This is a genomic window from Streptomyces sp. NPDC048277, assembly GCF_040652235.1.
Lineage (GTDB): Bacteria > Actinomycetota > Actinomycetes > Streptomycetales > Streptomycetaceae > Streptomyces.
The window spans coordinates 118,864-162,036 of the sequence record NZ_JBEZLQ010000018.1; the positions used below are offsets into that span (position 1 = coordinate 118,864).

A 43,173-nucleotide genomic window follows, 5' to 3' on the forward strand; every position below is an offset into this window, starting at 1 on the left:
GGGGCGGGGCCCCGGGTGTTCCGCTTCCGTAAACGACTCTCCAAAAACGCCGCACTCGTACAACCTTTCGCGCGAACCCCTGAGTCAATCCGGGCATGACTCACCGGATACCCAGACGCGCCAGAGTGCTGGCGGCGGTTGTCGGCGGGGCCGCGCTCGCCGCGGGCGTGGCCGCCGCGCCCGCCTCCGCCGCCACGCCCACCGTCAGCTGTACGTCGGCAAAGGCGGGCCTCGCCGCGAAGTTGAAGAAGGACATCACGGCGGCCCTCGCGAACCGCACGGGGACGGTCGCCGTCGGGCTGTACGACCGGTCGACCAAGACGACCTGCACCCTCCGCTCCACCACGCACTACGACTCGGCCAGCACGGTCAAGGTGACCGTCCTCGCCACGCTGCTGTGGGACGCGAAGAAGCACAACCGCTACCTCACGACCACCGAGCAGTCGCTCGCCAAGGCCATGATCACCCAGTCGGACAACGACGCGACCTCGAAGCTGTGGAAGCAGCTCGGCCTGACGAAGATCAAGGGCTTCCTGACCGCCGCCGGGATGACCCAGACGACCCCGGGCGCGAACAACTACTGGGGGCTGACCCAGATCGACGTGCACGACGAGCAGAAGCTGCTCGCGCTCGTCACCGCCAAGAACACCGTGCTGAGCGACAGTGCGCGCGCCTACATCCTCAAGCTGATGGGGCAGGTCATCTCGTCCCAGCGGTGGGGCACTCCGTACGGCGTCCCGTCCGGCGTCTCCGTGCACGTCAAGAACGGCTGGCTGCAGCGCTCCACGCACGGCTGGCGGGTGCACAGCCTGGGCACCTTCAGCGGCGGCGGACACGACTACCAGATGACCGTGCTGACCCACGACAACAGCACGATGGCCTACGGGATCAACACGATCCAGGCCGTCGCGAAGGTCATCCACAAGGATCTGGCCGCGAGCTGACCTACGGGGCGACCTTTCACGAGCGGGTCTCCCGCCCTTCACCGTTCGGCCCTACGGTGACGGCCATGCGCCTGCGAACCGTACTCGCCACCGTCACCGCCGGCCTGGCGGCGGCCACCTGTCTGTCCGCCGCCGGGCCCGCCGCCGCCACGGCCGACACCACGTCCGCCAACGCCTGTTCGCCCTCCGTCTCCATCGACGGCTTCTCCGACGCCCTCGACAAGACGACCTTCGACGGCTACTTCGTCGGCAACCTCTCCGCGCTCGCCGTGGACAAGGACGGCTCCCTCGCCGCCCTCGCCGACCGGTCCTACCTCTTCGACCTGGACGCGAGGACGCTCGCGCCGAAGTCGGTCGTCGGGCTCGCCGACGAGAAGGGCGCCGCGCTCGACTCCGAGGGCCTGGTCGTGGACCGGGACGGCACACGGCTGATCACCTCCGAGACCGAACCGTCCGTCCGCCGCTACTCGGTGGACGGCAGGATCCTGGACCGCCTCCCCGTGCCGGCCTCGCTGCTCGTGTCCCCCGCCGGGCGGGCGACCGGCAACCAGACCTTCGAGGGCCTGACCCTCCTGAACGGCGGCCGCACCCTGCTGGCCTCCATGGAGTACGCCATCGCCGGGGACACCGCCGGGATCGTCCGCTTCCAGACCTGGACGCGGACGAAGGACGACCACTTCAGGCTGTCGGCCCAGTACGCCTACCGCACCGACGACCCGATCCTCGGCGTCCCCGAGGTGCAGGCCCTCCCCGACGGCCGCCTGCTGGTCCTGGAGCGCGGCTTCACCTCCGGCGTCGGCAACACCGTCCGCCTCTACCTCGCCGACCCGCGGCACGCCACGGACACCAGCGGCATCGAGAACCTGACCGGGCAGGCGGGCGTACGGCTCATCAGGAAGACCCTGCTCACGGACATCGCGACCTGCCCGTCGCTGGGTGCCACGGCCAAGCAGCCGCAGTCCAACCCGCTCCTCGACAACATCGAGGGCATGGTCGTCACCGGCCGCGAGAAGGGCGCGTACAAGGTCCTGCTCGTCAGCGACGACAACCAGAACGCCGCCCAGACGACGCGCTTCTACCGCCTGTCGGTCCGCGTGCGCTGAGCCGGTACCGGGCCCCGCGCCGCTCCGGAGGTGCGGGGCCCCTCTTACCCACATCTCACCGACCCACAGGCTGCTCCCAGGATCAGCACAGCCCTCGCCCATCACCTGTCTGCATGTTGGGATGGTGACATCTGCCACCGATCCCACCCCCCACACGACCGTGTCCCCCGACTGGGCACCGCCCACGGCGACCCCCGCGGCTCCCCTGCCGGACAAGGCACCGCGCTGGTCGCTGCCCGCGTTGATCGCGATCCTGATCCTGGCGGCGGTGCTCTACTCCTGGAACCTCTCCGGTTCCAGCATGAACACCTTCTACAGCGGAGCCATCTGGGCCGGCACGAAGAGCTGGAAGGCCTGGTTCTTCGGTTCGCTCGACCCGGGGAACTTCCTGACCGTCGACAAACCGCCGTTCGCGACCATGGTCATGAGCCTGTCGAGCCGGATCTTCGGCTTCGGCACGTGGCAGATGATGGCACCGCAGGTCGTGGCCGCCCTCGCCACGATCTGGATCCTGCACTCCACCGTGAAGCGGGTGTGGGGCCACGGCGCGGCGACCGTCGCCGCGCTGGTGCTGGCACTGACCCCGATCACCGTCGCGATCAACCGCGACAACAACCCCGACACGCTCCTCGTCTTCCTGATGGTGTCGGGCGCGGCGCTCGCGTTCCGGGCCACCCGTGACGAGAAGCTGCTGCCGCTGCTCGGCGCGGCGGCGTGCTTCGGTCTCGCCTTCAACACCAAGCTGCTCGCCGGCTGGATCGCGCTCCCGGCCGTCTTCGCGCTCTACCTGTACGCGTCGAAGGCCCCCTGGGTGAAGCGGATCGTCAACCTGGCGCTCGCCGCGGTGGTGCTCGCCGTCTCCAGCTTCTGGTGGGCGATCGCCGTCTCCCTGGTCCCGGCCTCCGACCGCCCGTACATCGGCGGCTCGACGGACGGCTCGGCCTGGGACCTGATCATGGGCTACGACGGTCTCGGCCGTGTCTTCGGCGGCGAGGGCAACGGCGGGGGCGGCGGTGGCGGGGGCGGCGGCTTCTCCGGCTCCGCGGGCCTCGGCCGGATGTTCAACGACATCCTCGGCGGCCAGATCTCCTGGCTGCTCCCCTTCTCGGTCATCGCGCTCGTCGGCGGCCTGGTGCTGTGCGGCCGCGCCCCGCGCACCGACCTCAGGCGCATGGCGCTGGTCCTGTGGGGCGGCTGGACCCTGCTGCACTACGTGATCTTCGCGACCGCCCAGGGCACCATGCACCCGTACTACACGACCGCGCTCGCCCCCGGCATCGCGGTGCTGTGCGGCGGCGGTGGCGTGATGCTGCTCCAGGCGTTCCGCGAGGACAAGAGGTGGATCTGGGTCCTCCCGGCCGCCTTCGGCATCACCGGCATCTGGGCGATCGTCCTGCTGCGCCGGGCCTCCGGCTGGAACACCTGGCTGTGGCCGACGATCGGCGTGCTGACCGTGGCCGGCATCGTGGGCATGATCCTCTTCCGCTCGGGCAACAAGGCCCGGCTGCTGACGGCCTCGCTGGCGGCGGCCGTGGTCGCGGCCCTGGCGGGTCCGACGGCGTACGCCGCCTCGCCCGCCTTCGGTTCCTCCAGCGGCATGATGGGCGGCACCAACCCGACGGCCGGCCCCTCCACGGGCAACGGCATGGGCGGCGGCCCCGGCGGGGGCGGCGGCAACCGGAGCGGCGGCTTCCCGGGCGGCGGCGAGATGCCGGGCGGCACCCAGCAGGGCGGCGGCCAGAACAGCCAGGCCGGCGGCGAGATGGGCGGCGGCTTCCCGGGCGGTACGAACGGCGAGGCCCCGGGCGGTGGCATGAACGGCCAGGCTCCCGGCGGCACGGGCACCGGCACCGGCGGCGGCCAGATGACGCCCGGCGGCGGCACCGGCGAACTCCCGAGCGGCGGCACCGGAAACGGCGAGGTGCCCGGCGGTACCGGCACCGGCACCGGCGAGATGCCCGGCGGTACCGGCACCGGCAGCGACAGCACGCGCGGCGGCTTCGGCGGCGGCATGGGCGGCGGTGGCGGCATGGGCGGCAGCGTCAGCAGCGACCTGATCGCCTACCTGAAGAAGCACATGGACGGCGCCACATGGCTGCTGGCCGTCTCCAACTCCCAGTCCGCGGCGCAGATCGAGCTGAGCACGCAGGAGCCCGTGATCTCCATGTGGGGCTTCACCGGATCCGACAAGGCGATGACCGTCGCCAAGCTGAAGGAGCTGGTGAAGGCGGGCAAGCTGCACTACATCCAGGTCGGCAGCAGCGGCATGGGCATGGGCGGCAACAACACGCTCAGCTCCGAGGTGACCGCGTGGGTGCAGAAGCACGGCACGGCGGTGAAGGAGAGCGCGTACAGCAAGAGCACGACGAACAGCTCGGGTTCGAGCTCGAAGTCCTCCAGCTCTTCCTCCTCGTCCTCCTCGTCCTCGCAGAGCAGCACCTCCTCGCTCTACCGGCTGGACCCGTCGGACGTCGGCTGACGTAGTCCCGGCACCGCAGGAGGCCCCCGACCACTCGGTCGGGGGCCTCTTTTTACGTCCCGTTTACCTGTACGTCCTCATGTTCATGTCACTCTCCTTCTTGCCGCCCAGTCAACCCGCGTAGATGGGACACTCTTTATGCTGGCGACACGCACTCGGCACTGGAAGTCGGTGGCCCTGACCACCGCCGCCGTCCTGGTCGGACTGACCGCCCCGGCGCTGACGGCGACTCCGGCCGCCGCCACGACGACCGCGTACGACTCGACGTACTACAAGAACGCGATCGGCAAGACGGGTACGAGCCTCAAGTCGTCCCTGCACACGATCATCAGCGCCAACGTCACGAAGCTGTCGTACTCGGCGCTCTGGGACGCCCTGAAGAAGACCGACCAGGACCCGAACAACAGCAGCAACGTGATCCTGCTGTACTCGGGCATCTCGCGCAGCAAGTCCCTCAACGGCGGTGACAGCGGCGACTGGAACCGTGAGCACGTGTGGGCGATCTCGCACGGCGACCTCACCACCTCCACCGGCCCCGGCACGGACCTGCACCACATCCGTCCCGAGGACGTGGCGGTCAACGGCAAGCGCGGCAACCTCGACTTCGACGAGGGCGGCTCCACCTTCACCAACAGCGGCGGCAGCAAGGTCGACTCGGACTCCTTCGAGCCGCGCGACGCCGTCAAGGGCGACGTGGCCCGCATGATCCTCTACATGGCCGTCCGCTACGAGGGCGACGACGGGTTCGCGGACCTGGAGCCCGACGACAAGGTCAACAACGGCTCCAACCCGTACATCGGCAAGCTCTCGATCCTGAAGAAGTGGAACGACGAGGACCCGCCGGACTCCTTCGAGGAGAACCGCAACGACGTCATCTACAACACCTACCAGCACAACCGGAACCCGTTCATCGACCACCCGGAGTGGGTGGACGCGATCTGGTAGGCGGACCGGTCGTACTACTTCCCTCACACCGGTGAAGTCGATCTTGGGCTCGGGCGTGTCCCGGTGATCGCCCAGGAGCATGGGGACACCCCGGCGGTTCCGCCGCGGTGTCCCCAACTCCCTTTTCCGGAGAGTCCCGTGAAGCTTCGCACCTGGTCCCTCGCCGCCGCCCTCGCGCTGACCGCACTCGTCGTCCCCGCGCAGAGCGCCGCCGCCCATACGGCCGCCGCCCCCTCCTGTCCCGACGGCTCGGTGTGCTTCTGGAGCGGTGAGGGCTTCGGCGGCGACTACTGGGAGTGGACGTCCCGCAGCGGCTACCGCGACATGCCGCCGAACCTCCACGACAACGTCGGTTCCTTCGTCGCCTCCACCCGCGCCTGCTTCATCAACTGGGACCCGCAGGAGAAGCGCGACGTCTACAACGGCGACTGGCGCTCCCAGTACGGCGGCGACTTCGGCGGCCGTATCGACGGGGTGGGCCCGGGGGCCTGCTGAACACCCGCCCTCCGGAGGGCGGGTGTTCAGCCCAGGTGCGTCGGCGCGAACATCCGCAGCAGGGCCGGGAGGACGAGCACCGAGGGGCCGGGGGTGGCGAGGGCCTTCGCGAGGTCCGTCTCCAAGGTCTGAGGGGTCGTGCGGACCCCCGGGACGCCGAAGGACTCCGCCAGGGCCACGTAGTCGGGGCGGGTCAGTTCCGTCGCCGTGGCCTCGCCGAAGGCGTCGGTCATGTACTCGCGCAGGATGCCGTAGCCGCCGTCGTCGACGATGAGCCAGGTCACCGGCAGGTCGTACTGCTTCGCCGTCGCCAGCTCCGCGATGGAGTAGAGGGCTCCGCCGTCGCCCGACACCGCCAGCACCGGGCGGGTCGGGTCGGCGGCGGCCGCGCCCAGTGCCGCCGGGAAGCCGTAGCCGAGGCCGCCGGCGCCCTGGGCCGAGTGCATCAGGTTCGGGGACTGCGCGTCGAACGCCGACCACGCCCAGTACGCCAGGATCGTCATGTCCCAGAAGGACGGGGAGCCGGCGGGCAGGGCGCGCCGGACCGAGGCCAGCACGTCCTGTTCCAGGGTGAGTTCCTGGGAGGCGATACGGTCGGCGACCTTGCCGAGCAGGGTTCGTACCCGCTCGGGGGCCGACGGGTCCTCGCGTGGGGTCACCGTCTCCAGCAGCGCCTGGAGCGCGAGGCGGGCGTCCGCGTGGATGCCCAGCGCCGGGTGGTTGGACTCCAGCTTGCCGAGGTCCGCCTCGATCTGGACGACCCGGCCGCGCGGCCTGAACGTGTGGTAGTTCGAGGAGAGTTCGCCGAGGCCCGAGCCGACCACCAGCAGGACGTCCGCGTCCTCCAGGAAGTCCGTGGTGTGCCGGTCCTCCAGCCAGGACTGGAGCGAGAGGGGGTGGTTCCAGGGGAACGCGCCCTTGCCGCCGTAGGTGGTGACGACCGGGGCGTTCAGCGTCTCGGCCAGCTGCCTCAGCTTGCCCGACGCGTCGGCCCGTACGACTCCGCCGCCCGCGATGATCGCCGGGCGGGCGGCGCGCGCGAGCAAGTCGGCCGCGACCGCCGTCAGTTCGGGGCGCGGGGGCAGCTCCTCCGGGGTCGCGTCGACCGCCGTGACCACCGGGATCGCCGTCTCCGCGAGGAGCACGTCCTGCGGGATCTCCACCCACACCGGGCCGTGCGGAGCCGTCAGCGCCGACTTCCAGGCCGCCGCGAGCGCGGACGGGATCTGCGACTGGGTGCGGACCGTGTGGACCGACTTCACCACGCCCCGGAAGGAGGCCGACTGGTCCGGGAGTTCGTGCAGATAGCCGTGGCGGCCGCCGCCGAGGCCCGCCGTGGGGATCTGGCTGCTGATCGCCAGGACGGGCGCGGAGGCGGAGGCCGCCTCCTGGAGGGCGGCGAGCGAGGTCAGCGCGCCCGGGCCGGTCGAGAGCAGCAGCGGGGCCGCCTCGCCGGTGATCCGGCCGTACGCGTCGGCCGCGAAGCCCGCGTTGTTCTCCACCCGGAGGCCGACATAGCGCAGGGAGGAGCGGCGCAGGGCGTCGAACATGCCGAGGGCGTGCTGGCCGGGCAGGCCGAAGACGGTGGTCGCGCCGAGCCCGGCCAGGGTCTCCACGACCAGGTCCCCGCCGTTGCGGCCGGCGGGAGGATTCAGGGCTGCGGCCGTCTGCGCCTCCGTCGGGCGGAGCACCAGGTCGTGGTCGTGAGTCACTTCGAGCGCGCCTCGGCAATCTGTCGGGTCATGATCGTGGTCAGTTCGTACGCCGTGTGCGAGGCCGCCACCGAGGTGATCTCGGCGTGGTCGTACGCGGGGGCCACCTCGACGACGTCCGCCGAGACGAGGTGGCAGGCGGAGAGTCCGCGCAGGATCTCCAGCAGTTCCCTGGACGTCATACCACCCGCCTCCGGCGTGCCCGTGCCGGGGGCGTGGGCGGGGTCCAGGCAGTCGATGTCGATCGAGATGTAGAGAGGGCGGTCGCCGATGCGCTGCCGCAGCTGGTCGGCCACCTCGTCCACGCCCCGGCGCATCACGTCCGCCGAGGTCACGATGCCGAAGCCCATCTTCTCGTCGTCCGCCAGGTCCTGCTTGCCGTACAGCGGCCCGCGGGTGCCGACGTGCGAGAGGGCCGAGGTGTCCAGGATCCCCTCCTCCACCGCCCGCCGGAACGGGGTGCCGTGCGTGTACTCGGCGCCGAAGTAGGTGTCCCAGGTGTCGAGGTGCGCGTCGAAGTGGAGGAGCGCGACCGGGCCGTGCTTCCTGGCGACGCTCCGCAGCAGCGGCAGCGCGATGGTGTGGTCGCCGCCCAGGGTCATCAGACGGGCACCGGTGCCGAGCAGTTCGTCGGCCGCGGCCTCGATCGTCTCGACCGCCTCGTTGATGTTGAACGGGTTCACCGCGATGTCGCCGCCGTCCGCGACCTGCGCCAGCGCGAAGGGGGACGCGTCCTGCGCCGGGTTGTAGGGGCGCAGCAGCCGGGACGCCTCGCGGATGGCGTTGCCGCCGAAGCGGGCGCCCGGCCGGTAGGAGACACCGGAGTCGAACGGCACGCCCACGACCGCGACATCGGCGCGGCCGACCTCGTCGAGGCGGGGCAGCCGGGCGAAGGTCGCGGGACCGGCGTACCGCGGGATGCGGGAGGAGTCGACGGGACCGCGGGGCGTCTCGTTGCCACTCATGAGGGAATGCCTTCTTTCCAAAGCTTTCATACGCTTCATTGCGTATGTGCTGCTTCTGTCTCCGACTTTACTGGTGGGCCGGGACCGGCTCGGACACGAGTTCGGGAGCGCCCCGGCCCGCGAGCCGCTCGCGCCAGTTCGCCAGCACGGCCGCGTCGGTCGGCTTCGTCACCAGCGAGACGGCCACATAGACCGCCAGGGACGCCAACAGGCCGTAGTACACGGGCTCGTTGGCGAGGATGCCGTAGCCCGCCATCAGGCCGATCACCGCGAGGCCGCCGACGATCACGGAGGCGAGGGCGCCCTGGACCGTGCCGCGCTTCCACAGCAGCCCGCCGAGGATCGGGACGAGGAGGCCGCCGACGAGCAGGTTGTAGGCGACGGTCAGCGCCTCGACGACGTCGTTGAGGGCGATGGCCGTACCGATCACCCCGAGGCCCATGACCAGGATGAAGACGCGGTTGCCCCGCACCTCGTCGTGGTCCCGTTCACCGGACCCGGCCCTCCCCCGCAGCCGCGACCAGATGTCGTTGTTGGCGACGGTCGCGCAGGCGATCAGCGCGCCCGAGGACGTCGACATCACGGCGGCGAGCGCGGCGGCCAGCACCAACCCCCTTACTCCGATGGGGAGTTCGTCCTTGACGATGGTCGCGAAGGCGTCGTCCGGGCTGCCCAGCTTCGGGTACAGCACCTTGGCCGCCGTACCGATCACCGCGCCGGCGAGAGCGTAGAGCAGGCAGTACGTGCCCGCGACCGTGCCGCCCCACTTCGCCGTCCGGTCGCCGCGCGCCGTGAAGACGCGCTGCCAGATGTCCTGCCCGATGAGCATGCCGAAGGTGTAGATCAGCACGTACGTGAAGATCGTCTCGCCGCCGATGCCCAGCGGGTCGAAGTACGTCGTGGGGAGCTTGGCCTTCATCTCGCCGAAGCCGCCGGCCTTCACCACCGCGATGGGGAGCAGGAGCAGCAGCACGCCGATCGTCTTCACCACGAACTGGACCATGTCCGTCAGCGTGATCGACCACATGCCGCCGAGCGTCGAGTAGGCGACGACGATCGAGCCGCCGAGGATGATCGCGACGGTCCGGTTCATGTCGAAGAGGACGTCGAAGATCGTGGCGTACGCGATGGTCGAGGTGACGGCGAGCATGAGGGTGTACGCCCACATGACCACGCCGGAGATGACCCCGGCCCGGCCGCCGTACCGGAGATCCAGCATCTCGGAGACGGTGTAGACCTTGAGCCGGGCGATCCGGGCCGAGAAGAAGACCGACAGGGCGAGCAGCCCGAGGCCGATGGTGAAGACCATCCAGGCGCCGGACAGCCCGTACTGGTAGCCCAGTCCCACACCGCCGATGGTGGACGCGCCGCCGAGGACGATCGCGGCCATGGTGCCGGAGTACATGGCGGGCCCGAGCCGGCGCCCGGCGACCAGGAAATCGCTCTTCGACTTCGCGCGCCGCATCCCCCACCAGCCCATGGCCAGCATCCCGGCGAGATAGAGGACGATCACTGTGTAGTCGACGGCCATGGGCCCTCCTTCGGTCGAGCACGCGGAGTCGGCTGATGCGGATCGACACTAGGTGGCCGGAAAGCGACTGCGAAGTGTACGTTTCATCCATTCGAGCCGTACGGAATGGAGGGAACGCACACCATGCCCGATCCCGCGGTTCCCCCCACGCCCGCCGTGCCCCTCGCGGCGCTCCTGGCCCGCGAGGACCTGGCCCTGCGCCGGATCGCCGGCCCGTCCGACCCCTCCCTGGTGATCCACGCGGCCCACACCTCGGAGATGGCCGACCCGTACCCGTATCTGCTGGGCGGCGAGCTGCTGCTGACGGCCGGGGTGCACATCCCGGACGCGGCGGGCTCGGGCACCTACTTCGACGACTACGTCTCGCGGATCGTCGCGGCGGGCGGCGCCGCCCTCGGCTTCGGACTCGCCCCCGTCCACGACACGGTCCCGCGCGCCCTGGTCGCCGCCTGCGACCGCCACGGCCTCCCGCTGATCGAGGTCCCGCCGCAGACCCCGTTCACCGCGGTCGCCCGCGCCGTCTGGCAGCTGCTGGCCCAGGCCCGCCTGGCCGAGCTGCGCCGGGTCACGGAGGCCCAGCAGAGCCTCGCGGCCGCCGCCTCCCGCCCGGACCCGGTCCCCTCGGTGCTGCGGCAGCTGGCCAACCGGCTCGGCGGCTGGACGGCCCTCTACGGCCCGGAGGGCACGGAGATCGCGTCGGCGGGCCGCGAGCCCGCGGCACCGCTCCCCGACTCGCTGGCCGAGCTCGCGGAGGTCGTACGCCCGTCCGGCCCCGGCACCCCCACCTCCGCCACCCACGCCACCGCCGGCACCCACCTCGCGGCCTACGCCCTGGGCACCGGCTTCGTCCTCGGGGTGGCCACCTCGGGCCGCGACCCCGGCGACCACACGATCGCCTCGGTCGCCGCGGTCCTTCTCACCCTCCTCACCGGCGAACAGCACAGCGACTCGGGCGCGACCCGCAACGCCGCGCTGGTACGACTGCTCCTGGGCGGCACGGCGGAAGAGGTGGCTCCCCTACTGGGCAAGGGCGACAAGTGGTTCGTCGTACATGCCTGTGCGATCGAGCGACGGGACATTGCCAACCCAGGGGCGCGGGGCCCTGTCGATCTGCGGCTCCGCCGCGGGGCGCGATCAGCCACGAACCACCCGCACCCGCCCGACCTCCTGGCCACCACCGCACTGGGCGCCGCACTCGGCTCGACCCTCATCGACCCCGGAGGGGAGGTCGTCCGCATCCTGCTCCCGGCCGACCGCGCACCCGAACCCCACCCCGGCTGGACCCTCGGCGCCAGCGACGCAGTCAGCCCGCAGCAACTCACCGCCGCCGACACCCAAGCGGCCCGCGCGCTGGCCCGCGCCCGAGCGACCCGCACCCCCCTGGTCCGCCACGGCACCCGCACCGGCCTCGCCGACCTGGTACCGCCGCACGAAGCCGAGGACCATGCCCGCGCCGTCCTCGGCCCGCTCGCCGAACATCCCGCTCTCACCGAGACCCTGCGCACCTGGCTCTCCCTGCACGGCAGTTGGGACCGCACCGCGGTGGCGCTCGGCGTGCACCGCAACACCGTGCGGCAGCGCATCGCCCGCTGCGCATCGCTCCTCGGCGCCGAACTCGACGACCCCGACGTGCGGATGGAGCTGTGGTTCGCGCTCCGTCAGGGGTGAGTGACCCACGTCCCAGCGGGCGATACGCCGGGGAATCGCACAGCGCCCTGCCTCACAATGTAGGCATGCCGATACCCGGGACACCCAGCCGCGCCGAGCTCGTCGAGCACCTTGTGAAGACCCGTATCGCGGGCGATGTCGCCACACCCCGCGAGAACAACCTGCTCCACTACCGCAAGCTGGCCAACGGCGAGCGCAACTGGTGGCTGGGACTGGAACTCGGCGACCGCTGGACCGACGAGCAGGACGTCCTGGCCGTGATGGCCGAGCGGGTCGGGGTGAACGACGACGCCGAGTACCGGTACGGCCAGGACACCATCGACCCCGAGCTGACCGTGGACGGGCTGAACCGGCTGGCGGCGCGGCTGCGCAAGGCGGCCGAGGGGCAGCAGCGGGTGCTGTTCGCGACCGGTCACCCGGGCGGCCTGCTGGATGTGCACCGGGCGACGGCGGCCGCGCTGCGCACCGCCGGCTGCGAGATCGTGGTGATCCCGGACGGGCTGCAGACGGACGAGGGGTACGTCATGCAGTTCGCCGACGTGGCCGTGCTGGAGCACGGGGCCACGCTGTGGCACACCCACTCCGGGGAGCCGATGAAGGCCGTCCTGGGCGGACTGGAGCGCGAGGGCCGTCCGCTGCCCGACCTGGTCGTCGCCGACCACGGCTGGGCGGGTTACGCGGCACAGGCGGGGCTGGACTCGGTCGGCTACGCCGACTGCAACGACCCGGCGCTGTTCCTCGCCGAGTCGGAGGGCACCCTCCAGGTGGCCGTACCGCTCGACGACCATGTGCTCAGCCCGCGCCACTACGACCCGATGACCGCGTATCTGCTGGCCGAGGCGGGACTGGCCTGACAGAGCGATGTGCGGCCCCCGGAAGCGGGAGCCGCACATCGTGGCCTGGCCCTAGACCCTCAGCTGTTCCTGGTCTGCTGACGCTCGGCCCGCTCAGCCGAAGCCGAACCCGTTGAAGCCGAATCCGCCGAACCCGCCGAATCCACCGAACCCGCCGGTGACGACGGTGGGGACGACCACGACGGGGACGACGGGAACGACGCCGACGAACCCGAAGTTGCGGAAACCGCAGCCGTTGTTGAATCCGCCGAACCGGGAGTTGCAGCCGAAGCCGCCGGTGACGACGTTCTGGTGAGAGGCGGGGACCGCCGCCGAGGCGGTACCCGCGGCGCCGACCGCCGCGCCACCGGCCAGCAGCAGGCCGGCGGCGGACATCGCGGCGAGACGCCTCGCGCGCTGTACTCGCATGGGAAATACCTTTCTGCCGGACATACGTCCGCTACGCGGCACGTCCGCTATGCGGCACATGCACTGTGCGGCATTTCACTCATAGAGCTTAATATCGGACAAGCCGGACGGCACCCCGGACGATCACCGAAAGTGATCATCCGAGGTGGCAGGCCCCGGGGGTCACCGGGGAACGCGGACCACGCCCTCCTGGATCACGGAGATGGCCAGTGAACCGTCCTGGGTGTAGATCCGGGCCTGGCCGAGGCCGCGGCCGCCGTGGGCCGACGGGGACTCCTGGTCGTACAGCAGCCATTCGTCGGCGCGGAACGGCCGGTGGAACCACATGGCGTGGTCCAGCGAGGCGCCCACCACGTCCCCGACGGCCCAGCCGCCGCGGCCGTGCGCGAGCAGCACGGAGTCGAGGAGGGTCATGTCGGAGACGTACGTGGCGAGGACGACGTGCAGCAGGGGGTCGTCGTCGAGCTTGCCGTTCGTGCGGAACCAGACCTGGCTGTGCGGCTCGCGCGGCTCGCCGAACTTCCCGTACGGCGGCTCGTCGACGTACCGCAGGTCGATCGCCTCGCGGGCCTCCAGGAACTTCTCCACCACGGCGGACGGCAGGTGCTCGTAGCCGCGCAGGCGCTCGGCCGAGGTGGGGAGGGCCGCCGGGTCGGGCGCGGGCGGCATCGGGGTCTGGTGGTCGAGGCCGTCCTCGTACGTCTGGAAGGACGCGGAGAGGGCGAAGATCGGGCGGCCGTGCTGGACGGCGACCGCGCGCCGGGTGGTGAAGGAGCGGCCGTCGCGGATGCGCTCGACGGTGTAGACGATGGGCGCGCCCGGGTCGCCGGCCCGCAGGAAGTACGCGTGCAGGGAGTGGGCGTGCCGGTCCGCCGGGACCGTACGCCCGGCGGCGACCAGCGCCTGGGCCGCGACCTGTCCGCCGAAGACCCGTGGGACGAGGCCGGCCCGGGAGGAGGCCTGGCCGCGGAAGATGTTCTCCTCGATCTGCTCCAGGTCGAGCAGATCGAGGAGATCGTTCAGTGCCTGGTTCATGGCACCTTTTCTACTTGCCGGTAATTGCGGGGACCTTACAGGCCCATGTCCTTGGCGATGATCGTCTTCATGATCTCGCTGGTGCCGCCGTAGATGCGGTTGACGCGGTTGTCCGCGTACAGGCGGGCGATCGGGTACTCGTTCATGAAGCCGTAGCCGCCGTGCAGCTGGAGGCAGCGGTCGATCACGCGGTGGGCGACCTCGGTGGTGAACAGCTTGGCGCTGGCGGCCTCGGCGGGGGTCAGCTCACCGGCGTCGAGGGCCTCCGTGGCGCGGTCGACGACGGCCTCGGCCGCGTCCACCTCGGCCTGGCAGGCGGCCAGCTCGAACTTGGTGTTCTGGAAGGCGGCGACGGGCTGGCCGAAGACGACACGCTCCTGCACGTACTGCTTGGCGAAGCGTATGGCGGCCTTGGCCTGCGCGTAGGCGCCGAAGGCGATGCCCCAGCGCTCGGAGGCGAGGTTGTGGCCGAGGTAGTAGAAGCCCTTGTTCTCCTCGCCGAGGAGGTCCTCGACGGGGACCTTCACGTCGACGAACGCGAGCTCGGCGGTGTCGGAGGTCTTGAGGCCGAGCTTGTCGAGCTTGCGGCCGACCGAGTAGCCCTCCGCCTTGGTGTCCACGACGAAGAGGGAGATGCCGTGGCGGCGGTCCTCCTTGGTCGGCGCGGAGGTGCGGGCGCAGACGATCATGCGGTCGGCGTGCACGCCACCCGTGATGAAGGTCTTGGCGCCGTTGAGGACGTAGTGCGTGCCGTCCTCGCTGAGCTTGGCGGTGGTCTTCATGCCCGCGAGGTCGGAGCCGGTGCCCGGCTCGGTCATCGCGATGGCCCACATCTCCTCGCCGGAGACGAACTTCGGCAGGTAGCGCTTCTTCTGCTCGTCGGTGGCGAGCAGCTTGAGGTACGGCAGGCCGAGCAGCACGTGCACACCGGAGCCGCCGAAGGCGACGCCCGCGCGGGCGGTCTCCTCGTAGAGGACGGCCTCGAACTTGTACGAGTCGATACCCGCGCCGCCGTACTCCTCGTCGACGCGGATGCCGAAGACGCCGAGCTCGGCGAGCTTGTAGTAGAAGTCGCGGGGTGCCTGGCCCGCCGCGAACCACTCGTCGTACACCGGTACGACCTCGGCCTCGATGAAGGCGCGGATGGTCTCCCGGAACGCCTCGTGATCCTCGTTGAACAACGTACGGCGCACGCCGCCACCTCCAGGCAGGTCCATCTGTCTAAGCGCTTGCTCAGAGCATTACCGTACCGGCGGGTAGGGGCATGGGTCCAGGGTGGGAGACGGGGGACGGGCGTAACGCTCGTCACGCCCGGGAGGCCCGCAGGGGAAGGGTCACTCCCCCGCCGCGGCGCCGAACGCGCCCTTCGCCATCCGGTGCAGCAGGACCGCCGTCGCCCCGCGGCCCGGCAGGGAACCCGGTCGGCCCAGATGCGGGGTCGAGTTCAGCAGGCCGAAGACCGAGTGGACCGCCGAGCGGGCCGCGGGCTCCGCCAGGGCCGGGTAGACCTCGCGGAGCACCTGGACCCACAGCTCGACGTACTGGCGCTGCAGCTGGCGCACCAGTTTCCGGTCGCTGTCGCGCAAGCGGTCCAGCTCCCTGTCGTGCAGGGTGATCAGTGGACGGTCATCGAGGGCGAAGTCGATATGGCCCTCGATGAGGGAGTCGAGGACCTCCCCGGCGGGGACCCCGTCGGCCTCCGCCAGCCGCCGCTTCGCCCCCGTCAGCAGCTGTCCGCTGATCCCGACCAGCAGCTCCGCGAGCATCGCGTCCTTGCCCGCGAAGTGCCGGTAGAGACCGGGCCCGCTGATGCCGACCGCGGCGCCTATCTCGTCGACGCCGACGCCGTGGAAGCCGCGCTCGGCGAACAGCCGGGCGGCCTCCTTGAGGATCTGCTCGCGCCGGGTGGGGGCGTCGGTTCTCGTGACCATGAGGCAATTCTAGACAGGGAGGTTAGCGGTCGTTAACCTGAAGGAAATGCGTTAACGCTCATTAACAAGGTGAGGGGATCGCGGCATGGACCAGGCACCGGAGCTGACGAGCGCGGCAGACCCCGCGTCGGAGGCCTTTCGGGCCAACGAGGAGGCGCACCGCGTCCTCGTCGAGGAGCTGCGCGCCAAGCTCGCCGCGGCCGCGCTGGGCGGCGGTGAGAAGGCCCGGGCCCGGCACACCGCGCGCGGGAAGCTGCTGCCGAGGGACCGGGTGGACACCCTGCTCGACCCGGGGTCCCCGTTCCTGGAGCTGGCCCCGCTGGCCGCCGACGGGATGTACGACGGGGCGGCCCCGGCGGCCGGTGTGATCGCCGGGATCGGGCGGGTGAGCGGGCGCGAGTGCGTGATCGTCGCCAACGACGCCACCGTCAAGGGCGGCACGTACTACCCGATGACCGTGAAGAAGCACCTGCGGGCCCAGGAGGTGGCCCTCGACAACCGGCTGCCGTGCGTCTACCTCGTGGACTCCGGCGGCGCCTTCCTCCCCATGCAGGACGAGGTCTTCCCGGACCGCGACCACTTCGGGCGGATCTTCTACAACCAGGCGCGGATGTCGGGGGCGGGCATCCCGCAGATCGCCGCCGTCCTCGGCTCGTGCACGGCGGGCGGGGCGTACGTCCCGGCCATGAGCGACGAGGCCGTCATCGTCCGCAACCAGGGCACGATCTTCCTCGGCGGTCCCCCGCTGGTGAAGGCCGCCACCGGCGAGGTCGTCACGGCGGAGGAACTGGGCGGCGGCGAGGTCCACTCCCGGGTCTCCGGGGTCACCGACCACCTCGCCGAGGACGACGCGCACGCCCTGCGGATCGTCCGGAACATCGCCGCCACCCTCCCGGCCCGGCGCTCCCTCCCCTGGGAGGTCACCCCGGTCGTCGAGCCGAAGGCCGATCCCTACGGCCTCTACGGCGCCGTCCCCGTCGACTCCCGCACCCCCTACGACGTCCGCGAGATCATCGCCCGGGTCGTCGACGGCTCCCGGTTCGCCGAGTTCAAGAGCGAGTTCGGGCAGACCCTGGTCACCGGCTTCGCCCGGATCCACGGCCATCCCGTCGGCATCGTCGCCAACAACGGCATCCTCTTCTCCGAGTCCGCCCAGAAGGGCGCCCACTTCATCGAGCTGTGCGACCAGCGCGGCATCCCCCTCGTCTTCCTGCAGAACATCTCCGGCTTCATGGTCGGCAAGGACTACGAGGCCGGCGGCATCGCCAAGCACGGCGCCAAGATGGTGACGGCCGTGGCGTGCACGAGGGTCCCGAAGCTGACGGTGGTCGTGGGCGGTTCGTACGGCGCCGGGAACTACTCCATGTGCGGCCGGGCCTACTCCCCCCGCTTCCTGTGGATGTGGCCCAACGCCAAGATCTCGGTGATGGGCGGGGAGCAGGCGGCTTCGGTCCTCGCGACGGTGAAGCGGGACCAGCTGGAGGCACGGGGAGAGTCCTGGCCCCCGGAGGACGAGGAGGCCTTCAAGGCGCCCGTCCGCGCGCAGTACGAGCGCCAGGGCAGCGCCTACTACGCGACCGCCCGCCTCTGGGACGACGGGGTCATCGACCCCCTCGACACCCGGCAGGTACTGGGCCTCGCCCTGACGGCCTGTGGCAACGCGCCGCTGGGTGAGCCCCAGTTCGGCGTCTTCCGGATGTGAGGAGGGGACTCGTGTTCGACACCGTACTCGTGGCCAACCGGGGCGAGATCGCCGTCCGGGTCATCCGTACGCTGCGGTCGCTGGGCGTGCGCTCGGTGGCCGTGTACTCCGACGCCGACGCGGACGCGCGGCACGTCCGGGAGGCCGACACGGCGGTCCGGATCGGTCCGGCGCCGGCGGACGAGAGCTATCTGTCCGTGGAACGGCTGCTGGCGGCGGCTCTTTCGAGCGGCGCCCAGGCCGTCCACCCCGGGTACGGCTTCCTCGCGGAGAACGCCGGGTTCGCGCGGGCGTGCGAGGAGGCGGGGCTGGTCTTCATCGGGCCGCCGGCCGACGCGATCGCGCTCATGGGCGACAAGATCCGGGCGAAGGAGACGGTGAGCGCGGCCGGGGTGCCGGTGGTACCCGGCGGCCGTGATCCGGAACTCGCCGACGCCGCACGCGCGTTGGGGGCACCCGTGCTGCTCAAGCCCTCCGCCGGCGGGGGCGGCAAGGGCATGCGGCTGGTGCGGGACCTGGCGCTGCTGGACGAGGAGATCGCGGCCGCCCGCCGCGAGGCCCGTGCCTCCTTCGGCGACGACACGCTCCTCGTCGAACGGTGGATCGACCGGCCCCGGCACATCGAGATCCAGGTGCTGGCCGACGGCCACGGGAACGTGGTGCATCTGGGCGAGCGCGAGTGCTCGTTGCAGCGGCGGCACCAGAAGGTGGTCGAGGAGGCGCCCAGCGTGCTCCTGGACGAGGAGACGCGGGCGGCGATGGGTGCGGCGGCCGTGCAGGCGGCGCGGTCGTGCGGGTACCGGGGAGCGGGCACGGTGGAGTTCATCGTGCCGGGCGACGACCCCTCGTCGTACTACTTCATGGAGATGAACACCCGGCTCCAGGTGGAGCACCCGGTCACCGAGTTGGTGACGGGACTGGACCTGGTGGAGTGGCAGCTGCGGGTGGCGGCGGGCGAGCGGCTGCCGTACGAACAGGGGGACATCACACTCACCGGGCACGCCGTCGAGGCGCGGATCTGTGCCGAGGACCCGGCGCGCGGCTTCCTGCCCACCGGCGGCACGGTCCTCCTCCTGCACGAGCCCTCCGGGGACAGCGTGCGCACCGACTCCGGACTGAGCGAGGGCACCGAGGTCGGCAGCCTGTACGACCCGATGCTGTCCAAGGTGATCGCGTACGGCCCGGACCGGGCGACCGCGCTCCGGAAGCTGCGCGCGGCCCTCGCGGCGACGGTCACCCTGGGCGTGGGGACCAACGCGGGTTTCCTGCGCCGGCTCCTTGCCCATCCGGCGGTGGTGGCAGGCGAGTTGGACACCGGGCTGGTCGAGCGGGTGGTGGCCGACCTGGTCCCCACGGACGTACCGGACGAGGTGTACGAGGCGGCGGCCGCCGTACGCCTGGACGCGCTGAAGCCGGTTCCGAGCGGGGGCTGGACCGACCCCTTCGCGGTGCCGAGCGGCTGGCGCCTCGGCGGTACGCCCAGGCCCGTCGGCTTCCACCTCCGGGTGCAGGACCCGGTGGAGTACGTCCCGCGCGGCACGCACACCGTCACCGCCGACCGGGTGTCGGTGACGCTGGACGGCGTCCGGCACACCTTCCACCGGGCCGCCGACTGGATCGGCCGCGACGGCGACGCCTGGCAGGTCCGCGACCACGACCCGGTCGCCGCGTCCCTCACCCGGGTGGGGCGCGCGGGCGCCGACTCCCTCACCGCGCCGATGCCCGGCACGGTGACCGTCGTGAAGGTCGCCGTGGGGGACGAGGTCACCGCCGGTCAGAGCCTGCTGGTGGTGGAGGCGATGAAGATGGAGCACGTCATCTCCGCCCCGCACGCCGGCACGGTCGCCGAACTCGACGTGAAACCCGGCACCACGGTCGCCATGGACCAGGTACTGGCGGTCATCAACCCGGTGGAGGACGAGACATGACACTCCCCATGGTCGTACCGGCCACCGATCTGCCCGCCCGGGTCCGGATCCACGAGGTCGGCGCGCGCGACGGGCTGCAGAACGAGAAGTCGGCGGTCCCCACGGAGGTCAAGGCCGAGTTCATCCGGCGCCTGGCCGACGCGGGCCTGACGACGATCGAGGCGACCAGCTTCGTCCACCCCAAGTGGGTGCCCCAACTCGCGGACGCGGAGGACCTGTTCCCCCGGATCAGCGGCCTTCCGGGCGTCGCGCTCCCCGTCCTCGTCCCCAACCGACGCGGCCTGGACCGGGCGCTGGCCCTCGGCGCCCGCCGGGTGGCCGTCTTCGCCAGCGCCACGGAGTCCTTCGCCAAGGCCAACCTCAACCGCACGGTGGACGAGTCCCTGGCCGTCTTCGACCCCGTCGTCCGGCAGGCGAAGGAGGCCGGCGCACACGTCCGCGGCTATGTCTCGATGTGCTTCGGCGACCCCTGGGAGGGCGCCGTCCCCCTCCACCAGGTCGTCCGCGTCTGCACGGCCCTGCGTGACATGGGCTGCGACGAACTGAGCCTCGGCGACACGATCGGCGTGGCCACCCCGGGCCACGTCCTCGAACTGCTCTCGCTCCTCAACGAGGAGGGCGTACCGACGAACGTCATCGGCGTGCACTTCCACGACACCTACGGCCAGGCGCTCGCCAACACCTACGCGGCCCTGGAACACGGCGTGACGACGGTCGACGCGTCCGCCGGCGGGCTCGGCGGCTGCCCGTACGCCAAGTCCGCCACCGGCAACCTCGCCACCGAGGACCTGGTCTGGATGCTCCAGGGCCTCGGCATCGAGACCGGAGTCGACCTCGGCAGACTCACCGCCACCAGCGTGTGGATGGCCGAACAACTGGGCCGACCCAGCCCGTCCCGTACCGTACGCGCCCTCTCCCACCAGGAGTGACGACCATGGACCACCGCCTCTCCCCCGAACTGGAAGAACTCCGCCGCACGGTGGAGGAGTTCGCGCACGACGTCGTCGCGCCGAAGATCGGCGACTTCTACGAACGGCACGAGTTCCCGTACGAGATCGTCCGCGAGATGGGCCGCATGGGCCTGTTCGGACTGCCGTTCCCCGAGGAGTACGGCGGGATGGGCGGCGACTATCTGGCCCTCGGCATCGCCCTGGAGGAACTGGCCCGCGTCGACTCGTCGGTGGCGATCACGCTCGAAGCCGGGGTCTCACTCGGCGCCATGCCGATCCATGTCTTCGGCACCGAGGAGCAGAAGCGGGAGTGGCTGCCGAGGCTCTGTGCCGGGGAGCTGCTGGGCGCCTTCGGCCTCACCGAGCCCGACGGCGGGAGCGACGCGGGCGCCACCCGCACCACGGCCCGCCTCGACCCGGCCACCGGCGAGTGGGTGATCAACGGCAGCAAGTGCTTCATCACCAACTCGGGCACGGACATCACGGGGTTGGTGACGGTCACCGCGGTCACCGGCCGCAAGCCCGACGGCAAGCCGCTGATCTCCTCGATCATCGTGCCCTCCGGCACCCCCGGCTTCACGGTCGCCGCCCCCTACTCCAAGGTCGGCTGGAACGCCTCCGACACCCGTGAGCTGTCCTTCGCGGACGTCCGCGTCCCGGCCGCGAACCTGCTCGGCGAGGAGGGCCGCGGCTACGCCCAGTTCCTCCGCATCCTCGACGAGGGCCGGATCGCCATCGCGGCGCTGGCCACCGGCCTGGCCCAGGGCTGCGTCGACGAGTCCGTCAAGTACGCGAAGGAGCGGCACGCCTTCGGCAGGCCGATCGGCGCCAACCAGGCCATCCAGTTCAAGATCGCCGACATGGAGATGAAGGCCCACACGGCCCGCCTGGCCTGGCGGGACGCGGCCTCCCGCCTGGTGGCCGGCGAACCCTTCAAGAAGGAGGCGGCCCTCGCCAAGCTCTACTCCTCCACGGTCGCGGTCGACAACGCCCGCGACGCCACCCAGGTCCACGGCGGCTACGGCTTCATGAACGAGTACCCGGTGGCCCGCATGTGGCGCGACTCCAAGATCCTGGAGATCGGAGAGGGCACGAGCGAGGTCCAGCGGATGCTGATCGCGAGGGAGTTGGGGCTGGCGGGATAACTGGCCCAGTCCCCGAGCGGCGGGGGCCACGCGCTCGCGATCGCGGTCACGGTCGCCGTCACGATCGTCAGTCCGACAGTCCCCACAACAGCCGGTAGTAAGCGATCCGTTCCCGGTCCTGCTCGACTCCATAGGCGTCGAGCAGCGGCTCCTCGCATCCCGGGCCGTAGTTCCACTGTGTACTCCAGGTGGCGACGGCGAGGTCGGCCCAGCGGTCGGCGACGCCGAGTGCGCCGAGGTCGACATGGCCGGTGCACGTGCCGTCGTCGCCGACCAGGGTGTTGGGGGCGCAGGCGTCGCCGTGGCAGACGACGAGCCGGTCCGCCGCCGGGACGTCGTCGAGCGCGTCGAGCGCGCGCTCGACGGTGCCGACGTACTGGAGGTCCTGGTGCCAGTCCGCCGGCCTGATCAGCCCCGCCGCCGCTCGGGACCGCACCTTCCGCAGGCGCTTTTCGGCGGACCAGTCGAACGGGCAGTCCGCGACGGGCAGCGCGTCGTGGAGTGCGCGCAGCCCGGCGCCGATCGCGCGTACCGCGGTGCCGGGGTCGCGCTTCCAGTGGTCGTCCACCGCCGTGCGTCCGGGCAGGCCTCCTGTGAGGATCCAGGACCCTGTGTCGTCGGCGCCTTCATCGAGTACGCGCGGCACCACGGTGAACCCCACCGCCCAGCGCAGACGTGCCACCTCGGCGGCGAGGTCGAGGCCGCTGCCGACCGGTGCCCACTTCACGAACTGCCGGGTGTCGCCCAGGCCGATCTGGAACGTCAGTCCACCGAGCTCGTTCTTCCACACGGCCCGCGTCGGCCGCCCCGCCGCGAGTTCGGCGACGACAGGGGGAACCTCGACGGGTTCCTGCGGCAAGGAGGCGATCATCCGCATATTCTCGCCGGACCGGCACGGACGGTCTTCAACTGCGGCCAGAATCCGCAGGGTTGCGTCGGCAGACAACAGGTAGTGTCCGGTTGCGTGCTGGCCGAACGACGACACCGACTCATCCTGCAGGCTCTTCGCTCGGGCGGTACCGCGTCCGTCACCGACCTCGCCGAGCAGCTTGCCACCAGTGCGGCGACCATCCGCCGTGACCTTCTCAAGCTGGAGGCGGACGGGCTGCTGACCCGGGTGCACGGTGGAGCGGTCGTCGAGGAGGACCAGCTGTCCTTCGACGAGGCCGCCGCCGTTCAGGTGGGCGCGAAGGACGTGATCGCCGCCCGGGCGGCCGCGATGGTCGAGGAGGGCCAGTCGGTCATCCTCGACAGCGGCACGACGGTGCACCGGCTGGCGCTTCGGCTGCGCGGCCGGCGGCTCACCGTGATCACCAACAACCTCGCGGTCTACGAGGAACTCAACGGCGACGAGAACATCGACCTGATGCTGCTCGGAGGCATGGTCGTCCGTGAGTCGCGCATGCTGGACGGCTTCATGGCCGAGGACAACCTCCGCCAGGTCCACGCCGACTGGCTGTTCATGGGGGCCTGCGGCCTCCGCCCCGGGGGCCAGGTCATGGACACCGTCGTGGCCGAGGTGCCGGCCCGGCGCGCCATGATCGCGGCCAGCGACAAGGTGGTGCTCCTGGCCGACAGGAGCAAGTTCCCGGGAACCGGCATGGTGAAGATCTGCGGCCCGGAGGACCTGGACGCGCTCGTCACCGACGCGCCGGAGGACGACGCGACCTGCTCGGCCCTGCGTGAGGCCGGTGTCATGGTGATATCGGTGGCTCCGGCCGCGGCCGGCGGCTGACGTGACGGCCTGGGGTGACGCCGCCTCCCTCCGCGGCTCGGCACGGTTCCTGCTCAGGTGCGGTTGAGGGCGCGGCTGATGCCCGCGAGGACCGTGGTGGTGAGGAGCCAGCCGGCGGCGATCAGGCCGTAGCCGAACCACTGGTGCAGGCCGGTCCAGTACCAGGCGCCGCGCTGGCCGAATCCGCCGATGGGGATCAGCAGGTCCAGGGTGTAGATGAACGGGCTGAACGGGGTGCCCTGGCCTGGCTGTACCGGGTGCGGCCTGCCGTCGTGGAAGACCCAGGTGCCCAGCAGCGTCAGCGCGGCCAGCCACAGGGCCGCCTGCCAGGGCCGGTAGCCGTAGCCGACGGTCGCGTCGAGCAGTCGGCCCCACAGCCGCCCGTAGGGGCCGAGGGTCCGGCGTCGGCGGCGCTGCTTCGCCAGCAGCACGCGCCGTGCTTCGTCGTCGTGGCCGATCTTCCGGTACCAGGAGGCGAGTTGCTCGTACGGGTGCGGCGAGTACGCGGGGAGGTCGGCGAGCCACCGAAGGCGAGCGGCGACCATGTCCGGGCCGGAGTTCGGGACGTGCAGGGAGTTGTAGGTGAAACCGTCCAGCCGGGTGTCGGCCGGCCAGCTGTGCTCACTGTCGTGGAGCACGGCGGTCTGGGCGTCCTGGAGGTCGACGACGCCCTCCGGCGTGGCCGCGAAGGTCAACTGCAGCTCGCCACAGCTCATCCGGCGGCCGTCCAGGGCGACGGCGCCGCCCTGGAGGACAGCGCCGTCGAGTGAGAGACGGCTGCGGATCGTCGCGCCCGGGAGCCGGACCGCGCCGACGGCTCGGAAGCCGTCCGCCAGCACCAGGGCGGAGGCGCTGAGGTCGTCGCCGGTCAGCGCGTCGCCACCGGGGTTGTCGATCCGCGCCGCCCTCATGAACAGGCCGCCGCTGAAGCTGACGCCGACGAACCGCAGTCCGCCGCGGGCGGAGAAGCCGTGGGAGGCGAAGCAACCGCCGTCGAGGAGGAGGCCGCCGGCCCACATCGCCCAGACGGAAGGTGCCCGGTCGGGGTCGGGCGCCACGCCGTCGAGGAGTTCGGTGGCGGTGAGCCGGGCGCCGTTCAGATGGAGCTCCCCGGTGATGTGCCCGCGCGTGAGGGTGATGCGGCCGTCGATGACGGATCTGTCGAATCTGAGGTTTCCGTCCACCTTCAGCAGCCGGCCTTCGAGGCCGGGTATTCGGCAGCCGAGAAAGCCGGTGGAGCGCAGCGTGGCGCTCCTGAGGACCACCTGCTCGTCGAACCAGCAGTCCTCCAGCCGCAGTTCGCGCTCCACGGTCGCGCCGCCGAGGTCCAGCCGGCCGGTCACGCGCGCGCCGGCGAGGTGCAGCGCGCCCGCCGGGCCGCCGCTGCTCCCGCTGCGGAGCAGCGCGGAGACGACGACCTCGGCCCGGACGGTCCGCTCGGGCCCCCAGCCGGCTCCGCCCGCCAGGTCGTCCCGCTCCGGGTCGCCGCCGCGGAGATCGACGAACTCGCCGGTGAGAGCCGCGTCCCACACCCGCTGCTCGGCCGCGCCCAGGTCTCCGTCCGTCACCACGGTCCAGTCCCCCGTCCTCCGGTCCGCCAACTCGACCACCACACCGTCACTCTGACGGTACGTGAACTCGCACGGACAGACTCCCCCACAGACCGCTCACAGCTTCGGGCGAAACACCCCGGAGATCTGGACAAGACGTGAGGTTAGGCTAACCTAATCAACGACTTGTCCGGCGGTGTTTCCGCACGTCCGAAAGCAGCCACACTCATGTCCAACGTCAGAGCCACCCACCTCACCCGCCGTGGCATCCTCGCCGCCGGTGGCGCGCTCGGCCTCGGTGCCGTGCTCGCCGCGTGCGGTGACGAAGACAAAAACAGTGGCTCCTCCGACAAGGAGACGACAGCCGCCAAGTCCGGTCCCTGGACGTTCAAGGACGACCGCGGGACGACGGTGAAGCTGGAGAAGGTCCCGGCGAACATCGTCGCGTTCATCGGGGTCGCCGCCGCGCTGTACGACTACGGCATCGACGTCAAGGGCGTCTTCGGCCCGACGAAGACCAAGGCCGGCAAGGCCGACGTCCAGGCCGGCGACATGGACATCAGCAAGCTGACGATCCTTGGCAACGAGTGGGGCCAGTTCAACGTCGAGAAGTACGCGGCCCTCGCCCCCGACGTCCTCATCACCACGATGTTCGACGGCGCCGGCACCCTCTGGTACGTCCCGGACGAGTCCAAGGACAAGATCGCCAAGCTCGCCCCGAGCGTCGGCATCTCGGCCTACGACCGTCAGCTCACCGTCCCGCTGCAGCGCGTCTGGGCCCTCGCGGAGTCGCTCGGCGCCGATATGACGGCCAGTAAGGTCACGGACGCCAAGAAGCGCTTCGAGGAGGCGTCCACGCGGCTGCGCGCCGCCGCCAAGGCGCACCCCGACCTCAAGGTGATGGCCGGCTCGGCCGCCCAGGACCTGTTCTACGTCTCCGGCACCAACCTCTCCGTGGACCTGGAGTACTTCAAGGCCCTCGGCGTGAACTTCGTCGAGCCGCCGGAGTCCGCCAAGAAGGAGGGCGGTGGCTGGTACGAGAGCCTCAGCTGGGAGAACGTCGACAAGTACCCGGCCGACATCATCATGATGGACGACCGCTCGGCGACCATCCAGCCGGCCGACATCACCCAGGCCACCTGGAAGAAGCTCCCCGCGGTCAAGGCCGGCCAGGTCGTCGCCCGCTCCCCCGAGCCGATCTTCTCCTACGACAAGTGCGTCGCGATGGTCGAGAACCTCGCCAAGGCGCTGGAGACGGCCAAGAAGGTCAGCTGACCTCCGGCCGAGCCCGGCCAGAAGCCCCCACAGATTCCTGAGTCTCAGGAGCTCATATGACGACGGCCGTAGCCGCCCCGTTCCGTTTCTTCTCCCTCCAGGTCGCGCGGACGAGGCGGCTCGGTCCGTCTCTGGTCCGGGTCACCTTCGCCGGTGACGACCTGACGCACTTCCACTCCCACGGGTGCGACCAGTCCCTCTCCCTGTTCATCCCGGCCGAGGGCCGCACCGAGCCCGCCGTGCCGGTCGAACTCGGCGACGGCTGGTGGCAGGCCTGGCGCGAACTCCCCGATGACGTACGGGCCGTGATGCGGTCGTACACACTGCGCGCGCTGCGCCGGCACCCCGACGAGATCGACATCGACTTCGCGCTGCACGGTGTCGAGCCGGGCGCGGCCTGCGCGGCCGGGCCCGCCTCCCGCTGGGCGGCGCGCGCCCGCGCCGGGGACAGGGTGTTCCTCCTCGGTCCCGCCGTCGCCGACAACCGGGCGATCCGCTTCCGGCCCCCGGCGGACACCGACCTGGTGCTGATCTGGGGCGACCAGACCGCCGTACCCGCCGCCACCGCCATCCTCGAGTCCCTCCCCGCCGCCACCCGCGTCCACGCCTGGCTGGAGGTGCCGCACGCCGGCGACATCCAGGACGTGACCACCCTCGCCGACGCCCGTATCGAGTGGGTCGTGGGCGGCACGGCCCATGAAGCCGTCCGCGACGCCCGGCTCCCCGCCGCCGAACGCCCGTACGTCTGGATCGCGGGCGAGTCCGGGCGGGTGAAGGAACTGCGCCGGCACTTCGTCGGGGAACGCGGGGTCGACCGGCGCCGGGTCACCTTCGTCGGGTACTGGCGGCAGGGCCTGACGGAGGAACAGCTTCGGGTCGCGGGCGAGTAGCCACCCCTCGTAGTTACCCCTCGTAGCCGCCCTCCACCGAAGTGACAGCAGTCACGGGAGAGGCACGTTTTCCCTGGTGAAACTTAGGTTAGGCTTACCTAAGTTCGTTCCCCGCACGGATCGTCCCCGGAGGACCCCCACATGCGCTCGCACCTGCTCAATGACCTGACCGCGGAGCACTACCGCCGCTCCGTGACCGAAGGAGTCGAGCGGGTGGCGGCCAAACTCGCCACCACCGACCGGCCGTTCACGGGTGTCACCGTCGACGCCCTCACTCCCCGCATCGACGCCATCGACCTCGACCGGCCGCTGTACGACACCACCGCGGTCCTGGACGAACTGGAGGACGTCTACCTCCGGGACGCGATCTACTTCCACCACCCCCGCTACCTCGCCCACCTCAACTGCCCGGTGGTCATCCCGGCGGTGCTCGGCGAGGCGGTGCTCTCCGCCGTCAACTCCTCCCTGGACACCTGGGACCAGTCGGCCGGCGGCACCCTCATCGAGCGGAAACTGATCAACTGGACGACCGCCCGCATCGGCCTCGGAGCCGCCGCCGACGGCGTGTTCACCTCCGGCGGCACCCAGTCCAACCTCCAGGCGCTGCTGCTGGCCCGGGAGGAGGCCAAGGCGGACTCGCTCGACAGGCTGCGCATCTTCGCCTCCGACGTCAGCCACTTCAGTGTGAAGAAGTCGGCGAAACTGCTCGGGCTCGGCCAGGACGCCGTGGTCGCGATCCCCGTCGACCACGACAAGCGGATGCAGACCGTCGCCCTCGCCCACGAGCTGGAGCGGTGCAGGAGGGACGGCCTGATCCCGATGGCCGTCGTCGCCACCGCCGGCACCACCGACTTCGGCTCCATCGACCCGCTGCCGGAGATCGCCGAGCTGTGCGAGCAGTACGACACCTGGCTGCACGTCGACGCGGCCTACGGCTGCGGGCTGCTCGCCTCCCTGAAGTACCGGGACCGCATCGACGGCATCGAGCGCGCCGACTCGGTCACCGTGGACTACCACAAGTCCTTCTTCCAGCCGGTGAGTTCGTCCGCGGTGCTGGTCCGGGACGCCTCGACCCTGCGCCACGCGACCTACCACGCGGAGTACCTGAACCCGCGCCGCATGGTCACCGAGCGCATCCCCAACCAGGTCGACAAGTCCCTGCAGACCACCCGCCGCTTCGACGCCCTCAAGCTGTGGATGACCCTGCGCACCATGGGCGCCGACGGCATCGGCGAACTCTTCGACGAGGTCTGCGAGTTGGCCCAGGAGGGCTGGAAGCTCCTGGCCGCCGACCCGCGCTACGACGTCGTCGTCGAGCCGTCCCTGTCCACCCTCGTCTTCCGCTACATCCCCTCCGCCGTCACCGACCCGGCCGAGATCGACCGCGCCAACCTGTACGCCCGCAAGGCCCTGTTCGCCTCCGGCGACGCCGTGGTCGCGGGCACCAAGGTCGGCGGCCGCCACTACCTCAAGTTCACCCTGCTCAACCCCGAGACCACGACGGACGACATCGCCGCCGTCCTCGATCTGATCGCCGGCCACGCCGAGCAGTACCTGGGAGAGTCCCTTGACCGCGCGTCCTGAAGCCCCTGAGTCCTCGAACAAGACCTACGACTTCGTGGGCATCGGGCTCGGCCCCTTCAACCTCGGCCTCGCCTGCCTCACCGAGCCCATCGCCGAACTCGACGGCGTCTTCCTGGACTCGAAGCCCGACTTCGAGTGGCACGCCGGCATGTTCCTCGACGGCGCGCACCTCCAGACCCCGTTCATGTCGGACCTGGTCACCCTCGCCGACCCCACGTCGCCGTACTCCTTCCTCAACTACCTGAAGGAGAAGGGCCGCCTGTACTCGTTCTACATCCGCGAGAACTTCTATCCGCTGCGGGTGGAGTACGACGACTACTGCCGCTGGGCGGCCGGCAAGCTCACCAGCGTCCGCTTCGGCACGACCGTCACGGACGTCCGGTACGAGGACGGCGTCTACGTCGTCACCACGGCCGCCGGCGAGACCTACCGCGCCCGCCACCTGGTCCTCGGCACCGGCACCCAGCCGCACGTCCCCGAGGTCTGCCGGGGGCTGGGCGGCGACCTCATCCACAACTCGCAGTACCTCCGGCACAAGGAGGCGCTCCAGTCGAAGGAGTCGATCACGCTGGTCGGCAGCGGCCAGTCCGCCGCCGAGATCTACTACGACCTGCTCAGCGAGATCGACGTCCACGGCTACCGGCTGAACTGGGTGACCCGCTCCCCCCGCTTCTTCCCCCTCGAATACACCAAGCTCACGCTGGAGATGACCAGCCCCGAGTACATCGACTACTACCACGCCCTCCCCGAGGACACCCGCTACCGGCTCACCGCCGAGCAGAAGGGCCTCTTCAAGGGCATCGACGGCGACCTGATCAACGAGATCTTCGACCTGCTCTACCAGAAGAACCTCGGCGGCCCGGTCCCGACCAGACTGCTGACCAACTCCGCGCTCGAAGCCGCCCGTTACGACAGCGGCAGCTACACCCTCGGCCTCCGCCAGGAGGAGCAGGGGAAGGACTACGAGATCGAGACCCAGGGCCTGGTCCTGGCCACCGGCTACAAGTACACCGAGCCCGAGTTCCTGAGCCCGGTCAAGGACCGGCTGCGCTACGACTCCCACGGCAACTTCGACGTCGCCCGCAACTACGCCGTCGACGTCACCGGCCGGGGCGTGTTCCTCCAGAACGCCGGCGTCCACACCCACAGCATCACCAGCCCCGACCTGGGCATGGGCCCGTACCGGAACGCCTGCATCATCCGTGAGCTGCTGGGCACGGAGTACTACCCGGTCGAGAAGACGATCGCCTTCCAGGAGTTCGCGGTTTGACATCTCCCCGCCCCTCAGGGGCGGGGACTCCCATGGCTCGCGCTATGTGACTTCCTGCTTCATCGCCCGCTGCCCGTCCGGAGGGTTTCCGTTGAGGACTTACGCGGCCTCCACAGGCCGACACCGCCTGCCCGGCGGCCACAATGTTCTGTGCGGCGTTGTGGTCTCGGTCATGCTGGGCGCCGCAGCCCTCGCATGTCCATGCCCGGATTCCGAGTGGCAACGGGTCACGAAGCAGACCACATACCGAGCAAGTCTTACTGGTGGGAAGGAATCGGTCAACAACCACCAATTCACGTCCGTACCATGCACACTTGTACTCAAGCATGGCACGCAACTCCGACCACGAGGCATCGGAAATCGCACGAGCCAGGCTTCGATTACCCATCAGGTTGCGAACTGCCAGGTCTTCGATCGCGACCAGTTGGTTTTCCTGGACGATTCGAGAGGACAGCTTGTGCAGAAAATCACGCCGCCTGTCAGCGATTCTGACATGGATCCTGGCAACCTTCTCCCGAGCCTTGGCCTGGTTCTTCGATCCCTTCTGCTTACGAGCCAGTTCCTTTTGAGCCCTCGCAAGACGCGTTTGGTCCCGCTTCCCGAAGCCAGGAGCAGGGACCTTCTCCCCCGTGGAAAGTGTCGCGAGGCTGGTCAGTCCGAGGTCGATACCTACCGCGGAGTTGCCGGGTGGAGGCGTCTCCGCATTGCGAACATCGACGAGCAGGGATACGAACCATCGCCCCGCTGCGTCGCAGGACACCGTCACAGTGGAAGGATCGGCGCCCTCTGGCAACGGTCGCGACCAGCGAATGTCCAGCGGCACGCTCATCTTCGCCAACGTCAGCTCGCCGTTTCGCCAGGCAAACGCCGATCTTGTGTACTCGGCGGCAGCACGCGAGCGCTTTCTCGACTTGAAGCGCGGGTACTTGGAACGCTTGGCAAAGAAGCTCGTGAAAGCAGAATGTAGGTGCTGCAAGGCTTGCTGGAGCGGAACCGAAGAGACCTCCGCGAGGTAGGATAACTCATCAGTTCGTTTCCACTCGGTCAGCATCGCCGAGGTTTGGGCGTAAGAGATCCTGCGGCGTTCCTCAGCCCATGCTCGGCCGCGAGCTTCCAAGGCCAGGTTGTAAACCTTGCGGACGCATCCAAAGGTCCGCAGCAGCTGGTCAGCCTGCTGGGCCGTCGGATAGAACCTGTACTTGAAGGCCCGTTTCACTCCTCGCTCCCCCATGCACCCAAAGGTAGTAGCCATCGGAGAATCGCGGTGCGGTATTCGTGAAACTCACGCCGGAAGAAAACGACGTATCCAACTCACTCATCCTCGACGACCGAACCGTGCGCCCAAGGAGTCACCCATGACCACCGCACCGAAGGTGGGCACCTTCGCCTTCCGGCCCCTCGACCCCCTCAAGGACGCCGAACTCCTCCACACTTGGGTCACCCACCCCAAGGCGGCCTTCTGGATGATGCAGGACGCCGAACCGGAGGACGTCGAGCGGGCGTACCTGGACATCGCGGCCGACGAGCACCACCACGCGCTGCTCGGGCTCGGCGAGGACGGTGAACCCGCCTTCCTCATGGAGAAGTACGACCCCGCCCACCGGGAGCTGGTCGGGCTGTACGAACCCGAGCCGGGGGACGTCGGGATGCACTTCCTGACCCCCGCCACCGACACGCCCGTGCACGGGTTCACGAAGGCCGTCATCACGGCCGTGGTGGCGCATCTCTTCGAGGATCCGGCGGCCCGCCGGATCGTCGTCGAGCCGGACGTGCGCAACAAGGCCGTGCACGCACTGAACGAGGCCGTCGGGTTCGTGCCCGCACGCGAGATAGAGAAGCCGGAGAAGAAGGCGTTGCTGAGCTTCTGCACACGGGAGCGGTTCGAGAAGGCGGTGGCCGCCGTATGACCCTCGCCGACGCGGTCGCCCATCTGTCCCCCGAGCGCTGGGAGAAGGCCAACCGGCTGCTCATACGCAAGGCGCTCGCGGAGTTCGCCCACGAGCGCCTGATCACCCCGGAGGAGGACGGCACCGGCTATGTCGTCCGCAGCGACGACGGGCTCACCCGCTACCGCTTCACCGCCGTCCGCCGTGCCCTGGACCACTGGCAGGTGGACCCGGACTCCCTCACCCGCGTCCGTGACGGGGCCGAACTGCCGCTCGCCGCAATGGACTTCTTCATCGAGCTGAAGGGCTTCCTGGGGCTCGGCGACGAGGTCCTGCCGGTCTACCTGGAGGAGATCTCCTCCACCCTCTCCGGCACCTGCTACAAGCTGACCAAGCCCCAGGTCCCGGTCGCCGAGCTCACCCGCGCCGGTTTCCAGGCGATCGAGACCGGGATGACCGAGGGCCACCCCTGCTTCGTCGCCAACAACGGCCGGCTCGGCTTCGGCGTCCACGAGTACCTGTCGTACGCCCCCGAGACCGCGAGCCCGGTCCGGCTGGTGTGGCTGGCGGCGCACCGGTCGCGGGCGGCCTTCACGGCGGGTGTCGGCATCGAGTACGAGTCCTTCGTGCGGGAGGAGCTGGGCGCGGCGACCGTCGAGCGGTTCGACACGGTCCTGCGCGAGAAGGGGCTGGACCCCGCCGACTACCTCCTCATCCCGGTCCACCCCTGGCAGTGGTGGAACAAGCTCACCGTCACCTTCGCCGCCGAGGTCGCCCGCGGCCACCTGGTCTGCCTGGGCGAGGGCGACGACGAGTACCTGGCCCAGCAATCCATCCGGACCTTCTTCAACCGCTCCCACCCCGAGAAGCACTACGTCAAAACCGCGCTCTCGGTCCTCAACATGGGCTTCATGCGCGGGCTCTCCGCCGCCTACATGGAGGCCACCCCGGCGATCAACGACTGGCTGGCCCAGCTCATCGACAACGACCCGGTGCTCAAGTCCACCGGCCTGTCGATCATCCGGGAGCGGGCCGCCGTGGGCTACCGGCACCTGGAGTACGAGAGGGCGACCGACCGCTACTCGCCGTACCGGAAGATGCTGGCCGCGCTGTGGCGGGAGAGCCCGGTGCCGTCCCTCCGGGAAGGCGAGTCACTGGCGACCATGGCCTCCCTCCTCCACGTGGACGACGAGGGGGCGTCCTTCGCGGCCGCGCTGATCGAACAGAGTGGGCTGCCCGCCCGGGAGTGGCTGCGCTCGTACCTGCGGGCGTACTTCACCCCGCTCCTCCACAGCTTCTACGCCTACGACCTCGTCTTCATGCCGCACGGCGAGAACGTGATCCTGGTCCTCGACGACGGGGTGGTCCGGCGGGCGGTCTACAAGGACATCGCCGAGGAGATCGCGGTCATGGACCCGGACGCGGTGCTGCCGCCGGAGGTCGGGCGGATCGCGGTCGAGGTCCCCGAGGACAAGAAACTCCTGTCGATCTTCACGGACGTCTTCGACTGCTTCTTCCGCTTCCTCGCCGCGAACCTCGCGACCGAGGGGGTCCTGGAGGAGGACGACTTCTGGCGGACGGTCGCCGAAGTCACCCGCGAGTACCAGGAGTCGGTGCCCGAACTCGCCGAGAAGTTCGCGCGCTACGACATGTTCGCGCCCGAGTTCGCGCTGTCCTGCCTCAACCGGCTCCAGCTGCGCAACAACAGGCAGATGGTGGACCTGGCGGACCCGTCGGGCGCCCTCCAGCTGGTCGGAACCCTGAAAAATCCCGTCGCGGGGTTCTGATCGGGCCGGGCGGTGCTTGGGAGTACGGTCCTCCCGAGCCCCGCCCGGCGCACACACGGCGCGTACACAAAGCGCACAGTCTCACCACAGAGCGCGGCACTACGGTCCACACCTTGCCGTGCCCGCTCCTTGGGGAGACGATTCCATGCCCGAGCACACCGCACAGCAAGTCCCGCACCGCACCTCGTCCGCATCCGGATCAGGATCCGCATCCGGATCCGCATCCGGATCAGGGATCCTGACGGAACACACCCCGGCCGTCCTCGCCTACGCCCAGGCGTTCTGCACAAGACCGGACGACGCCTCCGACCTGGCCGCCGACGTCCTCGCCCGAGGCGCGCACCGGCAGGGTCCCGCGTTACGCACCGCGCTGCTCGCCGACGTACGGCGCACCGCCGACAACTGGTTGCGCGACGACCGGCGCGAGCTCTTACGTCCCGAGTTCCTGGCCTGGTCGGGACAGAACGCCGAGATCCACGGCGCCGTCGACACACTGCGCCGCGTGGAGCGCGTCTCGGTACTGCTGACCGCCTTCGAGGAACTGCCCGAGCAGCCGCGGGCCGCGTTGTGGCTGTGCCTGGCCGAGGAGGGCGAGTCGCAGTCGGCGGCCGGGGCGCTGAACGCCTCCGTCGAGTTCACCGAATCCCTCGCGCTGTCGGCCCGCAGCCGCCTGGTCGACACCGTCCTTCGGCTGCGTGCCCCACGCAGCTCCGACGTACAGTGCCTCCACTACGGCGGCATGCTGGGTGCCATCGCCCGCGGCAGGCATCGGGAGACGCCGGCCGACCTCCGGCAGCACCTGGACGGCTGCCGCTCCTGTGCCGACGACCTCGAGACGCTCCGCACGCTCGCGTCGGGCGATGCGCCGAGCGTACGGCGGCTGCTGGTCGACGAGCTGCTGGTGTGGGGCGGGACCGTGTACCGGCGGGCCCGTTCGGCGGAGCGGACGCCGCCGCCCTCCGCGTCGCGCCCGCTCACCGCCGGGCCGCCCCGGCCCGCGCGCGCCGGTAGCGGCAGACGTGAGCGTCGGCGCCGGCAGACGGTGGTCTCGGTGATGGTCTCGGTGGTGGTGACGGCCGTACTGACCACGACGGTGACCAGAGTCCTGCTCCGCTCGGACACCGCCGAGGGGGCCGAGCACCCTCGCTCCACCGTGAGTTCCGCCGCGTCGCCGTCCCCCGGCCGATCCCCGTCCCCGTCCGCATCTCCGTCCGCATCCCCTTCCCCGTCCTCCACGGACAGCGCCTCCGCCGGGGCCGTCGTCCTCCGGAGCGTCGCCACGGGACGCTGCGTCACCGGCCCCCGCGGCAACGCCTCCGCGCCGCCCGGACCGGCATCCGCCCCCGACCCGGTGCTGGCCGCCTGCGACGGCGGCGAGGACCAGCGGTGGCGCCCGGTCCGGCTCGAGAACGGCGCCGTGGCCCTGGTGAACGCCGCCTCGAAACTGTGCCTGGACATCGCCGGCGACCGGGTCGCGGGGGACGGGATGCAACAGCGGATGTGCGCCTACCGGCAGGGCGCCGACGCGCCGTTCCCGCAGGACCAGGCGTTCGTGCCGGCCCGGGCGGCGGAGCACGCGTTCACCCTGCTCTGCCAGGACAACCCCGGGATCGCCGTCGGGGTGCGCTCCGGCGAGGTCCGGATGCGGGCGACCGCCGGGTTCGGCGTGGACGTCCGCTTCACGCTCGATGGCGGTGCGCAGAGCGCACTCGGGCTGTGACGGCCCGGTGCCAGAATCTCCCCATGTCGGAAATCATCCAGAAGGACGGCACCTGGGTCTTCGACGGAGGCGCGCTGCGGCTCACCCCCGGGCGGGACAAGAACGTCGGTGTGCTGCGCCGGGCGCTGGGTGAACTGGTCGTACCGCTGGGCGCGTTGGCCGGGGTCTCGTTCGAGCAGGGGCGCAGGTCGGGGCGGCTGAGACTGCGGCTGCGGGACGGCGCCGATCCCCTGCTGCACGCCACCGGCGGCCGCCTCACCGAACCCCATGACCCCTATCGGCTGACCGTGGAGCCGGACCGGTACGGGGTCGCCGAGTACGTCACGGACGAGGTGCGCGGCGCGCTGCTGCTGGAGCGGGTGCCGACCACGCCCGTGCGCGAGTATCTGCTGCCCGGTCCGGCGCTGCCGCTGACGGTCTCCGCCGGGGACGGCACCGCGTCGTTCGACGGGGAGCAGGTACGGCTGGAGTGGAACTGGAAGACGGAGGACGCCAAGTCCGCCGCGGGCCCCCGCACACTGGCCCTGACGGACATCCTCGGCGTGGAGTGGCAGCCCTCCGCCGGGCTGGAGAACGGCCATCTGCGGTTCCGGGTGCGCGGTGCGCCGGCCAGGACGCGGGCCAAGTACGACCCGCACGCGGTGGAGTTGTGGGGGTTCAAGCGGGACCCGCTGATGGCGCTGGTCGCGGCGGCTGTGCAGGCGCGGCTGCCGCACCCCTCGGCCGCCGTACCGGAACCGCCCCCGGCGCCGGAGGTGCCCGGGGCCGATCACGACGCCCTGCTGCGGCGGCTGCGGGAGCTGGGTGAGCTGCATCGCGCGGGTGTGCTCACCGACGAGGAGTTCACCAAGGCCAAACAGGCGGTCCTCAGACACATGTGAGGACCGCCCGCCGGTTACTGCTTACTGCCTGCTGCTCACTTGGCCTTGCGGGCCACCGTGAAGTGGTCGATGCGGTCGCCGGTCTCGGCGATGCCCGACACGTTCAGCTTGGCGTAGCGGCCGCGCGAGGCGGGCTCCACGTCGACGCGCAGGAAGGAGTAGTTGAGGTAGCGCACCCGGGACCAGGTGACGGTCTCGTTGACCTTGCCGTCCTTGGTGTTGATGAAGGAGGCGACGGAGTCGACCTCGTTCAGGTGGCCCTCGTAGGAGTCGGGGGCGGTGAACGCGTAGAGGCTGCGGCCGGCCGCGCCCGCGGTGACGTAGACGACACCCTCGGTGTCGGAGTAGGCCGTCTCGCCGATCGGGAGCTTCTTGACGACGGCGTTGCCCTTGATCACGTCGGTGCGCTCGTACTGGTGGTTGTGGCCGTTGATGACCAGGTCCACCGTGTACTTCTCGAACAGCGGCACCCACTCCTGTCGCACGCCCCCCTCCGAGGCGTGCGCCGTGGAGGTGCAGTAGGCGCAGTGGTGGAAGAACACGATGATGAAGTCGATGTCCTTCGAGGCCCGGAACTTCTTCAGCTGGCCCTCGAACCACGTGGTCTGCGTGCCGCCCGAGATGCCGAGGTTGGCCGGGATCTCGAAGGAGACGTCGTTCGGGTCGAGCGAGATGATCGCGGTGTTGCCGTAGACGAAGGAGTAGACGCCCGGCAGGTTCGCCTTGTCCGGCCCGTTGTCGGGCAGGGTGAAGCGGGCCTCCTCGCCGCCGTAGCCGTTGGGCGAGTACCAGGCTTCCATGTCGTGGTTGCCGTACGACACCATCCACGGCACGGACTTGGCGACGGACTCGGTCTGGGCGAGGAACTGGTCCCAGATGCGCGAGTCGAAGCCGGTGTCGGTCGCCTTGCCCTGGCCCGCCGGGTCGCCGTAGGCGATGTCGCCGGCGTGCAGGTGGAAGCTCGGGTTCTGGCCCAGGATCAGGCTGTCGTTGGCGAGGGCGTGGTAGCTGACGCCCTGGTCGCCGAAGGCCGTGAAGGTGAACGGCGTCCGGCAGTCGGGGGCGGTGGTGAAGGTGCCCAGGGTGCCGAGCAGGTGCGCCTCGGCCGGGTCGAAGCCCTCGTGGCCGACGCCGTAGTAGTAGGTCTTGCCGGGGCGCAGGTTGGCCAGCTGGGCGTGGAGGTAGTACTGGGTGCGGTCGGCGCTGGCACCGACACCGGCCGGGGTGTAGAGGGTGCGGACCTCGGCCGGGATCTTGCGCGAGAGGTCCCAGGGGTGGGCGCCGATGCGCACGAACGGGTTCTTGACGGCGACGGGGACCTGCCAGGAGATCGTCATCTCCGTGCCGGCGTCGGTGCCGAAGGCGAGGTGCCGGCCGAAGGGGGCGACGAGGGCGCCGTCGACCTGCTCGGTGGCGGGGGCGGTGGACTGGGTGGGAACGGCGGCCTGGGCGGTGCCGCCCAGTACGAAGGAGCCGCCCGTGACGGCGCCGAGGGTCACGGCGCCGCCTCTGATCATCGAGCGCCGGGAGAACTTGGCGCGGAGGTACTCGTGCTGCTCGGCCATGCTGCGGTCGGCGAGCTCATCGGGTACGCCCATACGAGGAATGTCCATGGCGTCTGAAAATCGTCTCCACAAGCAACGTGGCGCAAGACACAGGATGGACAGGCTGCGAACAGAGCCCCATAAGAGATTCAACAGGCCGCTGCCCGGAATCGGGCAGGATTCTTGCGAAACCGACGGCGGTACTCCAGGATCTACCGGGTGCACGACGAACTCGTTGATCATCTGACGCGGTCCACGCCCCTGAGCCGGGGCGAGGCGCTGCGGGTGATCCAGGACGTGCTCGCCTACTTCGACGAGACGGCCGGGGACTACGTCCGGCGCCGCCACCGCGAGCTCCAGGCGGAAGGCCTGGTGAACGCGGAGATCTTCGACCGGATCGCCGCGGATCTCAAGTACCGGGCGGTCGCCCCGCCGGAGTTCACCCTCCGGCAGTTGCGCCGCCTTGTCTACGGATGACCTTCTACGGCTGAGGAATACGGAACACCTATATATGTGCGGAATTGTCGGATACATCGGTAAGCGTGATGTCGCCCCCCTTCTCCTCGAAGGTCTCCAGCGGCTGGAATACCGCGGTTACGACTCGGCGGGCATCGTCGTCACCACCCCGAAGACCGGCGGCCTGAAGATGGTCAAGGCCAAGGGCCGGGTCCGGGACCTGGAGGCCAAGGTCCCGGCGCGCTTCAAGGGCACCACCGGTATCGCCCACACCCGCTGGGCCACCCACGGCGCCCCCTCCGACGTGAACGCCCACCCGCACATGTCGGCCGACCAGAAGGTCGCCGTCGTCCACAACGGCATCATCGACAACGCCGCGGAGCTGCGCCGCAAGCTGGAGGCGGACGGCATCGAGTTCCTCTCCGAGACCGACACCGAGGTCCTCACCCACCTGATCGCCCGCTCCCAGGCGGAGACCCTGGAGGAGAAGGTCCGCCAGGCGCTGCGCCTGATCGAGGGCACGTACGGCATCGCGGTCATGCACGCCGACTTCCCCGAGCGGATCGTGGTGGCCCGCAACGGCTCCCCGGTGGTCCTCGGCATCGGCGACAAGGAGATGTTCGTCGCCTCGGACATCGCGGCGCTCGTCACCCACACCCGCCAGATAGTGACCCTCGACGACGGCGAGATGGCCACCCTCAAGGCCGACGACTTCCGCACCTACACCACCGAGGGCACCCGCACGACGGCCGAGCCGACCACCGTGGAGTGGGAGGCCGAGTCGTACGACATGGGCGGCCACGACACGTACATGCACAAGGAGATCTTCGAGCAGCCCGACGCGGTCGACCGCGTGCTGCGCGGCCGGATCGACGACCGCTTCTCCACCGTGCACCTCGGCGGCCTCAACCTCGACGCCCGCGACGCGCGTGCCGTGCGCCGCGTGAAGATCCTCGGCTGCGGCACGTCGTACCACGCGGGCATGATCGGCGCCCAGATGATCGAGGAGCTGGCCCGTATCCCCGCGGACGCCGAGCCGGCCTCCGAGTTCCGCTACCGCAACCCGGTCGTCGACCCCGACACCCTGTACATCGCGGTCTCCCAGTCCGGCGAGACGTACGACGTCCTCGCCGCCGTCCAGGAGCTGAAGCGCAAGGGCGCGCGGGTGCTGGGCGTGGTGAACGTGGTGGGCTCGGCGATCGCCCGCGAGGCGGACGGCGGCACGTACGTGCACGCGGGCCCCGAGGTCTGCGTCGTCTCCACGAAGTGCTTCACGAACACCACGGTCGCCTTCGCTCTCCTCGCCCTCCACCTCGGCCGTATCCGGGACCTCTCCGTCCGCGACGGCAAGCGGATCATCGAGGGCCTGCGCAAGCTGCCGGCCCAGATCTCGGAGATCCTCGCGCAGGAGGCGGAGATCGAGAAGATGGCCGCGGAGTACGCCGAGGCCCGCTCGATGCTCTTCATCGGCCGCGTCCGGGGCTACCCGGTGGCCCGTGAGGCCTCCCTGAAGCTCAAGGAGGTCTCCTACATCCACGCGGAGGCGTACCCGGCGTCCGAGCTCAAGCACGGCCCCCTGGCCCTCATCGAGCCGGCCCTCCCCACGGTGGCGATCGTCCCCGACGACGACCTCCTGGAGAAGAACCGCGCGGCCCTGGAGGAGATCAAGGCCCGCAGCGGCAAGATCCTGGCGGTGGCCCACCAGCACCAGGAGAAGGCGGACCGCACGATCGTCGTCCCGAAGAACGAGGACGAGCTGGACCCGATCCTGATGGGCATCCCCCTCCAACTCCTCGCGTACCACACGGCGAAGGCGTTGGGCCGCGACATCGACAAGCCGCGGAACCTGGCGAAGTCGGTGACGGTGGAGTAGGGCGGCCGCATTGTCCGTGCGGGTGCGTGGGGGTTGCTCGCGCAGTTCCCCGCGCCCCTGACGGGGCGCTGAATCGCCGTCAGCATCAACGCGCCCCAAAGGGGCGCGGGGAACTGCGCGGCCAGCCCCCACCGGCCGCACAACCGAACGGACCCCCACGTGTGCCCGAAAGCCACGGGGGGTCCGCTCATTGGATCGCCGGGGACGCCCAACTCCCCGGCGTCGGCTGCCATTTCAGCCGTGGGCCGTCACCCCACGACCGGCAGCCCGCCTCGGCAGCACCGTCGGCCAGTGCGCGAGCGCGGCCGTCGCGGCGTACCAGGCGACCGCCCCCGCCGCCGCGGCAACCCACCCGCCGACCTTCGTCAGTGACGAACTGTCGGCGAAGCTCGCGACCGCGAGGAGCAGCATCGCCAGGAACAGCAGCCCGTGCATGGCCTGTCCGAGCTGGTCGCCGCCCGCGAGGGTCAACGACAGGGCCACGAGGGCGAAGAGGAGCAGGAAGAGCCCGGCCCCGTTGGCCGAGGAATGGCCTCCGGAGGAGACGGCCCAGGTGAACCAGAGCGCGCCGAGGGCCACATAGCCCGTGCCGTTCGCGGCGTCACGGTCACGGAAGGCCAGCAGGCCGACGAGGAAGAGGGCGACTCCGCCCACGTAATGGGCGACTGACACGGCGTCGGACGTGGTGACGTTGTCGATCACGCCGGTGGTGCCGAGGCCGAACGCCAACAGGGTGATTCCCAGGGCGAGTCGGCCGGCCACGGTAGTGGTTCCGCTTCCCGCAGAGACGTCGTTGTCCACGGCGGGCTCCCTTCATGCTTTGTGCAGTTGTGCGCGGTGACCGATATATGCCCTTCACAAGGGCACAAACACCTCTGCACGCCAGAAAATTCGGGCACTGCACGAAGGGAGCCGGACCGTTCCCACAGGACATCTCACCTGGGAGAACGGGGAGTTACGGAATGACAACGACGGGCCGCTTGGCCCGCTTCGCGAGCCGTCCGGCGACGGAGCCGAAGATCCGGCCGACGATCCCGTGGGTCGACCCCACGACGATCGCGTCCGCCTCGTACTCCCGCCCCACCTCTTCGAGTTCATGGCAGATGTCGCCGCCGCGCTCGACGAGGATCCAGGGCACTTCGGACAGATAGTCGGCGCAGGCGAGTTCGAGACCGAGCACCTCGGTGCGGTGGTCCGGCACGTCGACGAAGACGGGTGGCTCGCAGCCGGCCCACACGGTGGTCGGCAGTCGGTTGGCGACATGGACGATGATCAGCCCTGTGCGGGAGCGGTGTGCCATCCCGATCGCATAGGCGAGGGCGCGCTCACTGGAGGTGGAGCCGTCGAAGCCGACGACCACCCCGTGTTTGAAGGCGGGATCGCAGGAAGGGCGTGCCTCTTCCGCCGCCAGCGCATCGGCCGCCGTGGGGTCGGCGACCGGCCGCTTGCGGTCCGCTGGATCGAAGAATTCGTGACCGGCCATGGCTGTCTCGGCGTTGGGATCCTTGTGTAGGGGAGGGACGACAGTGTGCGGCGGAGCTGTGTCCGGGAAACATCTTCCCAACCCCATACCCCCAAGGGTACGGCGGCACGCCTCCTCAGCCCAGATCCCGCGCACTCTCCGTAGGGGACGTTCCCCGGAGTCGGTTAGGGGTTCCCCGGAGCATGCACGAGGCGCGCCCGTAACGCAATGGTTGCTGCCCCGTACAGGCGGTTTGCACAGGATTCGGACAGGGCCGGGGCCCACGCACGGTGACCGACCGCTCCCACGGGCGTTGATCACAGGACGAGTGCACCACAAAGGAGTACGACGGAGTACCACAAGGAGTACGACGATGTCCGGACCGCGTCCCACCACCCGCGAACCGCACCCCGCCCCGGGCACCGCCCCGGACACCGCGGGCGACGTGATCCGCTGGGCCGCGTTCTCCTGCGCCCTCGTCCCCGTGGTGCTTCTCTGGTACGGCACCTCGCCGGCCGGTGCGGCCGGTACGGCCCTCGGTCTGGCCGCCGTCACGGCCGCGTGCCGGTTCCTGCTGCGCCGCTCCGAGTGCGCGGCGGCGCGCGGAACGGCGCACGGGACGGAGCGCAGAACGGGGGTCCGAGGAGGCGGACGTCACACCAAGGGAACTACACCGGTCGACTGACCGGTTTCCGTGCACGCGGACGCCTCTTTTCAGCCAACTTCCCGACACTGTGCAAGGGGGGTCCCCCCTCCCCCCCAACCCCCGTTCCACCTGCACGGAAAGGGTCCTGGAGGGCCTGCGCACCCTACGCGGTTTGGCCACTACGACGAGGCGCACTTCCCTGCACGGCCTGTGAGTGCAACGCTTCGTGATCGAATGCTTCACGCCAAGTTGTCATGTCGACAATCGACGGCGTGTCGAACTGGTCAACGCGACACCGCGGAAACCAGTAGATTCGATCTTGACGTCTTACGGCGGGGGACTCGTGCAGGACCGAGGGGAAACGTGCAGGAGCGACACAACCGAGGAGCCGCGACCACCGAGGGGGGCTTAGCAGGATGAGCCACGACTCCACTGCCGCGCCGGAAGCCGCGGCCCGGAAACTTTCCGGGCGACGCCGCAAGGAGATCGTCGCGGTGCTGCTGTTCAGCGGCGGCCCCATCTTCGAGAGTTCCATACCGCTTTCGGTGTTCGGGATAGACCGCCAGGACGCCGGAGTGCCGCGCTACCGACTGCTGGTGTGCGGCGGCGAGGAAGGCCCGCTGCGGACCACAGGGGGCCTGGAACTCACCGCGCCACACGGCCTGGAGGCGATCTCACGCGCCGGCACGGTCGTCGTACCGGCCTGGCGCTCGATCACCGCGCCGCCGCCCGAAGAAGCGCTGGACGCGCTGCGCCGCGCCCATGAAGAAGGGGCCCGCATAGTCGGGCTGTGCACGGGCGCGTTCGTGCTGGCCGCCA

General features: G+C 70.2%; 36 protein-coding genes and 1 pseudogene. 24 read left to right on the plus strand and 13 right to left on the minus strand.

The window, feature by feature from the left end:
* Nucleotides 1–95: 95 nt before the first annotated feature.
* From AB0D85_RS33565 to AB0D85_RS33585, 5 genes are all read left to right on the plus strand, one after another.
* Complete coding sequence (locus AB0D85_RS33565; protein ID WP_362328571.1) at nucleotides 96–944, plus strand: serine hydrolase; 849 nt, start codon at nucleotides 96–98, stop codon at nucleotides 942–944.
* 65 nt (nucleotides 945–1,009) lie between these two features.
* Nucleotides 1,010–2,047 (plus strand): esterase-like activity of phytase family protein, encoded by a 1,038-nt coding sequence (locus AB0D85_RS33570; RefSeq protein WP_362328573.1) that lies wholly within the window; start codon nucleotides 1,010–1,012, stop codon nucleotides 2,045–2,047.
* A 124-nt stretch (nucleotides 2,048–2,171) separates the two neighbouring features.
* Nucleotides 2,172–4,526: a glycosyltransferase family 39 protein gene (locus AB0D85_RS33575; RefSeq protein WP_362328575.1), complete on the plus strand. Its 2,355-nt coding sequence runs from the start codon at nucleotides 2,172–2,174 to the stop codon at nucleotides 4,524–4,526.
* Between the two features lie 138 nt (nucleotides 4,527–4,664).
* Entirely contained in the window at nucleotides 4,665–5,471 is an 807-nt protein-coding gene (locus AB0D85_RS33580; protein WP_362328577.1) for an endonuclease, read from the plus strand.
* A 138-nt stretch (nucleotides 5,472–5,609) separates the two neighbouring features.
* Entirely contained in the window at nucleotides 5,610–5,966 is a 357-nt protein-coding gene (locus tag AB0D85_RS33585; protein WP_362328579.1) for a peptidase inhibitor family I36 protein, read from the plus strand.
* A 26-nt stretch (nucleotides 5,967–5,992) separates the two neighbouring features.
* Here AB0D85_RS33585 and AB0D85_RS33590 read toward each other — a convergent pair whose 3' ends face one another.
* The 3 genes from AB0D85_RS33590 to AB0D85_RS33600 all read right to left on the minus strand — a co-directional run bounded on the left by AB0D85_RS33590 (nucleotide 5,993) and on the right by AB0D85_RS33600 (nucleotide 10,174).
* Nucleotides 5,993–7,678, minus strand: coding sequence for a thiamine pyrophosphate-binding protein (locus tag AB0D85_RS33590; protein WP_362328581.1), 1,686 nt, complete (start codon nucleotides 7,676–7,678; stop codon nucleotides 5,993–5,995).
* On the minus strand, nucleotides 7,675–8,643 hold the full coding sequence (speB, locus tag AB0D85_RS33595) for an agmatinase (protein ID WP_362328583.1): 969 nt from the start codon (nucleotides 8,641–8,643) through the stop codon (nucleotides 7,675–7,677). The genes AB0D85_RS33590 and speB overlap by 4 nt, the downstream gene beginning before the upstream one ends.
* Nucleotides 8,644–8,710: 67 nt before the next feature.
* Nucleotides 8,711–10,174 carry a sodium:solute symporter gene (locus AB0D85_RS33600; RefSeq protein WP_362328585.1) on the minus strand — a complete coding sequence of 488 codons (1,464 nt, stop codon included), beginning with the start codon at nucleotides 10,172–10,174 and terminating at the stop codon, nucleotides 8,711–8,713.
* A gap of 123 nt (nucleotides 10,175–10,297) precedes the next feature.
* On the opposite strand from AB0D85_RS33600, the gene AB0D85_RS33605 reads away from it, so the two are divergent.
* Together AB0D85_RS33605 and AB0D85_RS33610 are read left to right on the plus strand one after the other, a co-directional pair.
* Nucleotides 10,298–11,842, plus strand: coding sequence for a PucR family transcriptional regulator ligand-binding domain-containing protein (locus AB0D85_RS33605; protein WP_362328587.1), 1,545 nt, complete (start codon nucleotides 10,298–10,300; stop codon nucleotides 11,840–11,842).
* Between the two features lie 65 nt (nucleotides 11,843–11,907).
* Nucleotides 11,908–12,696: a phosphatase gene (locus AB0D85_RS33610; protein ID WP_362328589.1), complete on the plus strand. Its 789-nt coding sequence runs from the start codon at nucleotides 11,908–11,910 to the stop codon at nucleotides 12,694–12,696.
* Between the two features lie 93 nt (nucleotides 12,697–12,789).
* On the opposite strand, the gene AB0D85_RS33615 is transcribed toward AB0D85_RS33610, so the two are convergent.
* From AB0D85_RS33615 to AB0D85_RS33630, 4 genes are all read right to left on the minus strand, one after another.
* Entirely contained in the window at nucleotides 12,790–13,104 is a 315-nt protein-coding gene (locus tag AB0D85_RS33615; protein ID WP_362328591.1) for a hypothetical protein, read from the minus strand.
* A 162-nt stretch (nucleotides 13,105–13,266) separates the two neighbouring features.
* On the minus strand, nucleotides 13,267–14,139 hold the full coding sequence (tesB, locus tag AB0D85_RS33620) for an acyl-CoA thioesterase II (RefSeq protein WP_362328593.1): 873 nt from the start codon (nucleotides 14,137–14,139) through the stop codon (nucleotides 13,267–13,269).
* A gap of 35 nt (nucleotides 14,140–14,174) precedes the next feature.
* On the minus strand, nucleotides 14,175–15,332 hold the full coding sequence (locus AB0D85_RS33625) for an acyl-CoA dehydrogenase family protein (protein WP_362328595.1): 1,158 nt from the start codon (nucleotides 15,330–15,332) through the stop codon (nucleotides 14,175–14,177).
* A 141-nt stretch (nucleotides 15,333–15,473) separates the two neighbouring features.
* Complete coding sequence (locus AB0D85_RS33630) at nucleotides 15,474–16,070, minus strand: TetR/AcrR family transcriptional regulator (RefSeq protein ID WP_362328597.1); 597 nt, start codon at nucleotides 16,068–16,070, stop codon at nucleotides 15,474–15,476.
* An 85-nt stretch (nucleotides 16,071–16,155) separates the two neighbouring features.
* Between AB0D85_RS33630 and AB0D85_RS33635 the strand changes: the two genes are divergently transcribed.
* The 4 genes from AB0D85_RS33635 to AB0D85_RS33650 are packed head-to-tail and all read left to right on the plus strand — an operon-like array spanning nucleotide 16,156 to nucleotide 21,795.
* Nucleotides 16,156–17,772: a carboxyl transferase domain-containing protein gene (locus AB0D85_RS33635; protein WP_362328599.1), complete on the plus strand. Its 1,617-nt coding sequence runs from the start codon at nucleotides 16,156–16,158 to the stop codon at nucleotides 17,770–17,772.
* An 11-nt stretch (nucleotides 17,773–17,783) separates the two neighbouring features.
* On the plus strand, nucleotides 17,784–19,700 hold the full coding sequence (locus tag AB0D85_RS33640) for a biotin carboxylase N-terminal domain-containing protein (RefSeq protein WP_362328601.1): 1,917 nt from the start codon (nucleotides 17,784–17,786) through the stop codon (nucleotides 19,698–19,700).
* Nucleotides 19,697–20,629 (plus strand): hydroxymethylglutaryl-CoA lyase, encoded by a 933-nt coding sequence (locus AB0D85_RS33645; protein ID WP_362328603.1) that lies wholly within the window; start codon nucleotides 19,697–19,699, stop codon nucleotides 20,627–20,629. Before AB0D85_RS33640 ends, AB0D85_RS33645 begins: the two co-directional genes overlap by 4 nt.
* A gap of 5 nt (nucleotides 20,630–20,634) precedes the next feature.
* On the plus strand, nucleotides 20,635–21,795 hold the full coding sequence (locus AB0D85_RS33650; protein ID WP_362328605.1) for an acyl-CoA dehydrogenase family protein: 1,161 nt from the start codon (nucleotides 20,635–20,637) through the stop codon (nucleotides 21,793–21,795).
* A gap of 67 nt (nucleotides 21,796–21,862) precedes the next feature.
* Here the strand turns inward: AB0D85_RS33650 and AB0D85_RS33655 are convergent, their stop codons facing one another.
* On the minus strand, nucleotides 21,863–22,666 hold the full coding sequence (locus AB0D85_RS33655) for an aminoglycoside 3'-phosphotransferase (RefSeq protein WP_362328607.1): 804 nt from the start codon (nucleotides 22,664–22,666) through the stop codon (nucleotides 21,863–21,865).
* A gap of 93 nt (nucleotides 22,667–22,759) precedes the next feature.
* Here AB0D85_RS33655 and AB0D85_RS33660 point away from each other — a divergent pair, with 93 nt between their 5' ends.
* Nucleotides 22,760–23,530, plus strand: a complete 771-nt coding sequence (locus AB0D85_RS33660; protein ID WP_362328609.1) for a DeoR/GlpR family DNA-binding transcription regulator — start codon at nucleotides 22,760–22,762, stop codon at nucleotides 23,528–23,530.
* A 53-nt stretch (nucleotides 23,531–23,583) separates the two neighbouring features.
* Here the strand turns inward: AB0D85_RS33660 and AB0D85_RS33665 are convergent, their stop codons facing one another.
* Entirely contained in the window at nucleotides 23,584–25,143 is a 1,560-nt protein-coding gene (locus tag AB0D85_RS33665) for an oxidoreductase (protein WP_362328611.1), read from the minus strand.
* Between the two features lie 165 nt (nucleotides 25,144–25,308).
* On the opposite strand from AB0D85_RS33665, the gene AB0D85_RS33670 reads away from it, so the two are divergent.
* The 4 genes from AB0D85_RS33670 to AB0D85_RS33685 all read left to right on the plus strand — a co-directional run bounded on the left by AB0D85_RS33670 (nucleotide 25,309) and on the right by AB0D85_RS33685 (nucleotide 30,099).
* A complete protein-coding gene (locus tag AB0D85_RS33670; protein WP_362328613.1) occupies nucleotides 25,309–26,355 on the plus strand; it encodes an ABC transporter substrate-binding protein in 1,047 nt (348 codons plus the stop codon).
* 56 nt (nucleotides 26,356–26,411) lie between these two features.
* On the plus strand, nucleotides 26,412–27,245 hold the full coding sequence (locus tag AB0D85_RS33675) for a siderophore-interacting protein (RefSeq protein ID WP_362328615.1): 834 nt from the start codon (nucleotides 26,412–26,414) through the stop codon (nucleotides 27,243–27,245).
* A 141-nt stretch (nucleotides 27,246–27,386) separates the two neighbouring features.
* On the plus strand, nucleotides 27,387–28,829 hold the full coding sequence (desA, locus tag AB0D85_RS33680; protein ID WP_362328617.1) for a lysine decarboxylase DesA: 1,443 nt from the start codon (nucleotides 27,387–27,389) through the stop codon (nucleotides 28,827–28,829).
* Nucleotides 28,813–30,099, plus strand: a complete 1,287-nt coding sequence (locus AB0D85_RS33685) for a lysine N(6)-hydroxylase/L-ornithine N(5)-oxygenase family protein (protein WP_362328619.1) — start codon at nucleotides 28,813–28,815, stop codon at nucleotides 30,097–30,099. Before desA ends, AB0D85_RS33685 begins: the two co-directional genes overlap by 17 nt.
* Here AB0D85_RS33685 and AB0D85_RS33690 read toward each other — a convergent pair.
* The gene (locus tag AB0D85_RS33690; RefSeq protein ID WP_362328621.1) at nucleotides 30,026–31,330 is read right to left on the minus strand and encodes an RNA-guided endonuclease TnpB family protein; all 1,305 of its coding nucleotides are present in this window, start codon (nucleotides 31,328–31,330) and stop codon (nucleotides 30,026–30,028) included. The genes AB0D85_RS33685 and AB0D85_RS33690 overlap by 74 nt on opposite strands.
* A 124-nt stretch (nucleotides 31,331–31,454) precedes the next feature.
* On the opposite strand from AB0D85_RS33690, the gene AB0D85_RS33695 reads away from it, so the two are divergent.
* The 4 genes from AB0D85_RS33695 (at nucleotide 31,455) to AB0D85_RS33710 (ending at nucleotide 36,373) form a co-directional block, all read left to right on the plus strand.
* Complete coding sequence (locus AB0D85_RS33695) at nucleotides 31,455–32,006, plus strand: GNAT family N-acetyltransferase (RefSeq protein ID WP_362328623.1); 552 nt, start codon at nucleotides 31,455–31,457, stop codon at nucleotides 32,004–32,006.
* Entirely contained in the window at nucleotides 32,003–33,772 is a 1,770-nt protein-coding gene (locus AB0D85_RS33700) for an IucA/IucC family siderophore biosynthesis protein (RefSeq protein ID WP_362328625.1), read from the plus strand. The genes AB0D85_RS33695 and AB0D85_RS33700 overlap by 4 nt, the downstream gene beginning before the upstream one ends.
* Nucleotides 33,773–33,917: 145 nt before the next feature.
* Complete coding sequence (locus tag AB0D85_RS33705; RefSeq protein WP_362328627.1) at nucleotides 33,918–35,492, plus strand: RICIN domain-containing protein; 1,575 nt, start codon at nucleotides 33,918–33,920, stop codon at nucleotides 35,490–35,492.
* Nucleotides 35,493–35,515: 23 nt separating this feature from the next.
* A complete protein-coding gene (locus AB0D85_RS33710) occupies nucleotides 35,516–36,373 on the plus strand; it encodes a DUF4429 domain-containing protein (RefSeq protein WP_362328629.1) in 858 nt (285 codons plus the stop codon).
* A 35-nt stretch (nucleotides 36,374–36,408) separates the two neighbouring features.
* On the opposite strand, the gene AB0D85_RS33715 is transcribed toward AB0D85_RS33710, so the two are convergent.
* Nucleotides 36,409–37,971 carry a metallophosphoesterase family protein gene (locus AB0D85_RS33715; RefSeq protein ID WP_362328631.1) on the minus strand — a complete coding sequence of 521 codons (1,563 nt, stop codon included), beginning with the start codon at nucleotides 37,969–37,971 and terminating at the stop codon, nucleotides 36,409–36,411.
* A 165-nt stretch (nucleotides 37,972–38,136) separates the two neighbouring features.
* Between AB0D85_RS33715 and AB0D85_RS33720 the strand changes: the two genes are divergently transcribed.
* Together AB0D85_RS33720 and glmS are read left to right on the plus strand one after the other, a co-directional pair.
* Complete coding sequence (locus AB0D85_RS33720; RefSeq protein ID WP_362328633.1) at nucleotides 38,137–38,394, plus strand: hypothetical protein; 258 nt, start codon at nucleotides 38,137–38,139, stop codon at nucleotides 38,392–38,394.
* 34 nt (nucleotides 38,395–38,428) lie between these two features.
* Nucleotides 38,429–40,246, plus strand: coding sequence for a glutamine--fructose-6-phosphate transaminase (isomerizing) (gene glmS / locus AB0D85_RS33725; protein WP_362328635.1), 1,818 nt, complete (start codon nucleotides 38,429–38,431; stop codon nucleotides 40,244–40,246).
* Between the two features lie 234 nt (nucleotides 40,247–40,480).
* On the opposite strand, the gene AB0D85_RS33730 is transcribed toward glmS, so the two are convergent.
* Nucleotides 40,481–41,047, minus strand: a complete 567-nt coding sequence (locus AB0D85_RS33730; RefSeq protein ID WP_362328637.1) for a GPR1/FUN34/YaaH family transporter — start codon at nucleotides 41,045–41,047, stop codon at nucleotides 40,481–40,483.
* Nucleotides 41,048–41,201: 154 nt separating this feature from the next.
* Nucleotides 41,202–41,729, minus strand: coding sequence for a universal stress protein (locus AB0D85_RS33735; RefSeq protein WP_046731599.1), 528 nt, complete (start codon nucleotides 41,727–41,729; stop codon nucleotides 41,202–41,204).
* A 352-nt stretch (nucleotides 41,730–42,081) separates the two neighbouring features.
* Between AB0D85_RS33735 and AB0D85_RS33740 the strand changes: the two genes are divergently transcribed.
* Nucleotides 42,082–42,393 (plus strand): hypothetical protein, encoded by a 312-nt coding sequence (locus AB0D85_RS33740; RefSeq protein ID WP_362328640.1) that lies wholly within the window; start codon nucleotides 42,082–42,084, stop codon nucleotides 42,391–42,393.
* Nucleotides 42,394–42,770: 377 nt separating this feature from the next.
* A pseudogene (locus AB0D85_RS33745) lies at nucleotides 42,771–43,173 on the plus strand (AraC family transcriptional regulator); the annotation flags it as partial.

Excerpts from the sequence above, each read along its gene's own strand:
- AB0D85_RS33710 (WP_362328629.1), top strand. The coding sequence starts at position 35,516 with ATGTCGGAAATCATCCAGAAGGACGGCACCTGGGTCTTCGACGGAGGC.
- AB0D85_RS33740 (WP_362328640.1), top strand. The coding sequence starts at position 42,082 with ATGTCCGGACCGCGTCCCACCACCCGCGAACCGCACCCCGCCCCGGGC.
- AB0D85_RS33675 (WP_362328615.1), top strand. The coding sequence starts at position 26,412 with ATGACGACGGCCGTAGCCGCCCCGTTCCGTTTCTTCTCCCTCCAGGTC.
- AB0D85_RS33695 (WP_362328623.1), top strand. The coding sequence starts at position 31,455 with ATGACCACCGCACCGAAGGTGGGCACCTTCGCCTTCCGGCCCCTCGAC.
- AB0D85_RS33715 (WP_362328631.1), bottom strand. The coding sequence starts at position 37,971 with ATGGGCGTACCCGATGAGCTCGCCGACCGCAGCATGGCCGAGCAGCAC.
- AB0D85_RS33655 (WP_362328607.1), bottom strand. The coding sequence starts at position 22,666 with ATGATCGCCTCCTTGCCGCAGGAACCCGTCGAGGTTCCCCCTGTCGTC.
- AB0D85_RS33735 (WP_046731599.1), bottom strand. The coding sequence starts at position 41,729 with ATGGCCGGTCACGAATTCTTCGATCCAGCGGACCGCAAGCGGCCGGTC.
- AB0D85_RS33690 (WP_362328621.1), bottom strand. The coding sequence starts at position 31,330 with ATGGGGGAGCGAGGAGTGAAACGGGCCTTCAAGTACAGGTTCTATCCG.
- AB0D85_RS33605 (WP_362328587.1), top strand. The coding sequence starts at position 10,298 with ATGCCCGATCCCGCGGTTCCCCCCACGCCCGCCGTGCCCCTCGCGGCG.
- desA (WP_362328617.1), top strand. The coding sequence starts at position 27,387 with ATGCGCTCGCACCTGCTCAATGACCTGACCGCGGAGCACTACCGCCGC.
- AB0D85_RS33670 (WP_362328613.1), top strand. The coding sequence starts at position 25,309 with ATGTCCAACGTCAGAGCCACCCACCTCACCCGCCGTGGCATCCTCGCC.
- AB0D85_RS33615 (WP_362328591.1), bottom strand. The coding sequence starts at position 13,104 with ATGCGAGTACAGCGCGCGAGGCGTCTCGCCGCGATGTCCGCCGCCGGC.
- AB0D85_RS33600 (WP_362328585.1), bottom strand. The coding sequence starts at position 10,174 with ATGGCCGTCGACTACACAGTGATCGTCCTCTATCTCGCCGGGATGCTG.
- AB0D85_RS33570 (WP_362328573.1), top strand. The coding sequence starts at position 1,010 with ATGCGCCTGCGAACCGTACTCGCCACCGTCACCGCCGGCCTGGCGGCG.
- tesB (WP_362328593.1), bottom strand. The coding sequence starts at position 14,139 with ATGAACCAGGCACTGAACGATCTCCTCGATCTGCTCGACCTGGAGCAG.
- AB0D85_RS33630 (WP_362328597.1), bottom strand. The coding sequence starts at position 16,070 with ATGGTCACGAGAACCGACGCCCCCACCCGGCGCGAGCAGATCCTCAAG.
- AB0D85_RS33705 (WP_362328627.1), top strand. The coding sequence starts at position 33,918 with ATGCCCGAGCACACCGCACAGCAAGTCCCGCACCGCACCTCGTCCGCA.
- AB0D85_RS33635 (WP_362328599.1), top strand. The coding sequence starts at position 16,156 with ATGGACCAGGCACCGGAGCTGACGAGCGCGGCAGACCCCGCGTCGGAG.
- AB0D85_RS33650 (WP_362328605.1), top strand. The coding sequence starts at position 20,635 with ATGGACCACCGCCTCTCCCCCGAACTGGAAGAACTCCGCCGCACGGTG.
- AB0D85_RS33645 (WP_362328603.1), top strand. The coding sequence starts at position 19,697 with ATGACACTCCCCATGGTCGTACCGGCCACCGATCTGCCCGCCCGGGTC.
- AB0D85_RS33565 (WP_362328571.1), top strand. The coding sequence starts at position 96 with ATGACTCACCGGATACCCAGACGCGCCAGAGTGCTGGCGGCGGTTGTC.
- AB0D85_RS33580 (WP_362328577.1), top strand. The coding sequence starts at position 4,665 with ATGCTGGCGACACGCACTCGGCACTGGAAGTCGGTGGCCCTGACCACC.
- speB (WP_362328583.1), bottom strand. The coding sequence starts at position 8,643 with ATGAGTGGCAACGAGACGCCCCGCGGTCCCGTCGACTCCTCCCGCATC.
- glmS (WP_362328635.1), top strand. The coding sequence starts at position 38,429 with ATGTGCGGAATTGTCGGATACATCGGTAAGCGTGATGTCGCCCCCCTT.
- AB0D85_RS33610 (WP_362328589.1), top strand. The coding sequence starts at position 11,908 with ATGCCGATACCCGGGACACCCAGCCGCGCCGAGCTCGTCGAGCACCTT.
- AB0D85_RS33700 (WP_362328625.1), top strand. The coding sequence starts at position 32,003 with ATGACCCTCGCCGACGCGGTCGCCCATCTGTCCCCCGAGCGCTGGGAG.